A 57,671-nucleotide genomic window follows, 5' to 3' on the forward strand; every position below is an offset into this window, starting at 1 on the left:
AAGATCCGAAGGCATTGAGCAGCTGCTCCCTTGGAATCCTCAGGTCAAAAAAGAATGCTCAACATAATAGTCATTTCGGCGACCGTGAGGTCGCCTTCTCTATTTCCATCATAGATTATCTCATACCTACTTGTTCTAATACATACATCCGATTAAAGAGCGCTTACTTTATATGACCCAGTTTCCTTTTCTGAACAGCGCCACTTCCGTGCCGTCTTTCTTGTAGGCGGTGATGTCAAGCTCCGGTCCACCCACCATGAAGTCCACATGGATCAGACTGAAGTTCGCACCCTTCTTGTCCAGTTCTTCCTGGCTCATGGAGGTGCCGTTCTTGATGGCATATCCATAGGCTCTTCCTAGAGCGAAATGAACAGAGGCATTCTCATCAAAGAGGGTGTTGTTGAAAAGAATCTTGGTGTTGGAGATGGGTGAGTCGTCCTGTACAAGAGCGATTTCGCCCAGTCTTACGGCGCCATCATCATTCTTCATGAGATTATCCAGTGTCTCATATCCTTTTTCCGCATAGAAGTCGATGACCTTGCCATCCTTGAAGGTGAAGCCGAAATCTTCTACGAGATTGCCGTTTACGCTGAGGGGCTTTGTTGCTCTCAGTGTACCGTTGACCTTATAGGCATGGGGCGTTGTGAATACTTCCTCTGTGGGGATATTGGCCATGTAGGCGACGCCTTCATTGCTGTCGTTGGAGCCGCCGATCCAGTTGTGGTCTTCTGCCAGGTATACTTCCAGATCCGTACCAGGTCCTTTCAGAAGAACCTTTTCAAAGTCCGCCTCATTGAGGAAACTTTCGTACTTCTTCAGGTTTGCGTTATGCTCTTCCCAGGACTTCACGGGATCTTCGTGGTCCAGTCTGGTGGCTTTTATGATGTAGTTCCAGAGCTTTTCCACTGCGACTTCATCGGGTTCATCCTTGAAAATGGATTTTGCCCAGCCCACAGATGGAACAGCAACAATGACCCATTTGGTGATGCCTGTCATTCTGTACTTCATAACAGGAGCCACAGCCTGGCTGGCCACTTTCTGGCTGGTTTTGACTCTTTCCGGGTCTGCTTCCTTCAGAAGCTCCGGATTCGGTGAAATCACGAAGCAGTGATGGTAGTTGTCCTCATAGATGTCTCTGGTGTTGGTGACTTTCCACTCTGGATATTCTTCGAATACGAAGTCATTCCCGTATTTGTATCGCATGAGGGTCATCTCGTCATCATTCAGCACCAGTTCTACATGCTTTGCGCCAGCAAGGTAAGCTTCCTTGGCGATGAGTCTGGAGAGTTCCAGTCCATCGGTGGTAGTGGTGATTACTAGGCCTTCTTTTTCCTTCAGATTCACACCGACCTGCACAGCCAGTTTTGCGTATTTTTCCAGATATGGTTTCAAGTCTTTCATTTCTTCCTCCTAATGGTATGTTATCGTTTTATTCCCAATAGATAAATTTTATCACATCGCATCTCAATTGAAAACGAGGGGGTGAAAACTGTCCTAAAAACATGAAACAGGAAAAAGAGTGGTTCTAAATTTGTAAATCTGTAATTGTTTACAGAAGAAATTAACGGATTATTCTATGGTAAATCTGAAAAATGCGTTATGATTATTTCATTAAGGCATAAAACTGGAAATGAACAGGGGGGAAGAAAAATGGAAAGAAAAGAAGCTCTGGCACTACTTACGAAATACAATGAAAGTGAATCACTGCTCAAACACGCTTACTCAGTGGAGGCGGTGATGAGGCATTTTGCGAAAATGAACGAAGAGGATGAGGCCTACTGGGGAAATGTGGGACTTTTGCATGATCTGGATTACGAGAAATATCCCGAGATGCACTGCGTGAAGACCAGAGAGATTCTCGAAGGAGAGCAGGCGGAGGAGCCTTTCATCCGAGCCATTGAAAGTCACGGATATGGCATCTGCACGGAAGTGAAGCCGGAATCCTACATGGAGAAGGTGCTCTATACCATAGATGAACTCACAGGGCTCATCACAGCCACGGTGCTGATGAGACCGGACAAGAACATCCAGAACCTGGAAGTGAAATCCGTTCTGAAGAAGTTCAAGACAGCGAAATTTGCTGCCGGTGTCAACCGTGAAGTGGTCCTTAAGGGTTGCGAGATGATTGATATGGATCTGAGTGATGTGATTCGTCATACCATAGAGGGAATGCAGGCTGTTTCGGATGATCTTGGTTTTTCCGGGCAGTAGTAAGAAAAAGAAAGGCGGGATGGATAAGTGAAAACAGTGATCGTCTATTATTCTCACTCCAACAATACAAGGGCCGCAGCGGAGCTTCTGAGAGAGAAGCTGGATGCGAAGCTGGTGGAACTGAAAGAGGAAAAGAAGGGGAATGCCCTCCAGGCCTTCTTCCGGAAGTCCTCAAAGCTTACAGGAAAACCCTGGGAGGAAATCAGGGACGCGGACCGCGTCTATCTCATGTTTCCCATCTGGGCAGGAAAGTCTGTGCCGGCAATGAACGCCTTCCTCAGGCATCCGCTGACGAAGTTCGACAGGAAGGAAGTGTACATCGTCACCTTCCAGGCGTCGGAAGACCGAAAAAACAGTGTGAAAGTCCATGACTTCACCGGAAATCTTGTTCGGAAAAGTGGAGGCGTCATCAAAGAAACCTATGCCATGCAGGGAGGGAATATGAATGTGTATATCGGGGACGATGCCATCAAGGAGCGAATGGGTAAAGTCCGCTGGGATGAACTATAAGGAACAGAATGAAATGGATGAAGTGCTATAACATAAATGCAGAACCGGAATGAGCGTACCGGTTCTTTTTTTATGCAGATGTAAATATTGAGTGAAAATACATCGTGATTCTTGTAACAATTTGACTCGTCATAAAACCGGTAAGGTGACCATTCCGGGTGTGAATAGTCCTGTGAGGGCGGAAGTGTGTTACAGGATATACCAAAAACATGGTGCTTAAGAGAATACGCCTTCAAGATGTTACCGAATCATTCAAATTGTAGGGTGAAATTCGAATCAATATTATGGAGTATTTTAATAGATTGTCGAATTACGTAAAATATCAGTAAACACTCATATATAACTAGAATAATATATGGAATAAGCATATAATGAAGTCATGTATGAAACATTTATCAATCTTTCTACAATTTGTTTATATTCTGATTATTAGACGTGCAGTATAGCCATGACGGATCGGATAAGGAGGTCATCCTCATGTTGAAAAGATACTATGAATCGGAAAATATCAAAGACTTCAAGGAGCTACTTCAGCGTTCAGAGCAGCTCTATGGACTGAAACATGCCTACAGGGAACTGGATCCTGAAAGAAACATGCACAGCTATACCTTCGTTCAGCTGAGAGAAGATGTGGACGCGCTGGGTACACGGCTTCTGTCCATGGGGCTTGCAGGAAAGCACTTCGCTCTGGTAGGAGACAGCAGCTACAGTTATGTGGTCAGCTATCTGGCAGTGGCCTGCGGAGTAGGGGTCATCGTTCCCCTGGATAAGGAACTGAGCATGGAGGATCTCCATAAGCTCATCTGCAAAAGTGATGCGGAGGTGCTGCTGTATTCCCAGTCCCTGGAAAAAGATGTGATGAAGATGCAAGGAGATTGTCCCGAAGTGAAAACCTTCATCAATATCAGCATGTATGAAGACCCCGAAGGACAGATATCCATTACAGATCTCATCGAAGAGGGCAAGCGGGAAATTAACGCAGGCAATGATGCTTTCAAGAACATAGCGATAGAACGCGAAGCCATGTCCAGCATTCTCTTCACCTCGGGCACCACCGGAGCCAACAAGGGCGTCATGCTGAGTCAGAAGAACATTCTGTCGGTGATCCATTCCGCTTTCTGCATGTTTAAATTAGCCGATGTTTCTTTTTCGGTGCTGCCCATCAATCACACCTACGAGTTCAATCTCCATGTGCTGGGGTCGATCTATGATGGCATCACACTATGCTTCAATGACTCAATCAAGCATGTGAAGGAGAATCTTCTCACCTACAAGCCGGGCATGAGCCTCATGGTGCCCATGATCGTGGAATCTTTATACAAGAACATCTGGAAGGAAGCGGAGAAGAACAATCTGAAGAAGCATCTGCAGTACGGCATCTGGTTCAGCAACCTCATCAGAAAGATCGGTATCGACAAAAGAGATCTTTTCTTTAAACCGGTGCATCAGGGCATGGGCGGCAATCTGAAGATCATCGTCTGCGGAGGCGCACCCCTGAGACCGGATATCGTGAAGGGGTTTGATAACCTGGGTATTTCCGTGTTCAATGGATACGGCATCACGGAATGTGCGCCGCTGATCTCTTCCAACTGCACCCTGAAGAATATACCGGGGTCTGTGGGGTTCGTCATTCCGGACAACAGAGTCCGCATAGCCGATACGGATGCCGACGGCATCGGAGAAATCCAGGTCCAGGGAGACAATGTGATGCTGGGGTACTACAAGGATCCTGTGGCCACCAGAAAAACCTTCACAGAAGATGGATGGTTCAAGACAGGGGACTTAGGTTACATGGACAGGAAAGGAGCCCTCTACATCACGGGTCGGGAGAAGAACCTGATCATTCTTGCCAATGGAAAGAATGTACACCCCGAAGAGCTGGAGGAGTATATTCTGGAGAATCTGGCCTATGTCAAGGAAGTGGTGGTCTTTGCGCCGCTCTCCTCAGATGGTCATGAAGTCATGATCATGGCAGAAGCCTATCTGGATCAGGACTTTCTGGTGGAGCATGGGGTGGAAAACGCCAAGGATATTCTGAAGGATGACATCTCCAAACTGAACAGAAGACTGTCTGGCTACAAGAGAATCAATGATGTCTGTCTTCGTGAAGTGGAATTCGAGAAGACATCCACGAGAAAAATAAAACGATACTGTCTGGAAAAGGAGGCACAAACCTATGCTAAGCATCATCACTAATCTGATCATGGAATATGTGGAAGTGAAAGAAGAGGATCTTACCCCGGATGTGAACCCCGTCAGGGACCTTTGCCTGAACTCCTATGACTTCATCAGCATCATTGGCAGACTGGAATCTGAGCTGGGCATCGAAATTGATGAAAGGGAGATCAGAAATCTGGAGACTTTAGGAGAACTTGATGCCTATGTGAAATCAAAGATGATCCAGTGATCTATTTCTGCTGCTCCAGAGGAAAGGATCTTTTAAGCTACCCGCGTCAGAGTGCAGTGGCGCGCAGGCTCATTGGTTACGGGCTTTTTCATGAATATGGAATCATAGAAGAAAGAATTGTAAAGAGTCCCCTGGGAAAACCGATGCTGAAAGATGCAGAGCAGATCAGGATCAGCATTTCCCACTGCCAAGGAGCGGTGGCAGTGATCCTTGCAGATCACGAAGTAGGCATCGATGTGGAGCGGATCAGGCCCTATGAGAAGGAAGCGGCGAGGAGAATCCTCACGGAGGAAGAGAAGAACGATCTGGAACGGAAAGAGAAGAATCAGGATGTGCATTTCTTCCATTATCTTACCCTGAAGGAAAGCTATGTCAAGGCACTGGGTGCAGGGCTGACTTATCCCATGAAAAGCATCCGTTTTCAGATCGAAGAGGACAACATCCGCTCCAACAAACCCTGGGCGGATTTTCACTCTATTCTATATTGTGAAGGATTTATCATTTCAGTCTGTCATCTTCATGGGCGAGAAGCGCAAAGTGAAGAGATGAAAACCAGAACTTTTATTATACCTTAGGAGGCTTGAGGTTCATGGAAGATACCATCAGATTCGAACAGGTCAAAAAAATCTATAAAATGGGTGAATATGACATTGAAGCACTGGCCGGCATAGATTTCACCATTGAGAAAGGACAGTTTGTCATCATCGCGGGGGCTTCAGGCGCGGGAAAAAGCACCATTCTGAATATTCTAGGCGGCATGGATACCCTGACATCCGGCAAGATTCATGTCTACGGAAAAGAGCTCAGCAGTTTCAGCCAGAAGGAAATGGTTGCCTACAGAAGATATGATGTGGGATTCGTCTTCCAGTTCTACAATCTGGTGCAGAACCTCACAGCCAAGGAAAACATAGAGCTGGCATCCCAGATCGGAAAGGATCCGCTGAGCGTGGATGAGGTGATGGAGGGTGTGGGACTTACGTCAAGAAAGAAGAACTTTCCTTCCCAGCTCTCCGGAGGCGAGCAGCAGAGAGTGGCCATCGCCAGAGCCCTGGCAAAGAATCCGAAGCTTCTTCTCTGTGATGAGCCTACCGGCGCACTGGACTATGAAACCGGGCGATCCATCCTGAAGCTGCTGCAGGAGACCTGCAGAAAGAGAAACATCACCGTCGTGGTCATCACCCATAATCTTGCCCTGATTCCCATGGGCGATAAGGTCATCAAGATCAAAAGCGGTCTGGTGGACAGCATCATCGACAACCAGGAACCTGTGGGCATCGAAAGGATCGAGTGGTAATCATGAAAAAATCACTCTTAAAGGACGCGTTCAGACAGATCGTGAAATATCCGGGCAGGTTCATCTCCATCTTCACCATCGTGGCCATCGGATCTGCTTTCTTCGCGGGAATCAAGACCGCTGCGCCCAATATGAAATACACTGCGGACCAGTACTATGACGCCTACAACATGATGGACATCCGTCTTCTTTCCACCATGGGCTTCGTTGAGGAAGATCTGGAAGCGGTGCGGGAAGTGGACGGAGTGGAAAGCGTCGCCACGTCCTATTTCCAGGATGTGACTTCCGTCGTGGGTTCCGCAGAGCTTGTTTTCAGAATCCATTCCGTGCCAGACGATGCGAAGGACAGAGACTTCATCAACATGCCCAGAATCGTGGAGGGAAGACTGCCGGAAAAGATCGGGGAGTGCATCATCGAGGAAAGCCAGAACATGGACCACGGCATCGAAGTGGGAGACACCATCACTGTCTCCTCCGGAAAAAAGGAGGACCTTTCCGATAAGCTGAGAAGCACGGAGTTCAAGGTGGTAGGAAAAGCGGTGTCACCTTATTACCTGACCTTTGACAAGGATGCCTCCGACATCGGAAGCGGCAAGGTGAATCTCTTCATGATGACCGTGGAAGAGGAGTTTCTCTATCCGGTGTATCTGGAACTTCTGGTCATCGTGGAAGGAGCGAAAGAGCTCAATTCCTATTCTGCAGCCTATGAGAAGAAAGTGGAAGTCATCATGAACAAACTGGAGAATCTGGGCGCAGACCGGGCCATCCTGAGACTGGATGACATCAAGGCCCAGGCCATGAAACAGCTGGAAGAAGGGAAAGAAGAGCTGAAGAAAGAGGAAGAGAATTATAACAGACAGATTGCCGAAGGAGAAGCGGAACTTGCTGCGGCCAGAGACCAGATCGTGGAAGGGGAAGCCACCCTGGAAACGGAAAAGAAGAACTATGAAGTGCGGGTGGCCGATGCGGAGCAGAGAATCAGAGACGGAGAGAGACAGCTTGCCCAGGCCCAGGGGGAATACAATGCAGGGGTCAATGCCTATAACAGCGCTCTGGCGGAATATGGAGACGATCTTAAGCAGCTCGACAGCGCTTCTAATTCGCTGAAAGGCATCCAGTCCGATGCGGCTGCCCAGAGAGAAGCCGTGGCTGGTATGATGGCGAATGCTTCTTCACCGGAAGAGTATCAGTCCCTGTCCCAGCAGCTGGCCTCCCTGGATGAACTCTACAGGACAGCTTCAGAAGGAATCAATACGGTGACGGGACTAAACGATTATGCTCAGGCCCAGATGGCAGGAGCAGAGAATCAGCTATCCAGCGCCAGAGCAAGCCTTGCCGCCGCGGAAGCAGAGCTTCAGGCTGGAAAGAATGAACTGGCAGCGGAAAAGAAAGAAGCAGAAGCGCAGTTTCTGGCAGCGGAAGCAGAGATTGCGGAAGGAAAGACCGCTTATGAAGAAGGAAAAGAGGAGTTCGACAGAAAGAAAGCGGAAGGTGAGCAGGCGCTGCGTGATGCCAGGGAGAAAATCATCCGGGCAGAGAATGAGATCGAGCGACTGTCCAAACCCAGCTGGTATGTGCTGGACCGCATGAAGCTTTACAGCTATGCGGACTATGCGTCCACAGCGGATCGCATGGATGCCATCGCGGGACTGTTCCCGGCGTTCTTCTTCGCCGTGGCGGCTCTGGTGTGCCTCACCACCATGACCAGAATGGTAGATGAGCAGAGAGCCAGTATCGGCATCTACAAAGCCCTGGGATACAGCAACAATGACATCGCCTTCAAGTATGTGAACTATGCGGCTCTGGCCAGCATTTTCGGTGGACTTCTGGGCGCGCTCATCGGCATCCGGATCTTCCCGAAGATCATCTTTGATTCCTGGTCCATGATGTACAATCTGCCGCCCATGCTGGAGACCAGACAGACACTGCTGATCATCCTGACTGTGCTGGCAGGTTTTGCCATCACCACAGCCACGGCTTATTTCGTCACAAGAACCACCCTTATGGAAGTGCCGGCCATGCTCATGAGACCGAAAATCAGCTACTTCGGCAAGCAGATTCTTCTGGAAAGAGCCACCAGGCTCTGGGAACATTTTTCCTTCTCCCAGAAGGTGACCATGAGAAACATCTTCCGCTACAAGAAGCGGTTCATAATGACGGTGACAGGGATTGCTGGTTGCGCGGCACTGCTTGTGGCCGGATTCGGACTCAGCAACTCCATCAGCAAGGTGGTGGTGAAGCAGTATCAGGAAATCTTCACCTATAACCTGAACATGAAGTACATACCAACCAGTAACACCATGGACAGAAGAAACGTCATGGAAATGCTCAGTGAAGAGGAGACCGTGGAATCCTACATCCAGGTGGCCCAGCTGAATGCCACGGTGAAAGGGGAAGAGGACATCGCGGTAACCATGATTTCACCCTTTGACCAGGAGAAATTCAGAGACTTCACAAAGCTTCAGGAAAGAGTATCCGGAGAGGATCTGACTCTTCCTGAGACAGGCATCGTCATCAACGAGAAGCTGGCCAAGGAACTGGACGCTGGCATCGGTGATTCCATTTCTGTGGACAACGGGGACGGCGCCATGAAGAAGCTCCTTATTTCGGGCATCACGGAAAATTATGTCTTCCACTACATCTACATCCATCCGTCCTATTATGAGGAGATCTACAGGCTGAAGCCTGAAAACAATGCGCTCTTCATCAGGCTGAATGAGATGAGTCCGGATGCGGAGAGTGCGCTGGGCAAGAAGCTCATCGATATGGAGCAGGTGGCGTCTGTACTCTATTACAGTGATGCCGCGGAGAAATTCGAGGACTCAGTGGTGAGCCTCAATGCCATCGTCTATGCCATCATCATCTGTGCGGCGCTCCTGGCCTTTGTGGTGCTCTATAACCTGACCAACATCAATCTCAGCGAGAGACTGAGAGAAATCGCCACCATCAAGGTTCTGGGCTTCTATAACCGTGAAGTATCCGCCTATGTATACAGAGAGAATATGATTTTAACCTTCATCGGTGCAGCCATAGGCCTTCTCATCGGCGTCGGACTGCATAGGGCCATCATGCAATCCATCGAGCAGGATGGGGTCATGTTCGGAAACTATATATCAGGAACAAGTTTCCTGTATTCCTTCCTCATCACCGTCGTATTCGGGATTCTCGTGAACATCTTCATGTACAGGAAACTGACCAACATCAAGATGGTGGAATCCCTGAAATCCATAGAGTAACACCGGAAGAAAAGGAGAAAGAAAATGGAAGATCGAACTTATTACCCGTTAACCCCCAGTCAGATGAGTATTTTTCTGTCCAGAAAGTATTCCATGCATAAATCCATCGTGAATATCCCCACCTCTCTGATCATCCGGGAGGAGATGGATATGGACCTTCTGGAAGAGGCTGTAAGAAGAGGCATTGAGAGATGGGACAGCTTCGGCCTAAGAATCCTCAAGGAAAAGCCTCAGCCCAAGCAGTACTTCGGGGAAAGAGCCGCCGAAAGCATAGAGCGGCTGGATTTCACTGGAAAAACACGAGAAGAAATGGAGAGAACCTTTCTGAAGCTGGGTCAGAAGAAACTGGAAATCTACAATGCGCCCATGGCCAGGCTGTATATTGTGAAGACACCGGAAGGATTTGGCGGAATCTTCAGCATCATCAATCATCTGATCATGGACTCCTGGGCCATCAGCATGTTCTACAAGGACTGCATGGAAATCTACTATGCCCTGAAAAATGGTACACCGTTTCCGAAGGATGTGAAACCCTATGAGGAAGTGCTGAAGAAAGAGATTGCATACCGAGAGACGGAGCAGTATCAGAAAGCCCTGGACTACTGGAAGAAGGAGTTCTCGAGAGAAGAGCCCATGTTCACCCACATCAACGGCACCGAGGTGCTGGAGAAGTTCCGGAAGAAGAAGGGAGATGATACCCTGCGCTATGCCAGCACCTTCTATCTGAGGTCCACTTCCGGCCATGAGCTCTACTGGATTTCCAGAGAGGACATCGAAATCATGAATGAATTTCTGAAGGAATACCGATTTCCAAGCCTGCAGGTGCTCTTTCAGATGGGACTGCGCACCTATCTTGCCAAGGTCAACAATCATGAAGAAGATGTCTGCTACTATAACATCGTGGCAAGAAGAGGAACACTGGAAGAGAAGAACACCGGTGGAACCAGAGTGCATTTTGTGCATTTTCGGACCATCATGCCCCCGGAAACCACTTTCCAGGAAGGGTGCAGGATGCTTTATGATAAACAGAATGAGCTCTACCGTCATGCGGATTTCAGTCCCATGGAAATGTTCGACATCGAACATGCTATGTGTCCGCCAAACCCGGGGCATTCCTATCGTTCTGTTTCCCTGACCTATCAGCCTGTGTCCATGAGCGTGGGCGATGGACCTGCCATTGAAACCAGATGGTACAGCAATGGCGCCGTGGCGCAGCCTTTCTATCTCACGGTCATGGACGGGGACGGTACAGGAGGTCTCAAATGCTATTATGAGTACATGTCCAATGTGATCCAGCCGGAAAGAGTCGCCGATGTGCACCGCTACATGACCAAGGTCATGGTGGAAGGAGCGAAAAATCCGGACATCACACTGAAGGAGCTCTACGAACTTTACTAGAAAACATCAGAATAGACAATGAGGGATCTGATTGTTGTCAGGTTCTCCTTTGTCTGATTCCTGTCACATCTCTTTAAAATTGTTATGATTCCGTTAAATTAATCGTTTACAGATGATTTGACCGGTTCTATTTGATATCATAAGAGCATCAAACAACAAGGGGGATGTATAAATGGACGAACGTGTGAAAACCAAAATGTTCTGCTTCCAGTGTGAACAGACGGCCAAAGGTACAGGATGCACCATCCAGGGTGTCTGCGGCAAAACAGCGGAGATCGCGAATATGCAGGATCTTCTGATCTATCAGCTGAAGGGCATCGCAAACTATGCAGTAAGACTGAAGGATCTCGGGCAGACCCTGGAGCCTTCTCTCATAGAATTCATCGAAGACTCGCTTTTCATGACCCTGACCAATGTCAACTTCGATCCGAAGGATCATCTCAGTCAGCTGAGAAAATCCCAGGAGATCAAGGAAGAACTGAAAATCAGATTCAACGGCGAGCTCATGAATCCGGAAGCGACCTATACACTGAGTGATACCTATGAGGAAATCATGGAGGACACCACCAGAGCGAGGATCTTCTTTGATGAGGATCTGGATGAAGACATCAGAAGCGTCAGAGAAGTGATCAAGCTGGGCCTGAAAGGAATTTCGGCCTATGCTCATCAGGCACGTTTTCTGGAATATGAGAATGAAGAGGTCACGGACTTTGTGCTGGAAGCACTGGACAAGCTTACAGACAATGCACTGACCCTGGAGGAGAACATCGCATTGCTTCTGAGGACCGGAGAAGCTTCCTACAAGGTCATGGAAACCCTGGATCGAGCGAACAATGAGACCTATGAAGCGCCGACACCGCATAAGGTCAACGTCAATGTGAAGAAAGGACCGTTCATCGTCATTTCAGGACATGACCTGAGAGATCTGGAAATGCTTCTGCAGCAGACGGAAGGAAAAGGCGTCAATGTCTATACCCATGGTGAAATGATACCTTCCCACGGTTATGGCGGACTGAAGAAGTATCCGCATCTGGTGGGGAACTATGGCGGAGCATGGCAGAATCAGCAGAAAGAATTCTCCAATCTGCCTGGGTGCATACTCATGACCACCAACTGTCTCATGAGACCCATGAAGAGCTATGATGACCGGATCTGGTCCACCAACGTGGTCGGATGGGATGGCATCAGGCATGTACCGAAGAAGGAAGACGGAACCAAGGACTTCAGTGAACTCATCGAGAAGGCACTGGAACTGGGCGGATTCCCCGAAGATGAGCCTGTGAAGGAGATTCTGGTGGGATTCGGTCATAAGACCACGCTGGGCCTGTCCGACAAGATTCTGGACGCCGTGAAGGATGGAAAGATCTCCCACTTCTTTGTCATCGGCGGATGCGATGGAGCAAAACCGGACCGTGACTATTATACAAGATTTGCCCTGGCCACACCGAAGGATTCCATCATCCTGACCCTGGCCTGCGGAAAGTACAGATTCAATAAACTGGATTTCGGCGAAGTGGCCGGATTCCCAAGAGTACTGGATGTGGGTCAGTGCAATGACAGTTACAGTGCCATCCGCATCGCAGCTGGACTTGCGGAAAAACTGGGTGTCACAGTCAATGATCTTCCGCTTTCACTCATCATCACCTGGTATGAGCAGAAGGCCGTAGCGGATCTTCTTGCACTGCTCTTTGTAGGGGTTAAGGGTATCAGGCTTGGACCGACACTGCCTGCCTTCGTGACACCGAATGTGCTGAAGTTCCTTCAGGACAATTACGACCTGAAGCCCATCAAGACACCGGAAGAAGATCTGGCAGAGATTTTCGCATAGAGAAAATGAAAAACTGAACAGCTAAGCATAAACAGCCTCAGGAAGTTCCGCTTCCGGGGCTGTTTCCTTGTCATATTCCGGATACATTTATAATAGAAGGTTCAGATTCATCTTTGAGAATGGATGGTATAATGAAAGTATCACACATCTTCGTAATTCGATTGTGAGAGAAAGGAGTAGCAAATGATTCTTGAAAATATGTACAATCATGGACAAAAGTGATGCAATATACCCATGATTCATAGACTCCCTGAGTTCATGCATGTTTCTGCTATGGCAGTCCAGCTTTGTTGCAATGATGAAAGGAATGATGAAAGGAACGAGCTTTCCACATAGGTTCACTCCATACAATCAGGTTCAGGCTCATCTTGTTTATTCCATCAGATACAATAATATATGTTTCATATTCAATTGCCAGAAAAGAACGTATGTGCTATAATTTTCTTAAAGAAATTCAAGGAAAATAGTGCATAAAGGTGATGATCAGGGTGCTGAAAAGTTACAAGACGGAAATACATCCGACGGAGAAGCAGAAACACAAAATAAACAGAACCATCGGTGTCTGCAGGTTCATCTACAATTTCTACATTGCGGAAAACAAAGAGATCTACAAAGCAGAGAAAAACTTCCTGTCCGGAATGGATTTCTCGAAATGGCTGAACAATGAATTCCTGCCAGACAATCCCGAATACCTGTGGATCAGAGAGGTCAGCAGCAAAGCTGTAAAGCAGAGCATCATGAATGGGGAGAAGGCTTTCAGGAAGTTTTTCAGGAAACAGTCCGGATTTCCGAGATTCAAGAAGAAGAACAGGTCGGATGTCAAGGCATACTTCCCCAGGAACAACTCAAGCGACTGGACCATTGAAAGGCATCGCCTGAAAATACCCACACTGGGATTTGTCAGGCTGAAAGAGAAAGGATACATCCCGATGGATTCCATGGTGAAAAGCGGGACCGTATCCATGAAGGCAGGTAGATATTACGTGTCTGTGCTGATTGAAGCAGAGGAGAAGCCCTATGATATCCCAGAAGGAAATGGCATCGGCATCGATCTGGGCATCAAGGATTTTGCGGTGGTAAGCACCATGGAGAATCCATTCGCAAACATCAACAAGACCAGATCCGTGCGTGAACTGGAAAAAAGGCTGAAACGCGAACAAAGAAGGCTTTCGAGAAAATACGAAAGTCTGAAAGTCAGAAATAAAGAAACGAAAGGAGAAGCTACTAGACAGAATATCCATAAGCAGACCATAAAGGTACAGAAACTTCATCAGAGACTTTCCTGCATAAGGGAAAATCACATCAATCAGGTAATCAGTCAGGTGATCAGGCAAAAACCAAGTTTCATCACCATAGAAGACCTGAACGTGAAAGTGATGATGAAGAACAGGCATTTAGCGAAGGCTGTACAAGGCCAGAACTTCTATTCCTTCAGGCTGAAACTTGCTGACAAGTGCAGGAAGAATGGGATAGAGTTGAGAATTGCTGACAGGTGGTATCCTTCAAGCAAGCTGTGCTCGGAATGTGGTTCCATCAGAAAGGATCTGAAGTTATCTGATAGAACCTACAGATGCGATGCGTGCGGCTTCGTCATAGACAGGGACAGGAACGCCAGCATCAATCTTCTGAATGCCAAAGTCTACACGGTAGCACCGTAACGCTATTGTAGATGTGTACCGATGGCTGGTCGGGAATTTACGACTGTGGACTGTACAAGAACTTGTGAGTAGCAGCTCAGGAAACTGAGGCGAAAGCATACAGGAAGAAGCAGTAAAAGTCTCGATATGGATATTTGTCCATATTTTGAGTAGCAGGATGATAGCATGGAGAACATCCGCGCATTGTTTCCGGAATATGAAGTGGAGCCCATTCTGAAAGGGTGGTCCACAGACAGCAAATATCTTCTGAATCGGGGAGAGGAGAAGTTCACCCTGCGGGTGAGTAAAACGAAGTCCATCCAGAGGCAGAAGGAAGAGTTTCAGACCATCGGTTCCATAAAACCCATGGACCAGCTCATAAGACCTCTTTCCTACGGAAGGCTGGATGAGAAGCATACCTTTATTCTCTACAGCTATGTGGAGGGCGAGGATCTCAAGGAGGTCATCGTCAGTCTGGACCCCGTGCTCCAGTATGACATGGGTATTCAGGCAGGGGTTCTTCTGACAGCGATCCATGAAGTGGAGACAGCGGGTCGGGAAGAGGTCAGGGTCCGATATAACAGAAGAATCACAGATAAGATCAGCGCTTACAGGCAGTGTCCTGTAAAGCACGTAAAGCTGGAAGAGTATATTCCTTACGTGGAAGCAAACAGACCTCTTCTGGAGAAGCGACCCACTGTGCTTCTTCATGGAGACTACCACCTGGGCAATATGATTCTGAAGGAACAGAGCGTCCATATCATTGATTTCAACCGGTATGATTTCGGGGATCCCTATGAGGAGTTTGACCGTATGACCATGAATTCAAGCTTCAGTCCCCAGTTTTCCAAAGGACTTCTCCACGGATACTTCAAAGGCGTTCCCCCTATGAAATTCTGGCGCCTCTTGAAGCTCTACGCATTGACCAATGCACTGGGCTCCATATCCTGGGCCCAGAAGTATTCTCCGGAGAGCATGGACTTCATCCATGAAATGATCGATCAGACACTAGCCGACTACGCCGACAAGTCCTCACCAATCCCCGGATGGTACCGCCAGCTCATTGGCTGGCAGAACTAGTGTGTATTGTGTGACTTGGGAGGAGGAATAACGAATGAAGAAATTATTATTGCTTATCGTAATGATACCACTGGTGCTCATGATGAGCGCCTGTGACGAAGAAGAGCCCCATGATCCGCTGGAGACCTTCTACGGATACATGGATGCATTTGAAGAGATGGATTTTGAAAGGATGTATGCTCTGCTGGACTCAAAAAGCAGAGCAGCCATCACGGAAGAAGAATATATTGCCACCTATAAGAACATCTACGAGTCCATACCCGTCACCGATGCGACAATGTCAAGCAGGATGGAGACCTTCGATATGGAAAGAAAAATCCTGGCGGAAGACTCCACGAGGATCCCCATGGATGTCACCCTGACCCGTGGGGAAGAGGATCTGAAGTACAGCCTGGATGTGTTGGTGGTGAAAGAGACCGATGAAAACGAAAATGACAACTACAGAATCTCTTTCGACAGAAAGCTCATCTATCCCAATTACGGAGCAGGTGATGTCATCGAGACAACGGAAGTGCCACCCCTGAGAGGTGAAATATTCGACCGCAGCGGAAAACCTCTGGCGCAGAACGGGGAAGTGTACTGGGTGGGTATGGTGCCTGGCAGACTTGGTGCACAGAAGGAGGAAGCCATTGAAGCTTTGGTGGAGAGTTTTGGCCTCACAGAGGAATATATCCGAAAGAGACTGGGTCTCAGCTGGGTGAAAGAGGACACCTTCGTGGACATGGTGAAGGTCTCCATGGAGGATAAGTCGGTGGTGGACCAGCTCACCAGCCGATTTGCAGGCATCATCTACCGGGTGATCAAAGACCGTGTCTACCCCTACAAGGATGCCGCCGCCCATCTTACAGGCTATTTAGGCCTTGTGAATGCGGAAGAATATGAAGAGCTTGAACCCTTAGGTTTTCCCATTGATACCAGGGTAGGTCGCTCGGGCCTGGAGCTTCTCTATGAGGAAGAGCTGAGAGGTCAGATGGGTACAGAGGTCAGGCTGCTGGATCGAGATGGAAACGTCAAGGAAGTCCTATCCTTCTTCCAGAACAACAAAGGAAGGGATCTCTATCTTACCATCGACATCGAAAAGCAGATGGCTCTCTTTGATGAGATGAAGACGGAGATGGGCACCGCCAGTGTGGTCAACTACAAGACAGGAGAGGTGGAAGCTCTGGTGAGTGCACCTTCCTATGACCCCAATGCCTTCATCCTCGGCCAGACCCAGGAAGATTACAACCGTCTTCTGAATGACCCGAAGAAACCGCTCCTCAATCGATTCACGAAGCTCTATGTGCCAGGGTCCACCATCAAACCGCTGACAGCAGCCATCGCCATGGAAAACGGAAAGCTTGATATGGAAAAGGAGATCAGCATCAACGGCACAAAGTGGCAGGCCGATGAAAGCTGGGGGAACTACTATGTGACTAGGGTGACAGATCCAGGCATGCCTGTGGACATCGAAAAAGCCTTCATCTACTCCGACAATATCTTCTTTGCACAGATGGCAATGGAGACGGGAGAGGAGATTTTCCTCGAAGGCATGAGAAAATTCGGTGTGGGGGAAGACACCCAGTTAGGTTTCGGGTTTGAAACGTCTCAGATCTCAAATGACGGAGCGCTCAGCTCTGAAGTGCTTCTGGCGGATTCCGGCTACGGTCAGGGTCAGGTCCTGTTTCATGCGCTGACGCTGCCAAAAGCCTATACAGCCATTTCGGATGACGGTGCCATGAAACAGCTGAAGCTCTTCATGGATGAAGCGTTACCGGTTCAGGAAGCGGTCATCGGAGAAGAAGTGGCTGACCAGGTACTGGACTTCATGAAAATGTCCATAGAATCCCCCCAGGGGACCGGCCATGAAGCGTATCTATCAGGAAGATCTCTGGCCGGAAAGACCGGGACATCAGAAATCGGACCAACTGCTGATAAGTCTGAAATCGGATGGTTTTCCGTCATCGATCTGGACGACATGAATCCTTACATCACCACCATGATGATTGAGGATGTGAAAGGAAGAGGCGGAAGCGCAGTAGCTGTGAACAAGGTGAGAGAGTTCATAGAAGACTACGAATAAATGGTAGGAGACGGAAAAGAAATCTCTCTATGACAAAGTGAAAGGATGCAGGAGCCGGTTACATCCGGCTTGCCTGCATCCTTTCCTTTACTATCGAAAATGAGACAGAAGAAAACGTCTCGAAAACTATGTCATAACAGCGCTAGGATGGCATTCTCTTAACCAATTTACAGAATAAAACATAAAGTAATTGATTATTTGAATATCCATCCTAGCTGAGTCTGGTTTGTTGGTGTACTTATGATGGTACACTCCTTTCTTTTTTGGTATAACTTAACTGTTTCTTGTCTAACCACGATACGTTTCAAGTATCAACCTATAGACTCGAGACTCTGCAATTAAGTTACCCAGCGAATCCGTCCAATCGAGTCTTGAAACCATTAAGATAGTGATTCGTATGAACTGTATAAAAATGGAATCGGAACTGTTTTGGAGAATTCTCGAAGCTGCATGTTCTTCATCGATTATCACTTGATTCTCTGATAAAGTGTATACCTCTTCGTATTTATATTGTAGAGAAAATCCGCTGATTTTTCAAGAAATCCGGGACCTGAAAACGGCTCTTTCAGACCATTAAAAAAGGTTACATGATAAAAGATGGAAAATTCTAACTATTACGAGTCCAGGCTCGCTCTTACGGATTTTCGCATGAAAGATTCATCATGTTTCAACAAAGATGGTAGTGCGCATGTAAAGCCGATTCTAATGAGGGGTGTCAGTGCAGGCTTCTCCGAAGACTCCTCAGATAGAGAGAAGTGAACCTGCACATTATGGGGAGAAATATCCTGATCTTCTGTCTGGTGACACAGCTGTTGGATCAGAAAGGAGACCGTTTATTAAACAGAATACTATTTTTAATACTGATTTTACGTATATATTTAGTAATGTTTACAGAGTAAATGTTTACATTACCGGATGGATGGGATATAATAAGGATTAGTTTATAAAAAGAGGTGAGCAAAATGGCCTATGAAGAAATCTTACTAAGGCTCGCCATTGCTGTCTTTACTGGAGGAGCCATCGGCTACGAAAGAGAGTACAAGAACAGACCGGCCGGATTCAGGACACATATCCTTGTCTGTATCGGTGCGGCTGTGATTTCTCTGATCCAGGTGAACATGAATGAGGAAATCATTCGCAGAGTACTGATCAATCCCAATCTGAAAGATATCCTGAGAGCGGACTACGGCAGACTCAGCGCGCAGGTCATCAGCGGAATCGGTTTTCTCGGTGCAGGTACCATCATTCATAACAAAGGATCCATCAAAGGATTGACGACAGCGGCAACACTCTGGCTTGTGGCGACACTGGGTCTTGCCATAGGGTATGGTTATTATGTGATCAGCCTGGCAGCACTGGTCATCTGTGTCATTGTACTAATTTCATTAAAGAGAATCCAGAACAAACTATTCCATGGGGACTCCAATATGAAGATTGATGTGGACTTTGCCAAAAGGTCCAAAGCAGTGGATTACATCAATGAGTATTTTGAAAAGCAGAACATTCATGTGGTGGACATTCATTTCATGACCAATGCCGTAGATGGAGTGAAAAGCTGTATCTATACAATCAATCTGCCAAGATCCCTCAATATTCTCCAGGTCATCAGAGATCTGGCGCATAATGACAATATCCTGGAAATCAGAGAACATGTGGATGAGCAGTAAGAAAATCTAGACGAAGGTCTAGATTTTTTTCTTGCCAATTTCATAGTATGATATTGACTATATTGTGCGACATACAGTATAATGAAACTGGTGATGAATATGGATAAAAAACAGGATCTGATCAACTCCTTTCTGGTGGAGCTGAAGCGCGGAACCATTACACTGGCGGTGCTGAGTCAGCTCAAGAACCCTCAGTACGGATACTCGCTGCTTGAAAAACTGGTAAGCAGGGAGGTGCCCATCGAATCCAATACGCTGTATCCGCTTCTGAGGAGACTGGAGAAACAGGGCATCCTTCTCAGTGAGTGGAGCACCCAGGAAGCGAGACCCCGTAAATACTACAAATTAAGCGCCTTTGGAGAAGACGTCTATGAACTTCTCGTGAAGGAATGGGAAAACTCTGTGGATGTCATGCAGAATATTCTGAGGGAGGATTGAGAAAAATGAATCATATCGACCGGTACATCTATGCTGTTGTGAAGTATCTGCCAGAGAAAGACCGGGCAGAAATTGCAGAAGAACTGAGAGCGAACATTTATGACATGCTTGGTGGAGACCGCAGTGAGGAAAACATCGTCAGGACCCTTGAGGATATGGGCAGTCCTTTCAGGCTGGCGCTTTCCTATATGGGCACAGAACAGTATCTCATCGGTCCTAAGGTCTACCACTTGTATCTGGAAGTGCTTAAGATCGTAGCGCTGGCTGCAGTGATCATAGGGGTGCTTACCTTCACCCTTGAACTCATCACGGAAGTGGGCAGTATACGAACCATCGCAGACGTCGTAGCGCTGATCATAGGAGGATTTGCCACCGTATTCAACGTTCTGGTGGGATTTCTCTTCTGGGTGACAGTGGTATTCGTGATTATTGAAAAAACCGATTCTGCTGATGAGATGATCCATTCCATGGATAAGCCCTTCAGGGTATCCAGTCTTAAGGATGTTCCGAATCTGGAGCGGAAGAAGATCTCCAAGGTGGAAATGGTCGTGTCGCTGATCTTCACCATCGTATTTCTTTATCTTTTCGTATACAGAAATGAACTGATTGCCGTCTATACCCAGAGTGAAACCATCAGGATCTTCAATGCGGACATCATTGCAAGATACAGGTTCCTTCTTCTGTTCTCAGGCGCATTCAGTATTATGGTCTCTATCCTGAAACTGATTTATGGACGATGGAATGAACTTCTCGGGGTGATTTCCTCCGTGGATGCACTGGTGAATCTTGGTGTCACCATCCTTGTTCTCACCAATGAGCGGCTTTTTACTGCTGGATTTCTGGAGTTTATGGAAGGCCTATGGGACAAGATCGGAATCAACCTGGATATGAACATCCAGTGGGCTGTGAGGGGGTTCCTGGCGCTGGTTCTGATTGCCACCTTGGTGGAGATCGGGACTTCTCTCTACTACGGATTTAGAAAGGTGAACACCAAATCGAAATAAAATGAGTATAGGAAGCATGAAAGTCTCTTTCGAGAGGCTTTCTTTCATATATAGGCAATTGTTCAGAGGCCTTTCATGTTTTCTTAATATAATTGGATTAAAATGGAATCACAAAGATTGCGGAGCAATCGGACTGGAGGATGAGAACATGAGGAAGAAAAAGAATAAATATCCTCTCTTGCTGATCCTGCTCCTTTCAGGAGTCCTTCTCACAGGATGCGCAGAAGACCTGGAAGAACAGATGAATGTAGTGGAGGAATCCATCAATAGATTTGAAGAGAAAGCCAATGAGTTCTTCGACAGCCTGGGAGACTCTCTGGATGAGGTCATGGAGAATGTCACGGAGTACATCGAAGATCTTCTGGATCAGCGGCCGGATGATGAACTGCAGGAGGTCGAAGAGTCAGATGAGCAGGACGATACCCAGTCCGAAGGGCTGGCCCATGAGGACCTTGACATCAGCTTCGTCAGCCGAAGCATGGAAGAAGCCTTCTTGGAAATACCGTACCGCTACGACTATGCATTTGATGAGGATTCGGAAAACTATATACTGGAAAGGCTCAACGCCTACAGAGCGGAAAATGATCTTCATCCACTGGAAAGAAGGGAAGATCTGTCCCAGTCCGCCCGATACAAATCTCTGGCCATGCTGCAGTATGATTACTTCAGTCATGACAATCCCAATCTCGGAAACCGCCCCTTTGACTATCTCTTATGGAGAAAACTGGATCTGAAATACAATGGCATCGGAGAAAACCTGGCCTTTGTATCCAATTCCGCTTTTTCAGACAGCATTCATGCGGAAGAACTCTTTACAGGGTGGCAGAATTCAGATGGGCACAACAAGCAGATGCTCAGTCCCGTGCATAAGTACATCGGCGTAGGCGTTGTGCGATCCACGGAATCGGGATCCTACTTTAAAGGATACAAGGTGCTCCTCGGCACCCAGCATTTCGGAAATTAGCAGAAGGAAACAGGAACAGTTATGGAAATATTCATCGTCATCCTCCTCGCGGCAGCGCTGCGCTATTATTTTGACAACTACACCTTCGCCGTCAGAAACATCGAGGTCTCCTCAAAAGATTTACCCAAGGGATTTCACGGCTACAGGATTCTCCATATTTCCGATCTCCATAACAGCAGATACGGAAAAGGAAACAGCAGCCTGGTCAGGGAAGTCCTGAAGCAAGGCCCCGATGTGATTTTCTACACCGGAGATATGATCAGCAGGCAAAGCCTTGCGGAAGGGAACTTCAGAAAGCTCATAGAAGGTCTGGCCCATAAGGCACCATCCTATTATGTGGATGGGAATCATGAAGATGAACTTCAGGGCAGAGACAAGGAAGCGTTCCTTACACTGCTTGCACGCAATGGAATCCGGCACATTGAAAACGAGAAGATGCAGCTGGAGAGAAAAGGGGATCAGATCACCCTCTATGGACTTCGACTTCCCCGAAGATACCTCAGAAACACCTATGATAGAGAGGGGAAGGAAATGCTTCGCAAAGAGTATCTGGACCAATGTCTGGGGTCTTCCGAGAAAGGGTTTTCCATCCTGCTGGTCCACAACCCGCTGTACTTCCCAGTCTATGCAGACTATGGCGCAGATCTCACTTTTTCCGGCCATGTTCATGGAGGCCTTGTGCGACTACCTTTTCTGGGAGGCGTCCTTTCACCAGACCGGACCTTGTTCCCTCGATATACCAGAGGCGTATATGAGAAAGAGAAGAGCAGGATCGTCGTCAGCCCGGGCATTGGAGGAATCCGTCTGAGAGTCTTCAATCAGCCGACCCTCTATGTGGTCACTCTGGTGCGTAAAGACCCTGAAGACGCTGAGCGCCTATAAAACCCGTCCAATTTTAAGAACAGTTGGCATGATGAAGATGTCGACTGTTTTTTCATTCTGAAGAATATCCTGAATGAATGGAATTTCAGCAAAAATTAAGGGGCGTCTTCTATGATGAAGCATGAAATTCATCATGATATCATTTCGCTATCATGATGCTGAACAAAAAGATTTAACAAAGTGTAAACTTGTGCTATAATTATAAAGTTGCTACTAAGAGAATGAAGGATAATTAGATGGAAAACAGATTGAAAATAAATTTAAAAAACAGAAAACTGCTGATTGTCCCAGTAGCTATTGCAGCGGTGATTCTGCTGTATTTTTACCTGGGAAACTTCTTTCAGACAGGTGTGGATTATTATGGATCCTTTCTCAGAGAAGACCGTAAAGCCTCATCAACTCTTTCCTCCGTTTATGTAGGAAAAAGCGGTGCTGGAAAGACGACGCTCAAAGTCACCAGGATGAGCCAGGCGGACAAGTTTGTGGAAGTGAATCTGGACGGAAAAGAAAAAGAATATGTTCTGGAGGCAAGTGATGATGGAGAAGCCATACGGATCTTTGATGCAGAGAACGCACTGATCTACAGCGGGAATCTATCTGTGGAAAGCGGAACCCTGACCAATCAGGAAGGGGAGGCTGTCTCCTATTACACCTACAGGCCACTGGATAACGAGACCTATAATGAAACCAATCCGGATCCCATGCTTCTGGTGCTCATGGCCAATCGATTGAATGAGAGATATCGAGGAAATCTAACCATGCTCCTGTTTGCAGGACTGATTGCACTATCCATGATTACAGACATGATCTTCCCGAATTTTTTCTTCCGACTCAAAAATCTGAAGTACAAGGGGGACATCGAAATTCCAGCCATGTACCGGAAGATGCAGAAGTATTCATGGGTTTTCACCCCTGTTGCGGTGATTATTCTTATGATAATGGCTCTTTAAGACCTCCCTGGAGGTCTTTCTTTTTATACAAGAAAACCCTTGACCTTAACGTTACGTTAAGGTATATGCTTAGGATGGAGGTGAGATGTTGGAGTACACAATCAAAGATGTCAGTCAAATGGCAGGGGTAAGCACCCGAACACTTCGATATTATGACGAGATCGGACTGCTTACACCCTCAAGAGTCAGCTCCAGCGGGTATCGGATCTATGGGAAAGAAGAGATCAACAAGCTGCAGCAGATTCTCTTCTACAGAGAATTCGATCTACCGCTGGAACAGATCACAGCGCTTCTCCATGAACGAGACTACGACCGTGAAAAAACGCTGAATGAGCACAGACAGAAGCTCCTTGCAAAAAGGGATCGGATAGACCAGATGCTGGAAACCATCGAGAAGAGCATTGCAGAGACGAAAGGAATGATGAGAATGAAAGATACGGAAAAATTCAAGGGGCTGAAAGAGAAAAGCCTCAAAGCCAACGAAGAAAAGTACGGCAAGGAACTCAGAGAAAAATACGGTGAAGAAGTTGTTGAAGAATCCAACAGAAAATACAGGGGACAGTCTCAGGAGAACTATGAGAAAGCGGAAAGACTGGCTCAGGAGATTCTGGAGAAGCTCTATGCTGTCATGGAAGAAAAGGACCCAGGCTCCAGGGAAGCGCAGGAAGTGGCGGCGCTTCATAAAGAGTGGATATCCCTCTACTGGTCGACCTATACAAAGGAAGCTCATAGAGGACTGGCACAGATGTATGTGGAGGATGAAAGGTTCAAGGCTTACTATGACAAGGAGAAGGAAGGCGCTTCTGAATTTCTTCGGGACATCATCGACATTTTCACAAAATAGCTCCAGGTTAAAAAAGAATTCATAGAATGTTCCTATGCATTTTATGCTCCTGATGTATACTGTTTCTAACATCAAGTACAACTGCTTCAACGATACGAGGAGGTGAGTGGACACCACAAACGTGTCCCGCATATGAATAAAGAGAAAGATACCATCAGAGTACAGGAGAACGTAGGAGAAAAGGAAGCATTGGGGGAAAAATGGGAAGATCTCAAAAACAGAGACCCCAAAAATACCAGTAAAGAGATCAAGCTTCTCAAGAAGAAGATCCGTTACCTCACGGAAAGAGTGAAGATGTATGAAGACGAGCTTGCTCAGCTGGAAGGAATCTATGATGTGAAGAGAAAGAAGGACTTCAGAGAAGAAGGACTGGATCAGCTGGCGGAACTTCAGAGAACTGTCGGAGATGATCATACAAGAAGAATCTGAAGAAGAAAATAGTAATAAGAGGAATCGGGTCTGCATAGTAAGCTCTGCAGGCCTGATTTGTTTCTAATTGACAATGTTTATCAGTTGTGGCATACTGAAAAATGAATTTTACTGATACACAGGATATGTGAGGAGGCTGTGCCTTTGAAAGTGATATATATAACTCTGGGCTTTATTTTTTTCGGACTGGGCGCCATTGGAGCATTCCTGCCCGTTTTACCAACCACTCCGTTTCTGCTCCTTTCTTCTGCCTGTTTCGCCAGAGGATCTGATCGGTTCAACGACTGGTTCACCTCAACGAAGCTCTACAAGAAGCATCTGGAAACCTATTATGAAAGCAGAGCCATGACGGTGAAGACGAAAGCTTCTCTTCTGACCCTTGCCACATCCATGATGGTCTTATCCTTTCTGGCCATGCCAAACAAGTATGGAAAGATCTTCATGGCAGGCATGATCGTATTTCTCTACTATTATTTCTTCTTTCAGATCAAGACAATTAAAGAGCCTGTTAAAGAGTGAATACTACGGGGACATATCAGTTAAGGTATGTCTCTTTAATTTTGTCTGAAATTATCAGAATTATTGCAGATTATGCATAAAATCACGCCGAAGTTTAGTATAATACTAGTATGATTGTATTTCGTAAAATAGTGGAGGAACTATGAAGAGAGACATTGAAGTAACAAAGGTGAATAATTTTCTGCTGTATCTGCTCATTGGGGTGGTGCCCCTAATCGTCATACCAGTAGACGGAAAACTTGAAACTGCCTGGACCAAACTTCTGTTTATGCTCGGAATTTCCCTGTTTTTTCTGTACCTGTCCATACGAAGACGAGATCAGATCATTTTCATGGAAAATACCCTGGAGAATCGATTTCTGGCAGGTTATTTCATTCTGGTTCTCATTTCCCTGTTCTTCTCCTTGGATCCACTCATATCGTTCTATGGTTCCGGATATCGCCATGACGGTTTTCTTGCGCTCATAGCATACTGTTTTGCCTACCTCATCGCAAGAAATGCGAAGGATGTTGAAAAACACTTTTTCCCGATCATCACCATCACGTCTCTTCTTGTGGCTGTTTATGCCATCCTGCAGTTCTACAAGATGGATCCGGTTCCGATAGAATTATACAAGCTGGAATGGATTGGTGTAGCTTTTGCAACCATGGGAAACCCCAATTTCCTGGGGTCTTATCTCGTGCTGTCCATTCCCATGCCCATCTATCTTTATTTTTACAAAGGAAAGAAGTTAGGCCTTCTGGCATATGCTGTTCTGTTCTTTGCGCTTCTGACCACGCGAACCAGAGGAACCTGGATCGGCGTTTTCATTGCGCTCATTGCATTTCTTGTTCTTCATCATATACGAAGCGGGTTCACGAAGAAGCAGAAAAAGAAAGCGGTAACGGTATTTCTTACAAGCATGGGGATGATCCTGCTTTTCATGATCACCTCTGGAAATGTTTTTTTGACAAGGTTTCTCTCCATTTTCAGTGATTTTTTCAGCATCATCAAAGAGGAAGAGACTGCATATTTGGGAGGCTCTTCTAGAGTGTATATATGGGGTAAAGTCATTGAGCTCATTAAAATGCGTCCGTTTTTCGGATTTGGTCTAGATACCATGTATATTGCCATGGAAATGTATTTCAGAGGACAGATCACATATGATTTTGGCGTATACAGAAATTTTGATAAAGCACACAATGAATACCTGAATATTGCTGTTTCATCTGGACTATTTTCCTTATTTGCCTATCTTGGATTTCTGTTTTTCACTATTAGGAAGGGAATGAGGAAGCTTAAAAATCATGAAGCCTATGTTCCGATTCTAGCAGCCATCATCGGATATCTGACCCAGGCGTTCTTCAATATTCAGGTGGTCATGGTCTACTACATCTTCTTTGTCTATCTTGGCATCGCATCCTCTGAGCAGGCCATCAGGGTGGAGAAAACTGAAGCTACAGCAGCTGAAAATTATATCCAGTAAAGCTTAATAGTCATGACATCAGACACTTTTCGAAGTGTCTTTTTTATTGCTCTAAAATGCGAAATTGCCTGAAAATGAGTGAAACAGACACTTTGAGAAGGTTTTCTCAAATCTTATAATATCTTTAAAATCCGAAAAACAGGATAAGGTTGAAAGAGAGAGTATATAGAAGGAAGTTAGAGCATAGTGAATATAAATGCTGAATATCGAAGATTGAGTCTGTTGCAATCCGGCTGTATAGTTTGAGAGTCAAATATTTTTAGAATCAAATCAAATGGGAGGTTCACTTGTGGCTAGAATCATCGGAACAGGCAGTTATCTGCCGAAACGTATCATGACAAACAAAGAAATGGAAGCATATGTGGATACCACAGATGAGTGGATCGTGACAAGGACTGGAATCAGGCAGAGGCATCTCTCCGATGAGACGGAGAATACCGGTGATCTGGGATATGTGGCTGCAGAGGCTGCCCTTCATAATGCTGGAATCAGTGCAGTAGAAATAGACTACATTCTTGTGGCCACCACAACCCCTCATTCACTGGTGCCCAACACCAGCTGCTACATTCAGGATAAGCTGGGTGCTGTAAATGCGGCCTGTCTCGATCTTAATGCGGCGTGCAGCGGGTTCATTTATGGACTGGAAGTGGCGGATGCCCTGCTGAAGAGCGATCATATTCACCATATTCTAGTCATAGGAAGTGAAGTGCTTTCCAAAATAACGGATTTCACGGACAGAGCCACCTGTGTGCTATTTGGAGATGGAGCGGGTGCCGCAGTTCTTGCAAAAGGTGACGGAATCAGGGGCATCGTATCTGGGGCCGATGGCGCCAAAGGCGCCTGTCTCAACACGAGAGATTTTCCAGTGAATAACATTGTTGCAGAAGGGTCCAAAGAACCACAGCTCATCAGAATGGATGGGAAAGAGGTCTATAAGTTTGCGGTGAACATCCTTCCGGAAGCCCTGAAGGCCGCCGTATCAAGAGGAAACGGAAACCTCGCGCAGCTGGACCATATCGTGCCTCATCAGGCGAACATCCGGATTATTGAAGCGGCTTCCAAAAGACTGGATATCTCCATGGACAAATTCCATGTGAACATCCAGAATACCGGAAACACGTCTTCCGCATCCATCGCCATCGCACTGGATGAACTGAGCCGTTCCGGAAAACTTGTAAATGGCCAGAAACTGGCGCTGGTTGGATTCGGCGGCGGACTCACCTATGGTGCGGTCTATCTTGAATGGAACATGTAAAAAGCCTGATCACAAAGCTATCCTTATTCATCAACATATATTAATAAAATTTTTAGGAGGAATTATCATGATTTTTGAAAAAGTAAAAGCGGTACTAGTAGAGGAACTTACACTGGGCGAAGACGAGATCACCATGGAGTCCAATTTCGAGGAACTGGGCATTGATTCCCTGGACCTGGTGGAACTGGTCATGAAGCTCGAAGAGGAATTTGACATCACCATCGAAGAATCCGAAGAACTGAAAACCATCAAAGATGTGGTCGAATACATCACTAGCGCAAAAGAAGCATAAGAGGTGCATCCATGGAGAACAGAATATGTCAGCTCTTAGGTATAAAATATCCTGTATTTCAGGGTGCCATGGCATGGGTTTCTGACGGGAAACTGGCTGCAGCGGTGTCTGAAGCGGGTGGACTGGGGATCATTGCCGGTGGAAATGCCGAGGGTGAAATCATCAGAAAAGAGATTCAGGAAGCGAAGAAACTGACGGATAATCCCTTCGGGGTCAACATCATGCTTCTGAGTCCGCACAAGGAAGAAGTCATTAAAGTGGTTCTGGAGGAAAAGGTCGCCTGTGTCACCACAGGAGCCGGCAATCCGGGAAAATACATCGAAGCTTTTCATGATGCAGGAATCAAGGTGATACCTGTGGTCCCATCGGTTGCGCTGGCAAAGAAGATGGAAAGACTAGGCGCCGATGCCGTCATCGCTGAAGGGAACGAAGCGGGTGGACATATCGGCAAACTATCCACCATGGTGCTTCTGCCTCAGGTGGCAGACGCCGTCGCCATCCCCGTCATCGGAGCGGGAGGCATTGCAGACCACAGAGGAGTGGATGCGGCCTTCACCTTAGGTGCGGAAGGCGTTCAGCTGGGCACATATTTCATACCGGCAGAAGAATGCAGAGCTCATGAGAACTACAAGAATCTGGTACTGGGGGCATCCGATATTGATGTGACTGTCACAGGTAGATTCACAGGACATCCTGTACAGGTTCTTCGCAACAAGCTCACGAGAAAACTGGATGCCCTTGAAAAAAGCGGCGGAAGCCTGGAGGAATTCGAAGCTTTAGGCAGAGGGTCCCTCTATCAGTCCGTGATTCTGGGAGACCTGGAAAAGGGGTCCTTCATGTCCGGTCAGATCGCAGGTCTTGTTACCAGAAAGGGTACCTGCAGAGAGCTCATCGAAGCACTCCTGACGGACTCCAGATACATAAGCTACAAGTAGAGAAAAATAGCGGCACCCGTATGGTGCCTTACCGGGGGAAAATATGAAAATCAATCTGATGTTTCCAGGACAAGGTGCTCAGTTTACGGGCATGGGACTGGATTTCTACAACGAATACGAACAGTACAGAGCGCTTCTGAACGAAGCTTCTTCTGTCAGCGGACTGAATCTGCTGGAAATCCTTGAGGATGAGGAAAAGCTCAGCGAAACGGAAAATACACAGATCGCCATCTTCACCATGAGCTACGGCATCGCAGGCCTTCTCAGAAAGGAAGGCATCCAGGCGGACCATGCACTGGGGCTCAGCCTGGGTGAATACGGTGCGCTGACCTATGGTGGTGCACTGAGCGTCTCAGACACCACGAAGCTCCTGCGCAGAAGATCGGATCTCATGCAGCTATCTGCAGAAGAGAGGAAGGGGTTTCTGGCAGCGGTTTCCTTCATGGAACTGGCCCAGGTGGAGGAAGCGGTTCATGGAATAAGCGGAGTCAGCATTTCCAACTACAATGCGCCCAAGCAGACTGTGGTAGGCGGTGATATGGAGAAGAAAGCGGAATTTGAAGAAAATATCCGTACATTGGGTGGAAAGAAGATCACCTACCTTCCTGTTTCTGGTGCCTTTCATACGAAGCTGATGGAAAGTGCGGCGACCCGTTTTCGTGACGAACTCAAGGAGTTTGCCATAAATGATCCCGAGATTGCAGTGCTGTCGAACTTCAAAGGAGACTTCTATGAACGTGGAGACGACTACAGAGAAATTCTGGCCAAGCATATCGACCATCCTGTAAGACTCAGTGACTGTCTGGAAAGACTGGGCAGCACGGAAGAGGATGTGCATATTCTGCTGGGACCGGGCAAAGCGCTGCAGTCCATTCTGAAGCAGAACGGAGTGAAGGGCCGGTTCTATGTAGTCAATACAGTAGAAGATTTCAAAAAGACCGTGAGCGAACTGAAGGGAGAGAAATAATGGAAAAGAAAACAGTACTGATCACAGGAAGCTCCAGAGGCATCGGCGCAGGCTGCGCCCTGTATTTTGCGGAAAGGGGATGGAATGTGGTCCTGAACTACAGCAGAAAAGAACCCGTGGAACTCATGGATACACTGAAGGAGAAAGGTGCAACTTTCCTCTGCCTCCAGGGCGACGTATCCGTGCCTGAAGATGCGGAGAGAATGGTGAAGGAAGCGGTGGAAGCCTTCGGCAGCATTGAAGCCCTTGTGAACAATGCGGGCATCACCAAGGACAATCTGATGCTGCGCATGAAAGCGGAGGATTTCAGAAACGTCATCGATGTGAATCTCACCGGATCCTTTCTTATGACTAAGGCTGCCAGCAGTGTGATGATGAAGAAGAGATACGGAAGAATCATCAACATCTCCTCTGTGGTGGGCCTGCGCGGAAATGCCGGACAGGTGAATTATGCCTCGTCCAAGGCGGGCATCATCGGACTTACCAAGTCCGTGGCCAAGGAACTGGCGAAAAGAAACATCACCTGCAATGCCATCGCACCCGGATTCATCGAGACGGAGATGACGGACGTTCTCAGTGACAAGGTCAAAGAGAGCATCCTGGGGGAAATCCCCTCCGGAAAGCTCGGAAAAACGGAAGACATTGCCCAGCTGGCCTATTTTCTGGCCAGTGAAGAAAGCAGCTACATCACAGGTCAGGTCATTGCTGTCGATGGCGGCATGAGCATGTAGGAGGAGAAAATATGAATCGAGTTGTTGTAACAGGTATGGGGATCATTGCCCCCATCGGAAATAATTACGAGGAAGTGAAGGCAGGTCTCCTTGCAGGTAGAAACGGCATCGGGACCATTACGAAATTCGATGCTGCGCCCTTCAAAGCGCACCTGGCTGCCGAAGTGAAGGACATCGATCTTTCCGAGAAGATCGGAAAGAAGGAAGCCAGAAGAATGGACCGTTTCACCCAGCTGGCTGTGGTGGCGGCTGAAGAAGCCGTAAACCATTCAGGTCTTACGGATGTCTACGATCCTTTTGAGGTCAGCGTGCTGATTTCCTCAGGTATCGGCGGACTGGAAACCATGGAATCCAATCTGGAAACCTATATCAGAAAAGGTCCTGGTAGGGTTTCACCTTTCTTCATTCCCATGAATATCGTGAACATGGCGGCAGGAGAGATCTCCATTCGCCATGGCGCCATGGGATCCTCCTTTTCACCTGTCAGCGCCTGCGCTTCAGGTTCCCACTCCATCGGAGAAGGCTTTCGCGCCATCAAGCACGGCTATGCCAAGGCGGCCATTGTGGGAGGAACAGAAGGTTCCATCACACCGATGGCCATTGCGGGATTCTCCAACATGAAGGCGCTGAACGAGACTGAGGATCCGTCAAAAGGATCCATTCCCTTTGATGTGGACCGCAAGGGCTTCGTCATGGGAGAAGGCGCCGGAGTGCTCATTCTGGAAAACCTGGAAGAAGCACTGAAAAGAGGAGCAAAGATCTATGGAGAAGTGGTGGGGTATGGCAGCACATCTGATGCCTACCACATCACAGCACCGCACCCGGAAGCCAAAGGTGCCTATATGGCCATGAAGAAGGCGCTGGAGGAAGCGGGCATCACACCGCAGGAAGTGGACTACATCAATGCCCACGGTACCAGTACGCCCATGAACGACAGGCTGGAATCAGGTGCCATCGTGAATCTCTTCGGGAAAGAAGTGCCTGTATCCTCCACAAAATCCATGACGGGACATCTTCTGGGCGCAGCCGGCGCTGTGGAATCGATCCTGTCACTCATGAGCATGGAAGAGAGCTACATTCCACAGACCATCGGAACCAGAAATCTTGATCCTGACGTGGAAGCGAACATCATCATCGGAGAAGGACTGAAAAAGGAACTGACCTATGTGCTGTCCAACTCCCTGGGATTCGGCGGACACAATGCATCACTGCTCTTTCGAAAATGGGAGGGGAAATAGATGGAATTAAACGACATTCTGCTTCTTCTTGAAAAGTTCGAAGCTTCGGATCTTACAACGCTCCGTGTGAAGCTCAAAGGAGACGAGTTTTCCGCTGGAAGACTCCAACAGGGAGAAGACCTTCAGCCTTCTGTTCAGAATGAGACGAAGGTGAAAAGAAGCTTCGTGCAGGAAAAGGAAGAAAAGAAAAGCGACAAAGCGATAGAAAACAAGCAGGAAGAAGCCGAGGCTTCGGATGACTTGTATCAGAAGATCACGTCACCCATCGTAGGCACCTTCTACAGCAGACCTTCGGAAAACGAGGAGCCCTTTGTGAAGGTGGGACAGAAAGTGAAGAAGGGCGATGTGCTCTGCATTCTGGAAGCCATGAAGATCATGAATGAAATCAAGAGCAGCCACGACGGCACCATCAGAAAGGTGCTCCTTTCCGATGGTGACATGGCGGACTTTGGAAAAGTGCTGTTTCTGCTGGAGGAGGACTAATGGACCATATAGACATCAACGGAATCAAGAAAGTGCTGCCCCACAGACCGCCGTTTCTTCTCATCGACAGAATCATCGAGGTGACGCCGGGGGTGAGCTGCACAGCCATCAAAAATGTGACCTACAATGAGGAATTCTTCAGGGGACATTATCCTGAGTATCCGGTGATGCCGGGGGTTCTCATCGTGGAGGCTCTGGCACAAACAGGCGGATACAGCATCCTGTCCATGGAAGAGAACAAGGACAAGACGCCTTTTTTCGGCGGAATCAACAATGTGAAGTTCAGAAAACAGGTGGTGCCGGGGGATACCCTGAGACTGGAAGTGACCATCGATAAACTCAAAAGCTCCTATGGAAAAGGAAAAGGAAAAGCATACGTAGGGGATGCCCTGGTCTGCGAAGCGGAACTAATATTCATGTTAGGATAGGTGATACCATTGAAAATACTCATAGCCAATAGAGGAGAAATCGCTTTAAGAATTCTTAGAGCGGCTCATGAACTGAATATGGAGACTGTGGCTGTATATTCCATGGCGGACCAGGATGCCCTGCATGTGAAGCTGGCAGACGAAGCCTACTGCATCGGAGAGAACTTCTCCAAGGACAGTTATCTCAATATGGAGAACATCATCAGCGCCGCGGTGCTATCCGAAGCGAATCTCATTCATCCGGGATATGGTTTTCTCTCGGAGAATCCACTGTTTCGAAGGCTCCTAAGAGCCTGCAGCATCGGGTTCATCGGACCCAGCGAAGAGACCATGGAGGCCATGGGGGATAAGGCAAGAGCCAAGGAGCTTGCGAAAAACGCAGGTGTTCCAGTGGTGCCAGGCTCTGATGGAGAAGTGAATTCCTACGAGGAAGCGATTCCTGTGGCAAGAGAAATCGGATATCCGATTCTCGTGAAAGCCTCCTCCGGCGGTGGAGGAAAAGGAATCCGGATCGTGGAAAAGGAAGAGGATCTGAAAGGGGCATTTTCGGGGGCGAAAAATGAAGCCAAGGCGAACTTCGGGGAAGACGGCGTCTATCTGGAAAAGTATCTCCGAAACCCCAGACACATCGAATTTCAGATTCTGAGAGACCAGCATGGGAATACGGTGCATCTGGGCGAAAGAGACTGTTCTCTACAGAGAAGAAAGCAGAAGGTGCTGGAGGAATCTCCATCACCAAGCCTTTCCCAGTCTCTCCGGGAGAAAATGGGCGCCTCCGCGGTGGCGCTGGCTGAAGCGTCAGACTATCTGGGGGCAGGAACCATCGAATTTCTCTTGGATGACCACGGAAACTACTATTTCATGGAAATGAACACGAGAATTCAGGTGGAGCATCCCGTGACGGAAATGGTCACAGGGGTGGATCTCATCAAGGAGCAGATCCGCATCGCCATGGGCGAGAAGCTCTCCTTCGACAAAGAAGACATCCGTTTCCAGGGACATGCCATCGAGTGCAGAATCAATGCGGAGGATCCGCTAAACGGATTTGCGCCTTCTCCTGGAAACATCGACTTTCTCCACTTTCCTTCGGGCAAAGACATCCGGGTGGACAGCGGGTGCTACACCGGTTCAAAGATTCTGCCTTATTATGACGCCATGGTGGCAAAAATCATCGTCCATGGCAGAAACAGGGAAGAGGCGATTTTAAAGATGAGAAGCGCACTGTATGAACTGACCATCCAGGGCATCAAGACCAATCAGCTCTATCAGGAGGAGATCCTCTCCCACGACAGTTTTCTCAGTGGAGCATACCATACACTGACATTGGATCAATTAAGGGGGTAATCTGTTTTGGCCATCTTCAAAAAGAAAAGAAACTATTTCACCCTTGATACCCATTCCGTGGAGAGAAAGGAGAAAACGGAGGTCAAGCCTTCGGTGCCAGAAGGCATGTGGCATAAGTGCAGAGGCTGCGAAAAGATGATTCTGAAGGAAGATCTCATGAAGAATCATCTGGTCTGTCCCCGATGCGGAGCCTATGAAAGAATGAGCGCCTGGGAAAGGATCCGTCTCATCGCAGATGAAGGAAGCTTCCGTGAAATCAACGGAAACATCGTAGGGAGAAATCCGCTGGATTTCCCAGGCTATGAGGCGAAAATCGAAAAGATTCAGGAGAAGACAAAACTCTTTGAGGGCATCGTCACCGGGTACTGCACCATCAGTGGAATCAGGGTGGCCATGGGCGTCATGGAACCTGGCTTCATCATGGGCAGCATGGGTTCGGCAGTGGGCGAGAAAGTGGCCTCTCTGGCAGAATTTGCAGAGTTCTACAATCTTCCGCTTCTGATTTTCTCCGCTTCCGGCGGAGCAAGAATGCAGGAGGGCATTGTATCCCTCATGCAGATGACCAAAGCCTCCTTTGCCATAAGAAAGCACTCGGAAAAAGGCCTTCTTTACATCTCCATTCCCACGGATCCCACCACGGGCGGTGTCACCGCGTCCTTTGCCATGCTGGGCGATATCATCATCGCGGAGCCGAAGACACTCATCGGATTTGCAGGAAGAAGAGTCATTGAAGGGACCATCCGAAAAGAACTTCCGGCGGATTTTCAGAGCGCGGAATTTCTGCTCAGTCATGGATTTCTGGATGCAGTGGTCAGAAGAGAAGACATGAAGGCCTATCTTTCAAAACTGCTGCAGCTGCATGGAGGGAGACGCTTATGAGTGCATGGGATAAGGTTCAAAAAGCAAGAGCCAAAGACAGACCGCTGCCGCTGGATTATGTGAGCAGCATCATGGATGATTTCACGGAGCTTCGAGGCGACCGTCTCTATGGAGACGATCAGGCGGTGGTGGCAGGTCTTGCCTTCTTTAAAGGGCGACCTGTGACGGTGATCTGCATCACCCGGGGAAAAGACATCGAAGAGAATATCATCCGAAACTTCGGCAGTCCCAATCCGGAAGGATACAGAAAAGCCCTGAGGCTCATGAAGGCTTCTGAGAAGTTCTCCCGACCCGTTGTCATGTTCATTGACACCAAAGGCGCCGGATGCGCTGTGGAAGCGGAAGAAAGAGGGCAGGGAGAGGCCATCGCCAGATGCCTGTATGAGAGCGCTTCTCTGAAAGTGCCCATGATTTCCTTCATCACCGGAGAAGGTGGAAGCGGAGGGGCTCTGGCCCTGGCTTCAGGAGATGAAGTCCATATGCTGGAGAATGCCATCTATTCCATCCTTTCACCGGAAGGCTTCTCCTCCATTCTGTACAAGAACCCGGGGAAAGCCAAGGAAGCCAGTGAGATCATGAAGATTACAGCGGAGGATCTCCTTAATCTAGGCATCATTGAAGGCATCATTTCCGAAAAGGAAGACATCAATGAACATATGGAGGAAGTCATGGAGGATGTTTCAGAGACCATTTCAAGGTTTCTGGATCGAGCGGGGAAGGTTTCTTCTGAAGAACTTGTACTGAAAAGATATGAACGATTCCGTTCCTTCGGAAAAGTATACTGGAAACCGGAACTGTGAAAATGAATGATAGGGATACGGCGGAGCAGAAGATGCTTCCTGCCGTGTCTTTTTTTTTTTGTATCTGACGAGAGTGTCCTGAAATATAAAATTTCCAAAAGTACTTGACCTGATGTAGTACATCTGATAAAGTAAAATTACTACATCAGATGGAATAATATAGAAAGGAGGGATCGGTTTGATCAGCTCAGATGTCCTGAGAGGATACAACGACACGATGATTCTTTATCTGCTCCTGGAAGCGCCATCCTACGGGTATGAACTGGCCAGAAAAATCAGAGAGACCAGTGATGGAAAATACATCATGAAGGAAACCACCTTGTACTCGGTGTTTTCAAGATTGGAGAAGAACGGATATGTCACTTCCTTCTATGGAGACGAAACCAGCGGAAAAAGAAGAACCTACTATCGGATTACAGAGGAAGGAAAAGCCTTTTACGAAGAAAAATGCAGAGAATGGGAACTGACCAAAGAAGTCATAGAAAGATTCATTGAAAGGAGAGCAGACAATGGAAACCATTAAAACCTATCTGGAAAACATGTTTCTGAACCTACCGAAAAACAGGGAGGTTCTCCACGCCAAGGAGGAACTTCTCACCATGATGGAAGACAAGTATCAGGAACTCAAAGATCAGGGAAGAACGGAAAATGAAGCGGTGGGGATTGTCATCTCTGAGTTCGGCAATCTCAACGAAGTAGCAGATGCCTTGGGGATCTCCCAGATGATGAAAGAAGAATCAGAGCAGCCTCCAAGAAGGATTCTTTCCGCTGAAGCTGTGAAAGATTTCATGGAGAATCGTGAAAGAGCCTCCTACAAGGTGGCCGTCGGCGTTCTTCTTGCCATCTGGTCGCCGATTCTTCTGATTCTGCTCTCCTCAATGGAAAACACCAGTCTCATGGGAATCAGAAATGGCGGCATCGCCATAGGGCTGGTGGTGCTTTTTGCCATGGTGGCCACAGCTGTAGCGCTCTTTATCATGAGTGGTGTGGACTTCGGGCGTTATGATCTGGACAGGAATGAGCATTTTCTTCTCGATCCGCAGGCAGATGCCTATGTGAGAGCTGAGGATGAGCGCAGTCGCATGGCCATGACCATCAGGATCGCCATCGGGGTGGTGCTCTGCATCATCAGCGTCATTCCGCTGATTATCCTGGGGGTTCTGGAAGTTTCCGATAATCTTCTTGTGATGGCAGTGGGACTCATGATCTTCATGGTAGGTGCTGCGGTGTTTCTGTTCATCACTTCTGTCATGAGACTCTCGAGCACAGACATTCTTCTCAAGAAGGGAGAGTATTCCCTGGAGTCCAGAAGGAAATCCAGGAAAGCGGAGTCCATAGGAAATGTCTACTGGCCGATCATTGTGATCCTCTACCTTTACTGGAGCTTCACATCTGGAAACTGGGGATTCACCTGGATCATCTGGCCCCTGGCCGGTCTTCTCTTTGCCGTCATTGTAGGGGTCGCGGGGGCGTTTGACAGAAAATGAAAGTAGAAGCGGTCCTACCCTGATACGGACTTCACGCAAGAAGCGGTGCAGAATCTAGCAAAGATCCTGCACCGCTTCTTGCTTCCTGTAATCAGGTATTCGTCAGATTATTCTTCCAGCATCTGAAGGACGGTCTTCAGCACGATGTCCGGCAGTCTGTAGAAGGAATAGTCCACTTCGATGCGTTCCGTGAACTGATGGGCATCGAATCCGTAGGGACCGATGTTTGTGACGGGCAGGCTCAGCTCTTTGATGTCCTCCAGCGGAAGAGTATAGGAGATGCCAAAGCCCGGCATGTTCCGTCGAAGATCCGTGACGGACGCCTCATCGGGCAGGGAGAAGTAGCTGAGATCCGAAATATAGGGATAGAATTTCCTGAAACGGATGGGGTTTGGCAGCGTTTCGTCAGAAAGGTCCTTTAGTGTTCTGATGAGCTTTTTCTCCACTTCATTCTTTCCGCTCACCGCCATATGAGGATAGTAGGGTGGGGAGAAGTAGAGGATGATCATGGGATCCTTCTTCCCCCATAGGCCGTGGAGTTTCTTCACCAGATGCAGGGAGACTTCTCTTTCATCGGTGATGCCGTTGTCCATGAGGCCCCTTGCATGCTGATCCAGTACTTCTCGTAAATGGGGCATTTTCGCTGCCACGGCATCATAGACTTCATCATAGGTATAGACTTTGCTCACCCAGGGAAGCTTTTTATGGGGCAGGTCCATCTTCTCTGTAAAGCTCAGATACTGACGGTTCAGCTTCTCGATGACATCCAGAAAGGCGTCGTTTGCCACATGCATCAGTCTATGAAGCACCTCGGAAGGCGTGGAATCGTGGGTGGCGAAGTTGAAATAGACATAGCTGTCCCGATTGGTCTGCACAGAGTATTCGGGTTTTAAATCTCTTAGTCTCAGGGTCACGGGCGGCACAGTGACTTCACCCATGACGTCATCGGAAAGATCCACGTTGAGATTGATCCTTCGGATCAGCTCTGCGGCGATTTCATTGGCATCGAGACCTCCGAAAGGGTCGCCCACATGGGTCTCCTTTCCGACGATGTAGAAGCTTGGCATGAGTTTTCCGATGGTGCCGGCATAGAGGTAGCGGTTGGGGTCCATGAGGGTTCTGGTGGATGTATAATCCGTATCCAGGGCCATCTGGTAATCCAGTCCGTATTGCTTCTTGAGCTTCACAAGCTCCGGAACGCAGGAGAGCATTCCTCTGGAATTGCCTTCTTCATCGGAAACAAATGCCGCCACAAGGCTGCCGGAGAAATTCTCGGGGTCTTTGGCTGCCTCCTCCAGAAGGTGAATCAGGATGGAGACGCCGGATTTCATGTCCAGAACCCCACGGCCGAAGAGATAGTTTCCCGACTCCAGGTCGTCTTTCACACGCTCGGGCAGTTCCAGCTGTCTGAACTGCTCCGTCAGCGCCACAGGATCCGTTGCCAGTTCCTCCAGATCTCCATAGTCTGATGTGCCAACGGTGTCGATATGCCCAATGAGCACAACGCCTTTTGGATTATTGTCTTTTCTTCCTCTCACCATGGCCATGAGGGATTTTCTACCTGTAGGGTCATCCTTGTTCTCCACATAGAAAAGATGATCCGGATTCTCCCTGAAATAGGGCATGGCGCCAAGAATCTCCTGTATTCTTTCACTCACACGATTTTCCTCGATGGTTCCCACGACACTTCGTATGCCCACAAGGTTAAGGGTCAGCTCTCTGATCCGATCTCCGTCCAGTTTCATTTTTATGCACCGCCTAGCTATATTTCATGAGGATTCTTGTGCATCCTCTGATGGTTTCTTCACTTTCTATTTTAGTTCATCTGGCGCCGGTTATCCATACACAAAAGAAAAAGGAAAGCAGGCTAGGCTTTCCTTCTGAAATAATACGGTTATGGGAAAAGGTGAGAAACTCTTTCATACTCCTCTCCAGTTGAAATCTGATTATTGCTTGGTTTTTTCTGATTCTTCAATATGGGAGTTTCCGGAAGAGGTCTTCTTCACTTTCGGTTTTCTTCTTTTGATGATCTTATTTCCAGCATAGGCCAGGATACCGAAGATCGCAAGAAACGGTACCAGATAGATCAGCACGATGAAGAAGCTGATCATGGCTTCCTGGAAGAAATAGACGGAATCACCAAGGGCGTTCTGAATTCTTTCGCTGAAGGAAGCCTGTATGCTTTCTCCCGTGGTGAGTTTCGATACTTCCTGAACATAGGTGGTGACGGTGCTGTAGTTGATCTCTTCATCCAGATACTGAAGCTCTCCCTTGAGCGCCTCGATCTGATAGATGATGTCATTGAGCTTGGATTCGATGGTGATGATGTCTTCGATTCTTTCGGCCTGTTCATAGAGTTCATTGAGTCTCTTTCTCTGGGCTTCCAGTGTTTCCAGTCTTGCCTCGGTATCTCTGTAGTATCTCGTCACATTCTGGACGCTGGAATTTTCCGATACCATATGTGCCATGAGTTTCAGCTCGGTGTTGAAGGCCATGACCTCTTCTTTGGGAATACGCAGCGTATGCACAGCATATTTATAGATTCTGCCTTCCATGGAAGACTGGTTGTAGATCTGGGAACTCTGGATGTACCCGTCATATTTGCTGACCAGCGCTTCAAGATCTGTAATGGTCTCTGAAAACTCCAGGGTTTCAAAATTCATGGAGTAGGTTCCAATGATCTTGTCTCCGATGGAGCCGTCCCGTCCGAATCCCTGATCGTAGTCACCGCCGGACTCTTCATAAGCCGGTTCTGCAGGCGACTCCGCCGGTATGCCAGGGGCATAGCCCATGGAGTCCTCCGTGGCATTCTTCGTGATATTTCCGCCCAGGAGTGTGAAGATGAATACGCCAATGAATGTCAATAGGAGCAAAGACCCGATGCCGATGCCGATTTTCTTTCCTGTTTTCATTGCTGATTTCCCCCTTTATGGATGTGGGTGGGTTTGTGTCTTCTTATCTGCTGTTTCCTAAGTCCATTGTATATGCTTCGTGAAGCAAAGTAATTACAAAATAATGCCAAAATTTCATCAAAGCGGAAATATCTACAAAATATTCCGATAATGTACTAGAATGAAAGGAGAAGAGTCTAAGGAGGAGCATATGGAAGTTATAAAGCCCTTAAGCATAGAAATGGATTACGCCGACACCCTGAATTACGCCATGGTCCTGAACGGAATCCCGTTCCTGCGTAAAATCACGGTGACCAACCAGTCAGAGAGAGACCTGAAACAGCTTGAAATCAGCGTCTCCTTTCAGGAGAACATCGCAAAGCGCTTCAGTAGGACCCTGGATGTTCTGCCTTCTGGTCTGGAGGTGGACCTGGGACAGATTACCGTGGCGCTGAATCCGGAGTATCTGTTCCATCTTACGGAAGCCATGACGGCGCTGATGAAGATCGAAGTCTCTGAAGAAGGAACAGTGCTTATGGAGGAGACCAGGGAGGTCCATGTTCTTTCCTACAACGAATGGCAGGGGATGGATACCATGCCTGAAGTGCTCACGGCATTCGTGACGCCCAATCATCCCGTCATCGACAACATACTGGTGGAAGCCTCCCATATCCTGAAGGAATCGGGAAAAGACCCGTCCTTTGAAGGGTATCAGAAGGGGGACGTGAACCGTGTCCGGGAACAGGTCCATGCCATCTTCATGGCGCTGAAGAATCAGGAGATCACCTACATCGGTCCGCCGGCATCCTTTGTGGCCAGAGGACAGAGAGTGCGGCTTTCCAGTGAAGTGCTGGAGAAGAAGATGGGCACCTGTCTGGACCTTACGCTGCTCTTTGCTTCCTGCCTGGAGGCTGTTTCCATCCATCCGCTCATCATTCTCGTCAAGGGCCATTCCTTCCTTGGATACTGGCAGGAAGAGGAGTTCTTCCAGGATACGGTGGAGTATGATGCCACCTCCCTGACGAAGCGATCTGCGGAAGGCATGTCCATCATCGGCGTCCTGGAAACCACGGACATCCGAAACGGACAGAATCTGTCCTTCACCCAGTCGGAAGAACATGCCCTCCACCATCTGAGAAGAGAAGAGGACTTTCTCCTGTCCATTGATGTGAAAAGAGCAAGAGCCGGAGGGATCAGGCCACTACCCGAGAGGCTTCTGGTGAATGGCCAGTATGTGCAGAGAAAAGAGAAGAGCCTGGAAGAGCGGACAAATGAGCTTCCTGAACTGAAGGAAGTGGTGAAACTGGTGGAGGAAAAGACGGAAAAGGTCCTGGATAGAAAGACACTCTGGGAAAGAAAACTTCTGGATCTCAGTCTTCGAAACAGCCTCCTTAACTATGTGCCGGGCAGAAAAGGCATCGAGCTTCTGGTGAAGAATCTTCATGCTCTGGAAGATATGCTTTATGAGGGCATGGAATTTCAGGTGCTCTCGAAAGTGTCCGATCATGAAAACAGAGAAGGAGAAATCCTGTCTAGAGCCGCGGACTATTTCACCGCCTACGGACCGCTCCTGGAAGGAGAGTTCCAGCAGAGAAAGCTTCGCACGCTGATGGAGGATGAAAACCTGGAGAAGAAGCTCACAAGGATGTACCGGGATGCCAGAACCCATCTGGAGGAATCGGGGGCAAACAGTCTCTTTCTGACCATGGGTGTGCTCAAATGGTATGAAAACAGCAGATCTAGCAAGGAACGCTATGCACCGCTGCTTCTGATTCCTGTGGAGATGAAGAAGAAAGTGGGCAGAAACGCCTACACCGTCTCTGCAAGAGAAGAGGATACGATGGTGAACGTCACACTTCTGGAAAAGCTGAAGCAGGATTTCGATCTGGAGATAACGGGACTTTCTGATCTGCCGCTGGATGAAAAGGGTGTGGATGTGATGAAGGTCCTATGCACGGTCAGAAATGCCGTGCTCGGTCAGAAGAGATGGGATGTGCTGGATGAAGTGCATCTGGGACTCTTTTCCTTCTCCCGATTCATCATGTGGAACGACATCAGAAATCATGGAGAGGACCTGAAGAGAAACAAGGTGATCCATTCGCTCATGGAAGGAAAACTGACCTTTGAGGCGGAAAAGATACGGAGAGATCCGATCATGCTGGATGAAGTGATCTCCCCTTCGGAGATTCTCCTGCCGGTAAGCACCGATGCCAGTCAGCTTCAGGCCGTGAATGCGGCGGTGAAAGGAACATCCTTTGTCCTCCACGGACCTCCGGGCACTGGGAAATCCCAGACCATCACCACCATCATCGCCAATGCGCTCTACCAGGGGAAAAGGGTTCTTTTCGTGGCGGAGAAAATGGCAGCGCTGTCTGTGGTTCAGAGAAGACTGGAGAGCCTTGGGCTTGGGCACTTTTCACTGGAAGTGCATTCCAATAAAAGCAGGAAGACCCATATTCTGAAGAAGCTGGAAGAGACCACAAAGATGGTCTCCAGAGGTGAGGTGGATTTCGAAGAGGAAGCCCTGAAGCTGAAGAAGCTCCGGGGAGAACTCAATGAAGTGGTAGGATCGCTCTATAGATCCTACGGTTTTGACCTGTCCGCCTATGAACTCATGGGGAAACTGGAATATCTGGAATCCGCTCCAGAGATCGAAGGACTGGATATCCGGTATGAAGCACTTACCAGAGACCAGATGGAGGAGCTTTTCCTTCTGGGCAGAGAACTCCGATCCATCGCAGAAACCATAGGAGAATATGCGGATGCACCACTGAAAGGCATCGGCCTCACAGACTACACCTTCGATCTGAAGAGTCAGGTGGAGAAGGAAATCGATCAACTGAAGGAGAAAGCGGAAAAACTGGGCAGTCTCACCGATGCGCTCATGAACGAACTCTCTCTGAAGGATCTGAGCGTGAAGAGCAAGCTGGATGCGCTCCATGGTCTCCTTACGAAACTGGAGGAGACATCGATCTCCAGAGGACACCTCTTCCATGAAGACGGCTATCGGCTGGATCTTCTGGAAAACGCCGCTCTACTGGCAGAAAAGAAGGAACAGCTGGAAGAAAAGCTTCTGACAGAGTATGAGTCCAGTCTCTTTCTTCTGAATGAAAAGGAGCTGAGAGACACTTTCCTCAAGGCGGAGGAGAAGTTCATCCTGCTGAGGGGCATGACCCGGAAGAAGGTCACAAGAGTGCTGTCTGCACAGAGAAGAGGCAAAGAGGTAACCGAAGAAGAGACCCTCCCACTCCTTAACCAGATGGAAGAGAAGAGAAAACTGGAATCGTCCCTTGACGAGATCCTGAGTGGTCTTGGCGTTTCCGACAAGCCGTTCAGCAGTGCGATAGAGGGGAAGACATCGGAGTATCTGAGACGCATCATGGCGGAGCTAGAGACCTTCAGAAGCCTCTTCCGTCAGATTGACCTGAAGGGTGAAGAAAAAGCGCTCATGGTCTTCAAAGAGATTCGTAAAGAAACATCCCAGGCCTTTCTTCAGGCTTATTCAATCTTCGAGAAGGACTACACCACCCTGAAAGAGAAGCTTTCACTGGATGTGGAAACCCTTCCGGGTCTGGAAGGGAACTGGGCCTATCGGTTCTTCGACAGGCTTACGACCTATGGATACAATCTGGAGGCTCTGAGGGAATGGACAACCTATAACAGACTCATCGAGAAGGCGAAGAAAAAAGAGCTGATGCCGATGATTCGTGCTTATGAAGATGGAACCCTATCCGGAAAGGATGCGGAAGAAGCCCTGAAGAAAAGTCTCTATAAGGGGGCCTTCCTCTATATTCTGTCGAAGGAGCCTCTTCTTCAGACGGTGACGGGCAGACAGTACATGGAAAAAATCGCCTACTTCAGGGAAGTCACGGAAAAATACGAGGATCTGGCCAAGAGAGAAATCCAGCATGTGCTGGCCTCCAGAGTGCCCAATATGATGAAGGAAGCCAATGGTTCCTCGGAAGTGGGGATCCTGCAGAGAGCCATACGAAGTGGTGGTCGCGGCATGACCCTGAGAAGTCTCTTTGACAGACTGCCGAACCTTCTACCGCGAATCACGCCCTGCATGCTCATGAGTCCTCTATCTGTGGCCCAGTATCTGGGTACATCCAGGGAATACTTTGATCTGGTCATCTTCGACGAAGCTTCTCAGATGCCTACGGCGGAATCCGTGGGTGCCATGGCCAGAGGAAAGGAAGTGGTCATTGTTGGTGATCCCAAGCAGCTGCCGCCTACCACATTCTTCAGTACGTCCAGCGGCAAAGTGGAAGAGGAAGATGGCGTCATGGAGGATCTGGATAACATTCTGGAGGATGCGCTGGCCTTATCCATGCCGGAAACCTCACTGCTCTGGCACTACAGAAGTCGACATGAAAGCCTCATCGCCTACAGCAACAGGACCTACTATGACAATGACCTCTACACCTATCCCTCACCGGGAGAACTGAAATCAAAGGTCAGCTATCAGTATGTGGAAGCCACCTATGGCAGAGGCGGCACCAGAGCCAACCGAAAGGAAGCGGAAGCGGTGGTTGCTGAAATCATGATGCGCCTGCAGGATGAGAAAAGAAGAGACGATTCCATAGGGGTTGTCACCTTCAGCATGGCGCAGAAAGACATGATTGAAGATACACTCTCTGAAGCGCTGAAGAACTACCCTGCAATCGAAGAAAGAATCCTTGCCATGGACGAGCCTGTTTTCGTGAAGAATCTGGAGAATGTCCAGGGAGATGAGCGGGATGTGATTCTGTTCAGCATCGGGTATGGACCGGACGAGGAAGGAAAGATCACGCTGAATTTCGGACCCCTCAACAGAGAAAACGGATGGAAGAGGCTGAATGTGGCCATCACAAGATCCAAAAAGGAGATGAAGATCTTCACCAGCATCCGTCCAGAAATGATGGACACGTCCAGAACCTCTTCCCAGGGCATACATGACCTGAAAGGATTTCTGGACTATGCGCGAAGAGGCAGCCAGCCGGTGGACCTTAAAGAGGTGAAGTCTCGGGTGCAGAAGGACACCCTTGCCGATGCCATCCGAAAAGAGCTCTTAGCTAAGGGCCTTCAGGTGGACATCCGCGTCGGCGCTTCCCGATACAAGGTGGATCTGGCCGTGGTGAACGAAGAGCAGCCGGAGGAATATCTTCTGGGCATACTCTGCCAGGGCGAATCCTACAGAAATGCCAAGAGCGCGCGCGATCGTGACATTCTGCAGGAAATGGTTCTGGAAGGACTTGGATGGAATCTTCTGAAAGTCTATCCCATGGACTGGATGGAGAACAGTCAGCGGGAAGTGGAGAGGATTCTGGAGAAAGTCAGAGAGATCCGCAGCGGCACCATGAAAACGGAAGAGGGGGCGAAGAGCCAGGGCCTTGGCATCGGGAATCTCATTTCACAGGAGGAGAAGCCGGAAGAATCCCGTGAGGAAGAGGGCCTTTCAAGAGCCTACGTGGAAGCGATGTTTGATCACAGACCCATGAGCGCAGAAGAATTCAGAATGCCCAAGAACACCAGAGATATCAAGGATACGCTGATGAAGATCATTCATGTGGAAGCGCCCATCAGTCTGAATCTGCTCTACAGACAGACACTGAAAGCCTTTGGCGTACGGTACACACAGAAAAGCGTAGACACCATCGACACCATTCTATCGGGTCTCGGATATGAGATCGTGGAAAGAGAGGGACAGTATTTCATCTATGGAGAGGATCAGGAACCTGGTGTCAGCTTCTTCCGGTATGCCACTAGGGAAATGAAAAGAGAGGCGGAGGATCTTCCTCCGGAAGAAATTCAGCTGGCCATAGAGGATGTGGTGACGAAGCAGGTTTCCATTCCGGAGGAGAGTCTGGTCACTGAAGTGCTGAAGCTCTTCGGTTATGCCCGAGGAAACGAGAAGCTGGAGGAGAAGGTGCGAAAGATCCTTCATAAGACAGCGGAAGAGTCCATGATGAAAGAGGAAAACGGAAACTTCACAGCCAGAATCTGAAAAGGAAAGAAGGAAGCGCAGTCTGATCTGATCAGCTGCGCTTCCTTCTTTATACCGTCTGTTACAGTGCCGGATTCTCCTTGAGGACAAAAATCCGGTCTTTCTCTCGGGATCCGGACTTCAGTATGTTCGCGTTCTCGGCGTAGTAGGCGTCCAGGGCATCAAGGATCTCCTCCGTGATCACTTCTCCGGGCAGAAGAAGGGGGATGCCTGGCGGGTAAGGCACGACTTTTTCTGCGCAGATTCTCCCGGAAGCCTCCTTGAGAAGCACTTCTTCCATGGATAGATGGAGCACTTCGTTTTCCGAGAATCTTCGAATCGGCACCTGCATTCTCATGGAGTGATGTGATGGATGTTCTTCCATTGCTTCAGACCATCTTTTTTCGTTCTTCCGTGAAATGGCCTTGAGCGCATGAGCGATCCGTGCCAGATCCTCCTTCTTGTCGAAAGGCGTCAGGATGAAAATGAGATTCTTTCCTTCGGTCATTTCACACTGGATCTGATGCTCTTCCCGAAGGATCCGATCCATCTCAGCACCAGGAAATGGCGCATTGATGACCAGTCTGGTTTCATCGAAGAGAGGCACCTCTTTCTTGCCGAGAATCCGGATGCCGGGAATCTTCATAAGATTGCTTTTCAGAGCGGTGATTTCTTTAAGCAGCGACTGGTATGAAGCGTCTCCCTTTTCCTCCATGTAGTATCTTGCCATCTCCATGGAAGCAAGAAGCGGATAGGAGGGACTGCTGCTCTGGAAAACACGATGATAGTGGCGAATCCGATACCGTTCCTCCTCCGTGAGCTTTTCTGACAGGTTCAGCACCGAGCCCTGGGTGAGACTGGGCAGGGTCTTATGGAAGCTGACGCTGGAGGCGTGAGCCCCTGACTTCAGAGAAGAATCCGGAAGCAGGGGAGAAAAAGGAAAATGCGCCCCATGGGCTTCATCCACCAGGAGATACAGGCCATGTCTGTCGCAGTACTCCGACAGCGGGGCAATGTCCGTGACCATCCCGTGATAGGTGGGGGAAGTCAGGATCACCGCCTGAGCCTTCGGATTGGCTTGATGAACACGCATCAGCTCATTAAGGGTGATGAAGGACGGCAGATTGAACTCTTCCACCATTTCAGGAAGGAGGTAAGCAGGTTTCAGATCAAGGAGAGAGATGGCATGGTAGATGCTCTGGTGGCAGTTCCGCTGAACAAGAACAGTCTCTTCTCTTTTCAGGAGTCCGAAGATCATAGCGTAATTGGAAGCCGTGCTTCCGTTGACGCAGTAGAGGCTTTCCTTTGAACCCATGGTCCGGGTGAGAAGCGCCTGGGACCTGGCGATGATTTCTTCGGGGTAGTGGAGATTGTCTGTGCCTTCCACTTCCGTCACATCAAAACTGTAGAGATTCTCTTTCAGGATGGAAAGCTCCTCGATGGTCTCTTCATTCCGATGACCAGGCATATGAAACCTGGCGTTCTTCTCCTTGGCATAATCCAGGAGACCCTGGATCAGAGGAAGCCTGTCGTAGCGGATCATAGAAACAGCACCTCTTCACGGGTTTCTGCTGCATCTTCTTCCGGTCCATCGATCATTCTTTTCGCTTCAATCATGATGGCGCATTCCAGACGCTTTCTCTGCATTTCACAGCCGATCTTGTAGGGCTTGTGGATGTCTCCATTGAAACTGATGGCGTTGGCGTGACAGCCTCCGGAACAGTAGAACTTGGAGAAGCAGGTTCTGCAGTCCTCTTTGGTATAGACATGGGCGTTTTTGAAGTACGTCTGCATTTCCTCTGGCAGGTGGACTTCCTCTTCCATGATGTTGCCCATCTTATAGGTTTCATTGCCTACGAACTGATGACAGGGATAGATGTCTCCCTCAGGGGTGATGGAGAGGTACTCGGTGCCTGCTCCGCATCCTGTTATGCGCTTGATCACGCAGGGGCCCTGTGTGAGATCCACGATGAAATGGAAGAAGCTGAAGGGGTCTCCTTTGACCTTCATATCCGCATACTCCAGAGCGAGCTTCTCGTATTCCGCTAGAATCTCCGGCAGGTCCTCTTCTCTGATGGCGTAGGGATTCTCATCGGCTGAAACCACAGGCTCCATGGACGTATGCACAAATCCCAGTTCCTTGAAGTGCTTCACGTCTTCGGAGAAATCCAGACTGTTTCTGGTGAAGGTTCCTCTGATGTAGTAGGTCTTGTTTCCTCTTTTCTCCACCAGCTTTTTGAACTTGGGTACGATGAGGTCATAACTTCCTGTATCCACCATGGTCAGTCTCATGTCGTCATTGATTTTCTTTCTTCCATCTAGAGAAAGAACAGCATTGTGCATATGCTCATTGATGAAATCGATCTTCTTGTCATCCAGCAGCACACCGTTGGTGGTGATGGTGAATCTGAAGTTTTTGTTTCGTTCCTGTCCCAGTCTGTTTCCGTAATGGACCAGTTCTTTCACCACATCGAAGTTCATGAGAGGTTCTCCGCCGAAGAAGTCTACTTCGAGATTTCTTCTGTTTCCTGAATGTTCCACGAGAAATTCCAGCGCTCTTTTTCCGACGGAAAGAGGCATCAGGCATTTTGCACCGCCGAAATCTCCCTGCTGGGCAAAGCAGTATCTGCACTTCAGATTACAGTCGTGGGCGATATTCAGGCACAAGGCTTTGATCACCGGTTTTCTGTTTCTGAAGGCTGCCAGTTCAGGGTAGGTGTCTTCCGTATAGAGCAGGCCTTCCTTTTCCAGCTCCTCTACTTCCTTTAGGGATGCGCTGATTTCTTGCGGTTCATAACCGTCCATTCGTGCATGAAGCGCTCTTTCATCCATCTGGCCGTTTCTATAGGCTTCGTAATGATCCAGAAGATCATAGGTGACATCGTCCACCACGTGGACGGATCCTCCATTGACATCCATGACGATATTGAGTCCGTTCATCCTGTATTTATGTATCATATTGTTTTTCCTCCTGAGTGATAAATGAAATAAGAAAAAGAAAAGGGAATGATGTTCGCATCACGCCCTTCACTTCACGTTATCTATCTGTCTGCATTCTCACATTCCTGATTTGCTACAGTACAGGAAGTTTTGCAGGCGGACTGGCAGGATGTCTGGCATTCTCCGCAGCCTCCCTTGATAACGCTTTTCTTTAGAGTGCTTTTTGTCAGTGTCTTGATGTGTTTTTTCATAGTGAAAACCTCCTCTAAATAGTGCGTAAATATTATATCACATAGAACGGATTTTGTATTTAAATTAACGCGAGGAAACTTCATTAGAGAAAATTTTAAAGTGAATGCGACCTTAGGAGATGTACAGTGCATGTACTCTGAAAATAATGAAGGGACTGATGAATTTCTCCACAAATGTTCCGAAGCTGCATTGAAATCATTATCATTTTAAAGGATAATGATAATGAAAACAAAACCGGGATCTTCAGTGGATCCTATGACAAAAGGAGTAGACTTCGATGGAGAAAAGAGTACTATGCTTTGGAGATTCCAACACGTGGGGATTCAACGCCAAGAACGAACAGAGATTTTCAAAGGAAATCCGATGGACCAGAAAACTACAGAAACATCTGGGTGAGGAGTATGAAATCATAGAGGAAGGCCTGAGTGGCAGGTGTGCTGTCTGCGAGGATCAGCTGAGGGAGGGACTGAAAGGGCTGGATTACATCTATCCCTGCATCATGACCCATAAGCCGCTGGATCTTGTGATCATCAAGCTTGGAACCAACGATTCCAAAGAGCGCTACAGTATGACGCCACATAATATTGCCATGGGTATCATCAGAGTGGCAAATAAGGTTCTGCACAACGGAGTGGGCAGTGACGACAGTGATCCGGAGATTCTCATCGTTGCACCAGCGCCCATCGGGAAAGACTATATGCATGTGGATGCCTATTTATCTATGGGACGCGAAGCGGACAGAAAATCGAGAGACATGGTGCCCTATCTGGAAGAGATGGCTAGAGAGAACGGTTTTCATTTTCTAAATGCAGGTCTGCATCTGAAGATGGGCGAGACGGACCATATGCATCTGGATGAAGAAGGTCATGAGAAGATGGCTGAGATCTTAAATCAGAAGATCAGAGAAATCTTCAATGACAAGGAGACGAGGTGATTCTTTGGCAGATACAGTACAATCCATAGACAGAGCCATGCAGCTTCTGGACGTGCTGTCCCAGCATGTGGAGGGGGTAGGACTTCTGGAACTTGGTGAACGGGTGCATCTTTCAAAGAGCACCGTTCACCGGCTATTAAGCACACTCATTTCGAACGGTTATGTGAAGCAGCATGAAGGGACGGGCAGATACCATCTCACCATGAAGATGTTCATTCTGGGGTCCAGGCCCATTGAGAAACTCGATGTACTGAAAGTGGCGAGACCATATCTGGAAAAACTGAGAGACCTCTCAGGGGAAGTGATTCATCTCGTCATCATGGATGGATCTGAAATTCTCTATGTGGATAAGGTGGAGTCTGAAAATACCGTGAGAATGTACTCGAACATCGGAAAGAGAGGAACGCTCTATTCCACTTCGGTAGGGAAGGCCATGCTGGCGGATCTTGAGGATGAAGAAATCAGAAGATTATGGAACCAGATTGAAATTATTGAAAAGACGGATTATACCATCACGGATTTTCCATCCTTCATGGAGGAGATCCGGGATATCCGGGAAAAAGGCTATGCCATGGATCGCCAGGAGAACGAGCTGGGGGTGAAATGCATGGGCACATCGGTGCTGGATTACAGCAGCAGACCCGTTGCGGCGTTCAGTATTTCAGGACCTGTGCAGAGGATGACCGATGAAAAGGTGGAGGAACTGGCCAGGCATATTCTCGATGCCAAGAAGGCCATCTCTCAGGAACTGGGTTATTTTTCCAAATAAGGTAAATTTCTTCATAAACCGATTGCAAATGGAGAGGGTTATGGAGTAAAATAAACCTGTAGCAAAATTATGGAACCGTGTTCCACATTATGGAACTTTAATATGAAGGAGGCAAACTATGATCCCTAAAATTGAAACACTGACCAGAATCATGGAAGCAGGAATTGTTGCCGTTGTAAGAGCAGACAGCGAAGAGCAGGCGGAGAAGATCAGCAAGGCCTGTATAGAAGGCGGCGTACCAGCCATTGAGGTGACATTCACCGTACCAGGAGCCCAGAATGTGATCACATCCCTGAAGAATAAGTTCAAGAAAGAGGAACTCATCATCGGGGCAGGAACCGTTCTGGATTCGGAAACTGCAAGAATCGCGATTCTGGCCGGTGCAGAGTACATCGTGAGCCCAGGATTTGATCTGGAGACTGCAAAGCTGTGCAACAGATATCAGATTCCCTACATGGCAGGATGCATGACACTGACAGAGATCATTACTGCCATGGAAGCAGGGGTCGATGTGATCAAGGTGTTCCCTGGAAGTGCCTTCGGACCAGATTTCATCAAGGCCATCAAAGGGCCACTTCCACAGACCGTGCTGATGCCTACAGGAGGAGTCAGTCTGGATAATGTAGGAAAATGGATCAAGAACGGATGCGTTGCGGTCGGTGTCGGTGGAGACCTGACAGGCCCAGCCAAGACCGGTGATTATGATAAAATCACGGAAATCGCAAAAGAATTTGTCGAGAAGATCAGAGAAGCAAGAAAGTAAAGGAGTCGATGAAGAAGATGAAAAGAGTAGTAACATTAGGAGAGATCATGCTGAGACTCTCCACACCTGGATTCGAGAGATTTGTTCAGGCGGACAGTTTTGATGTCTGTTATGGCGGAGGAGAAGCCAACTGCTGCGTTTCCCTATCCAATTATGGCCTGGAGACCAGATTCGTCACAAAGGTGCCAAAGAATGATATCGGACAGAGCGCAGTGAACTCCCTGAGAAGATATGGCGTGGATACAAATTTCATCGCGCGCGGTGGAGACAGGCTCGGCATCTACTTCCTGGAGACAGGAGCATCCCAGAGAGCATCCACTGTCATCTATGATAGAGCTCATGCAGCCATTGCGGAAGCGAAGGTGGATGAATTCAACTGGGATGAGATCTTTGATGGGGTGGACTGGTTCCACTTCACAGGCATCACACCCGCATTAAGCGATGATGCGGCTGAGCTTACACTGGCAGCGCTGAAGGCTGCCAAGGCCAAGAACATCACGGTTTCAGTGGATCTCAACTACAGAAAGAAACTATGGAGTGAGGCAAAGGCCAAGGAAGTCATGACCGGACTCATGGACTATGTGGACGTATGCATCGGAAATGAAGAAGATGCGGAAAAGGTATTCGGCATCAAGGCAGCCGATACAGATATCAGCAAGGGAGAAATCAGTCATGGAGCCTACGAGGAAGTGGCCCGTCAGATCATCGAGAAGTTCGGCGTGAAGCTTGTGGCATCCACGCTAAGAGAAAGCTACTCCGCATCGGATAACGGCTGGTCCGCCATCCTGTTTGATGGAGAAAAATCCTATCTCTCCAAGAAGTATGAGCTGAGAATCGTGGACCGTGTGGGTGGAGGAGATTCCTTCGCATCCGGCCTCATCTATGGTCTGGTCACGGAAATGCCATATCAGGATGCACTGGAATTCGCAGTAGCAGCATCTGCACTGAAACATACCATTCCTGGAGACACCAACCATGTATCAAAGGATGAAGTGCTTGCTCTGGCAGGTGGAGACGGATCCGGAAGAGTACAGAGGTAATTCATGGAAGTAGTAACTTTTGGCGAAACCATGGTGCTGTTCAATCCCGAAACTCAAGGCCCCCTGCGTTACGTAGGCACATTCACGAAATCCATCGGTGGCGCGGAGTCCAATGTGGCCATTGCCCTGGCAAGGCTGGGACATAAGGCAGGCTGGTTTTCAAAGCTTGGAGAAGATGAGTTCGGCAGGTACATCAAATCCACCGTCATGGGGGAAGAAGTGGATGTGTCCAGAGTGAAGAAGGATCCCGACAGAACCACGGGCATTCTTTTCAAGGAAAGATTCTCCACAGTGAACCCCAATGTCTATTATTACCGGAAGGGGTCAGCGGCAAGTCATCTGTCCATTGAAGACCTGGATATGGACTACATCTGCAGCGCGAAGATTCTTCATGTGACAGGGATTTCCCTGGCGCTTTCGCAAGAGGTCAGAGAAGCGGTGTTCCATGCAGTGAAGGAAGCCAGAAAGTGTGGTGTCACCATCTCCTTTGATCCGAACATCAGACTGAAGCTCTGGTCAAAGGAAGAAGCAAGAAAATACATCCTGGAAATGGCGGCGCTGTCAGACATCATTTTCCCTGGAAAAGACGAAGCGGAGCTTCTTCTTGGGACAGAGGAACCGAAGGAAGTATGCGACCGATTCCTCAAAATGGGCGTGAAGATTGTAGCCCTCAAGCTTGGAAAAAGCGGATGCTATGTGAAAAGCAAGGACGAAGAGGAATTCGTTCAGGGCTACACAGTTGACCAGCCCGTGGACACGGTAGGAGCTGGTGACGGCTATGCTGCAGGATTCCTCTCAGGATATCTGGAAGATCTTTCGCTGGTAGACTGTGCGAAACGTGCGAATGCCGTGGGCGCCATGGCGACACTGGTGAAAGGAGACATGGAAGGATTCCCCTACAAAGATCAGGTGGAGATTTTCATGGGACTACGAGATAACATCGACAGATAAACCCGAGTCTGTCTTTGTATATATTTGTTCAATTTACCCGATTGACGAAAAAGCTCTGCCGTATGGAATGTACGGTCAGAGCTTTTTTTTCGTTGGTTATCAGATGAATCTGAATTATAATGTTATCAGGAGGTGGCTGATTATGGCCTATACACTGGTCAGTAACTACAAGGAAGATCCGGTGCTGAGAAAATCTTTTGCAGCATTGGCCAAAGAGACATTCGGGATTGATTTTGAAAAGTGGCATGCAGCAGGAGGATGGAACAAGAACTACATTCCTTACAGCTTCTGTTCTGAAGATCGGATCATCGCCAATGTATCGGTAAGCACCATGAAGGTTCTGGTGGAAAGTGAGATGCATAAGGCCGTGCAGATCGGAACGGTCATGACGGAACCTTCCCATAGAGGAAAAGGTCTTGCGGGAACCCTTCTCAGGCATGTTCTGGAGGAGCATGAGGATTCATGTGATTTCTTCTTTCTGGCAGCGGATGAAAAGGCGGTTCCCCTTTATGCCCGGTGTGGCTTTCACCCGGTGAAGAGCTTTCGCTTCATTGTCGATCCGTCATTGTACAGGAAGAGCGGTCCATCTCCTGTGCAGGTCAGGATGACGATGGATGAACTTATGAAGCACAAAAGGGAGTCTCTACCGCTGCAGGCGAAGGTGGCAGCCCTCGGGGAGGAGCATATTCTGGCCTTCTACTATGTTCATGGATTTGATGAATGTATCCATCGACTTTCAGATGATCTTCTTGTTCTCATGGAAATGGAAGAAAATGACCTTCATCTCTATGATGTGTTTTCCAGAAAGGCTTATCGTCTCGAGGAAATTCTGGAAAGAATCATACCGAAGCATGCTGAAAGGGTCATCTGTCATTTTGCGCCGCAAGGGAAACTGAAAGGCCTCAGCCTGGAGGAGGATTCTGATGCGGGATGGATGATCAGAAGTTCTGCGAGCCTGTCGCTCCCGGATGCTTTCACGTTCCCGGATATCTCCAAAGCATAGCGAGAAAAAGAACCTTAGCAAAATGCTGAGGTTCTTTTCTCTGAAACCATGGATGATCATAGACTGATCCAGTAGCGGTCAATGACCGTTCCGTTTGATTCATATGCGTTTTCGAGCTTTCCGCCGATTTTACGGATGGTCTTCTGGGCTGCCTTGTTGTCTCTTGTGATGGTTACCAGGGCTCTTGTGATTCCGCTCGTCCGAAGCCGGTTCAGTGCGAGCTTGACCATGATGAAGGCGTATCCTTTTTGACGTTCTTCGGGTCGGATGCCGAAGCTCATATGTCCGCCAAGCTTCAAAAGATCATCCGTCATGGCATATCGGAGATTGATGGCACCGATGATGTATCCGTTGTCCTCCACAAGAAACAGCGTTTCAGCACGAACCATGCCTTCCGGGTGACTGTTTTCCCGCGATAGCGCCAGCTGCGCCTCTTTCCACTGCGAAAAGGAGTGTGTGCCCATATCGCAGGACGAGGGCGAAATCCGTTGGTTTTCACTACGCCAGGACTCACTATATTCTTTAAACCGATTTTCATCTATGGATTGGATTTCTACTAGTTTTATGACTTTTCACCTGACTTTCCTAACTGATGAAACTATTATATCAAAGAAAATGGACTGGAGATGTTCCTGGTGTCAGGTGTATACATTTACATGGTAAAATATTTGTGAATTCGAATGGGAATATTTGGTATAATAGAGATGTTTGAAAACACAGAAGCGACCTGAATAAAGTAATCGCACTGGACAAGGTCTGTTCTGGCAGAGGGGAAATGAAAAGTATGAAAAAGATTATCATGACAGGTGGAGGTACTGCAGGGCACGTGAATCCGAACCTTGCGCTTGTACCGAAGCTTAGGCAGCTGAGCTATGAAATTAAATATATCGGATCGAAAAACGGCATTGAGAAAGAAATCATCGGAAAAACAAAGATTCCCTATTTCGGTATCTCTTCCGGGAAACTCAGAAGGTATTTCGACCTGAAGAACTTCACCGACCCTTTTAAGGTTGGAGCGGGCTTTTTCCAGTCCCTTCATATACTGAGAAAAGAGAAACCGGACATCGTCTTCTCCAAAGGCGGATTTGTCAGCGTGCCTGTGGTGGCAGCAGCGAGCTTCCTTAGAATTCCGGTACTTGCTCATGAGTCCGATCTGACCCCGGGGCTTGCCAATAAGCTGGCTTCCCGGTTTGTAGACAGGCTTCTTGTGACGTTTCCGGATACGGTATCAAAGATCGGAGAAAAAGCGATTCTTGTGGGCAGTCCCATCAGAGAAGACCTTTATAAAGGGGATGGTGAACGCGCCAGGGAAGCTGCGGGTTTTACGGAGAACAAACCGGTGCTTCTGGTCATGGGCGGCAGCATCGGTTCTGTGAAGATCAATACGACTCTCAGAAAAATTCTGCCGGAGCTTCTTCCTATCTTCAATATCATCCACCTCTGCGGCAAGAACAATCTGGATGAGAGCCTGAAGGAGACCCTCGGCTATAAGCAGTATGAATATGTGGTGGAAGAGATGAAGGACATTCTTCAGGCAGCGGATCTTATTGTATCAAGAGCGGGATCCAATTCCATCTTCGAATTTCTTGCTCTGCGCAAGCCGAACCTTCTGATTCCGCTATCAAAAGGGGCCAGCAGAGGAGATCAGATCGAGAATGCGCAGAGTTTCTATAAGAGCGGATATTCCATGGTTCTTGTGGAAGAGGAACTGACGGATGTATCGCTCAGAATGAGCATCCTGAAGCTGTACGAAGATCGAGAAAAATTTATCAGTCACATGGAAGAGTCGCAGCTCAGTGGTGCAACGGATAAGATCCTGGAGCTTATCGAGAAGTATTCTAAATAGCACAAAACAAAAATTAGTACAGATTGAACAGTGAAAAAGCATGGAAATCCATGTTTTTTCTTATTATGAAGATTATTCATGATGAAACTGTACTAGCTTAAAAACAGATAACCTTATCGGAAACCGTTAATAAACTGAATGTTAACAAAAATATCTGACAATTATTGATATAATGAGAGTAACAACAGATAAGGAGGACCATGTATGCGTATAGAATTTTCAGGTGGCGCAGGAACTGTGACAGGATCCAGTCATTTACTGAGAGTAAGGGACAAAAGAGTGCTTCTGGATTGCGGCTTGTACCAGGGCAGGGATGAAAAAGACAAAGGGAACGATGTCTTCGCCTATATCCCGTCCACCATCGACTATCTCATCCTTTCGCATGCTCACATCGACCACAGTGGGCGTATTCCTCTGCTTTACAAAAGAGGATTCAGAGGGAAGGTCATTGCCACACCACCGGCAGCTGCGCTTTGCAGAATTCTTCTGATGGATTCCGCCTACATCCACGAACAGGATGCGGAATGGGAAAACAAAAAAAGGCAGAGAAAGGGACTGGGCCCCATCGAACCGCTTTATACCGCTAAAGACGCGGAAGGGGCATTGACGCTTCTGGAAGAAGTGGACTTCAACCATCCAGTTGAACTTTTCGA

The 57,671-nt window shown here is 48.1% G+C and carries 51 protein-coding genes (1 of these 51 running past the window's edge); 44 read left to right on the top strand and 7 right to left on the bottom strand.

Annotated features, from left to right (window positions below; all coding sequences use genetic code 11):
- Positions 1–168: 168 nt before the first annotated feature.
- Entirely contained in the window at positions 169–1,401 is a 1,233-nt protein-coding gene (locus J3A84_RS11515; RefSeq protein ID WP_207600184.1) for an aminopeptidase, read from the bottom strand.
- 249 nt (positions 1,402–1,650) lie between these two features.
- On the opposite strand from J3A84_RS11515, the gene J3A84_RS11520 reads away from it, so the two are divergent.
- The 35 genes from J3A84_RS11520 to J3A84_RS11690 all read left to right on the top strand — a co-directional run bounded on the left by J3A84_RS11520 (position 1,651) and on the right by J3A84_RS11690 (position 37,664).
- Positions 1,651–2,211 (top strand): hydrolase, encoded by a 561-nt coding sequence (locus J3A84_RS11520; RefSeq protein ID WP_242694187.1) that lies wholly within the window; start codon positions 1,651–1,653, stop codon positions 2,209–2,211.
- Positions 2,212–2,238: 27 nt separating this feature from the next.
- A complete protein-coding gene (locus tag J3A84_RS11525; protein WP_207600186.1) occupies positions 2,239–2,721 on the top strand; it encodes a flavodoxin family protein in 483 nt (160 codons plus the stop codon).
- 477 nt (positions 2,722–3,198) lie between these two features.
- On the top strand, positions 3,199–4,917 hold the full coding sequence (locus tag J3A84_RS11530) for an AMP-binding protein (protein WP_207600187.1): 1,719 nt from the start codon (positions 3,199–3,201) through the stop codon (positions 4,915–4,917).
- Positions 4,898–5,128: an acyl carrier protein gene (locus tag J3A84_RS11535; RefSeq protein ID WP_207600188.1), complete on the top strand. Its 231-nt coding sequence runs from the start codon at positions 4,898–4,900 to the stop codon at positions 5,126–5,128. Before J3A84_RS11530 ends, J3A84_RS11535 begins: the two co-directional genes overlap by 20 nt.
- Complete coding sequence (locus J3A84_RS11540; RefSeq protein ID WP_207600189.1) at positions 5,125–5,703, top strand: 4'-phosphopantetheinyl transferase superfamily protein; 579 nt, start codon at positions 5,125–5,127, stop codon at positions 5,701–5,703. Before J3A84_RS11535 ends, J3A84_RS11540 begins: the two co-directional genes overlap by 4 nt.
- Before the next feature lie 14 nt (positions 5,704–5,717).
- On the top strand, positions 5,718–6,422 hold the full coding sequence (locus tag J3A84_RS11545) for an ABC transporter ATP-binding protein (RefSeq protein ID WP_207600190.1): 705 nt from the start codon (positions 5,718–5,720) through the stop codon (positions 6,420–6,422).
- Positions 6,423–6,424: 2 nt separating this feature from the next.
- On the top strand, positions 6,425–9,658 hold the full coding sequence (locus J3A84_RS11550; protein WP_207600191.1) for an ABC transporter permease: 3,234 nt from the start codon (positions 6,425–6,427) through the stop codon (positions 9,656–9,658).
- Between the two features lie 24 nt (positions 9,659–9,682).
- A complete protein-coding gene (locus J3A84_RS11555) occupies positions 9,683–11,056 on the top strand; it encodes a condensation domain-containing protein (protein ID WP_207600192.1) in 1,374 nt (457 codons plus the stop codon).
- A 172-nt stretch (positions 11,057–11,228) separates the two neighbouring features.
- Positions 11,229–12,884 carry a hydroxylamine reductase gene (gene hcp, locus J3A84_RS11560; protein ID WP_242694188.1) on the top strand — a complete coding sequence of 552 codons (1,656 nt, stop codon included), beginning with the start codon at positions 11,229–11,231 and terminating at the stop codon, positions 12,882–12,884.
- Between the two features lie 488 nt (positions 12,885–13,372).
- Positions 13,373–14,542: an RNA-guided endonuclease InsQ/TnpB family protein gene (locus J3A84_RS11565; protein ID WP_207600193.1), complete on the top strand. Its 1,170-nt coding sequence runs from the start codon at positions 13,373–13,375 to the stop codon at positions 14,540–14,542.
- A 165-nt stretch (positions 14,543–14,707) separates the two neighbouring features.
- Positions 14,708–15,601 (top strand): phosphotransferase family protein, encoded by an 894-nt coding sequence (locus tag J3A84_RS11570; RefSeq protein ID WP_207600194.1) that lies wholly within the window; start codon positions 14,708–14,710, stop codon positions 15,599–15,601.
- A gap of 34 nt (positions 15,602–15,635) precedes the next feature.
- Entirely contained in the window at positions 15,636–17,663 is a 2,028-nt protein-coding gene (locus J3A84_RS11575; protein ID WP_207600195.1) for a penicillin-binding transpeptidase domain-containing protein, read from the top strand.
- Positions 17,664–18,625: 962 nt separating this feature from the next.
- The gene (locus tag J3A84_RS11580; RefSeq protein ID WP_207600196.1) at positions 18,626–19,330 is read left to right on the top strand and encodes an MgtC/SapB family protein; all 705 of its coding nucleotides are present in this window, start codon (positions 18,626–18,628) and stop codon (positions 19,328–19,330) included.
- 99 nt (positions 19,331–19,429) lie between these two features.
- A complete protein-coding gene (locus J3A84_RS11585) occupies positions 19,430–19,768 on the top strand; it encodes a PadR family transcriptional regulator (RefSeq protein ID WP_207600197.1) in 339 nt (112 codons plus the stop codon).
- 5 nt (positions 19,769–19,773) lie between these two features.
- The gene (locus tag J3A84_RS11590) at positions 19,774–20,772 is read left to right on the top strand and encodes a DUF1700 domain-containing protein (protein ID WP_207600198.1); all 999 of its coding nucleotides are present in this window, start codon (positions 19,774–19,776) and stop codon (positions 20,770–20,772) included.
- A 148-nt stretch (positions 20,773–20,920) separates the two neighbouring features.
- On the top strand, positions 20,921–21,736 hold the full coding sequence (locus tag J3A84_RS11595; protein WP_207600199.1) for a CAP domain-containing protein: 816 nt from the start codon (positions 20,921–20,923) through the stop codon (positions 21,734–21,736).
- 21 nt (positions 21,737–21,757) lie between these two features.
- A complete protein-coding gene (locus J3A84_RS11600) occupies positions 21,758–22,618 on the top strand; it encodes a metallophosphoesterase (RefSeq protein ID WP_207600200.1) in 861 nt (286 codons plus the stop codon).
- Positions 22,619–22,866: 248 nt separating this feature from the next.
- The gene (locus J3A84_RS11605; protein ID WP_207600201.1) at positions 22,867–23,568 is read left to right on the top strand and encodes a hypothetical protein; all 702 of its coding nucleotides are present in this window, start codon (positions 22,867–22,869) and stop codon (positions 23,566–23,568) included.
- An 88-nt stretch (positions 23,569–23,656) separates the two neighbouring features.
- Positions 23,657–24,412 (top strand): MerR family transcriptional regulator, encoded by a 756-nt coding sequence (locus tag J3A84_RS11610; protein WP_207600202.1) that lies wholly within the window; start codon positions 23,657–23,659, stop codon positions 24,410–24,412.
- Between the two features lie 132 nt (positions 24,413–24,544).
- Positions 24,545–24,841, top strand: a complete 297-nt coding sequence (locus J3A84_RS11615) for a hypothetical protein (RefSeq protein ID WP_207600203.1) — start codon at positions 24,545–24,547, stop codon at positions 24,839–24,841.
- A 144-nt stretch (positions 24,842–24,985) separates the two neighbouring features.
- Positions 24,986–25,360 carry a YbaN family protein gene (locus J3A84_RS11620; RefSeq protein WP_242694189.1) on the top strand — a complete coding sequence of 125 codons (375 nt, stop codon included), beginning with the start codon at positions 24,986–24,988 and terminating at the stop codon, positions 25,358–25,360.
- Between the two features lie 142 nt (positions 25,361–25,502).
- A complete protein-coding gene (locus J3A84_RS11625; protein ID WP_207600205.1) occupies positions 25,503–26,825 on the top strand; it encodes an O-antigen ligase family protein in 1,323 nt (440 codons plus the stop codon).
- Positions 26,826–27,114: 289 nt separating this feature from the next.
- Positions 27,115–28,080, top strand: coding sequence for a beta-ketoacyl-ACP synthase III (locus J3A84_RS11630; protein ID WP_342590965.1), 966 nt, complete (start codon positions 27,115–27,117; stop codon positions 28,078–28,080).
- A gap of 67 nt (positions 28,081–28,147) precedes the next feature.
- Positions 28,148–28,372, top strand: coding sequence for an acyl carrier protein (acpP, locus tag J3A84_RS11635; RefSeq protein ID WP_207600207.1), 225 nt, complete (start codon positions 28,148–28,150; stop codon positions 28,370–28,372).
- An 11-nt stretch (positions 28,373–28,383) separates the two neighbouring features.
- Complete coding sequence (gene fabK / locus J3A84_RS11640) at positions 28,384–29,307, top strand: enoyl-[acyl-carrier-protein] reductase FabK (protein WP_207600208.1); 924 nt, start codon at positions 28,384–28,386, stop codon at positions 29,305–29,307.
- 43 nt (positions 29,308–29,350) lie between these two features.
- The gene (locus J3A84_RS11645; protein WP_207600209.1) at positions 29,351–30,274 is read left to right on the top strand and encodes an ACP S-malonyltransferase; all 924 of its coding nucleotides are present in this window, start codon (positions 29,351–29,353) and stop codon (positions 30,272–30,274) included.
- A complete protein-coding gene (gene fabG / locus J3A84_RS11650) occupies positions 30,271–31,005 on the top strand; it encodes a 3-oxoacyl-[acyl-carrier-protein] reductase (RefSeq protein ID WP_342590967.1) in 735 nt (244 codons plus the stop codon). The genes J3A84_RS11645 and fabG overlap by 4 nt, the downstream gene beginning before the upstream one ends.
- An 11-nt stretch (positions 31,006–31,016) precedes the next feature.
- Positions 31,017–32,243: a beta-ketoacyl-ACP synthase II gene (fabF, locus tag J3A84_RS11655; protein ID WP_207600211.1), complete on the top strand. Its 1,227-nt coding sequence runs from the start codon at positions 31,017–31,019 to the stop codon at positions 32,241–32,243.
- Complete coding sequence (accB, locus tag J3A84_RS11660; RefSeq protein ID WP_207600212.1) at positions 32,244–32,726, top strand: acetyl-CoA carboxylase biotin carboxyl carrier protein; 483 nt, start codon at positions 32,244–32,246, stop codon at positions 32,724–32,726. It begins immediately after the preceding gene.
- On the top strand, positions 32,726–33,154 hold the full coding sequence (gene fabZ / locus J3A84_RS11665) for a 3-hydroxyacyl-ACP dehydratase FabZ (protein ID WP_207600213.1): 429 nt from the start codon (positions 32,726–32,728) through the stop codon (positions 33,152–33,154). Before accB ends, fabZ begins: the two co-directional genes overlap by 1 nt.
- A 9-nt stretch (positions 33,155–33,163) precedes the next feature.
- Positions 33,164–34,498, top strand: a complete 1,335-nt coding sequence (accC, locus tag J3A84_RS11670; RefSeq protein ID WP_242694191.1) for an acetyl-CoA carboxylase biotin carboxylase subunit — start codon at positions 33,164–33,166, stop codon at positions 34,496–34,498.
- A 6-nt stretch (positions 34,499–34,504) separates the two neighbouring features.
- On the top strand, positions 34,505–35,377 hold the full coding sequence (gene accD, locus J3A84_RS11675) for an acetyl-CoA carboxylase, carboxyltransferase subunit beta (RefSeq protein ID WP_207600214.1): 873 nt from the start codon (positions 34,505–34,507) through the stop codon (positions 35,375–35,377).
- Entirely contained in the window at positions 35,374–36,177 is an 804-nt protein-coding gene (gene accA, locus J3A84_RS11680) for an acetyl-CoA carboxylase carboxyl transferase subunit alpha (protein ID WP_207600215.1), read from the top strand. The genes accD and accA overlap by 4 nt, the downstream gene beginning before the upstream one ends.
- 178 nt (positions 36,178–36,355) lie before the next feature.
- Complete coding sequence (locus tag J3A84_RS11685) at positions 36,356–36,700, top strand: PadR family transcriptional regulator (protein WP_207600216.1); 345 nt, start codon at positions 36,356–36,358, stop codon at positions 36,698–36,700.
- Positions 36,687–37,664 carry a permease prefix domain 1-containing protein gene (locus tag J3A84_RS11690; protein WP_207600217.1) on the top strand — a complete coding sequence of 326 codons (978 nt, stop codon included), beginning with the start codon at positions 36,687–36,689 and terminating at the stop codon, positions 37,662–37,664. Before J3A84_RS11685 ends, J3A84_RS11690 begins: the two co-directional genes overlap by 14 nt.
- A 107-nt stretch (positions 37,665–37,771) precedes the next feature.
- On the opposite strand, the gene J3A84_RS11695 is transcribed toward J3A84_RS11690, so the two are convergent.
- A complete protein-coding gene (locus J3A84_RS11695) occupies positions 37,772–39,409 on the bottom strand; it encodes a M20/M25/M40 family metallo-hydrolase (RefSeq protein WP_207600218.1) in 1,638 nt (545 codons plus the stop codon).
- Positions 39,410–39,610: 201 nt separating this feature from the next.
- Complete coding sequence (locus tag J3A84_RS11700; protein WP_207600219.1) at positions 39,611–40,576, bottom strand: DUF4349 domain-containing protein; 966 nt, start codon at positions 40,574–40,576, stop codon at positions 39,611–39,613.
- A 190-nt stretch (positions 40,577–40,766) separates the two neighbouring features.
- On the opposite strand from J3A84_RS11700, the gene J3A84_RS11705 reads away from it, so the two are divergent.
- The gene (locus J3A84_RS11705; protein WP_207600220.1) at positions 40,767–46,541 is read left to right on the top strand and encodes a DUF4011 domain-containing protein; all 5,775 of its coding nucleotides are present in this window, start codon (positions 40,767–40,769) and stop codon (positions 46,539–46,541) included.
- A 61-nt stretch (positions 46,542–46,602) separates the two neighbouring features.
- On the opposite strand, the gene J3A84_RS11710 is transcribed toward J3A84_RS11705, so the two are convergent.
- From J3A84_RS11710 to scfA, 3 genes are all read right to left on the bottom strand, one after another.
- Positions 46,603–48,063 carry an aminotransferase class I/II-fold pyridoxal phosphate-dependent enzyme gene (locus tag J3A84_RS11710; RefSeq protein WP_207600221.1) on the bottom strand — a complete coding sequence of 487 codons (1,461 nt, stop codon included), beginning with the start codon at positions 48,061–48,063 and terminating at the stop codon, positions 46,603–46,605.
- Positions 48,060–49,478: a thioether cross-link-forming SCIFF peptide maturase gene (gene scfB / locus J3A84_RS11715; RefSeq protein WP_207600222.1), complete on the bottom strand. Its 1,419-nt coding sequence runs from the start codon at positions 49,476–49,478 to the stop codon at positions 48,060–48,062. Before scfB ends, J3A84_RS11710 begins: the two co-directional genes overlap by 4 nt.
- A gap of 83 nt (positions 49,479–49,561) precedes the next feature.
- On the bottom strand, positions 49,562–49,711 hold the full coding sequence (gene scfA / locus J3A84_RS11720) for a six-cysteine ranthipeptide SCIFF (RefSeq protein WP_207600223.1): 150 nt from the start codon (positions 49,709–49,711) through the stop codon (positions 49,562–49,564).
- Between the two features lie 278 nt (positions 49,712–49,989).
- On the opposite strand from scfA, the gene J3A84_RS11725 reads away from it, so the two are divergent.
- The 6 genes from J3A84_RS11725 (at position 49,990) to J3A84_RS11750 (ending at position 55,172) form a co-directional block, all read left to right on the top strand.
- Positions 49,990–50,646, top strand: coding sequence for a GDSL-type esterase/lipase family protein (locus tag J3A84_RS11725; RefSeq protein ID WP_207600224.1), 657 nt, complete (start codon positions 49,990–49,992; stop codon positions 50,644–50,646).
- Positions 50,647–50,650: 4 nt separating this feature from the next.
- The gene (locus tag J3A84_RS11730) at positions 50,651–51,415 is read left to right on the top strand and encodes an IclR family transcriptional regulator (RefSeq protein WP_207600225.1); all 765 of its coding nucleotides are present in this window, start codon (positions 50,651–50,653) and stop codon (positions 51,413–51,415) included.
- Positions 51,416–51,533: 118 nt separating this feature from the next.
- Positions 51,534–52,178, top strand: coding sequence for a bifunctional 4-hydroxy-2-oxoglutarate aldolase/2-dehydro-3-deoxy-phosphogluconate aldolase (locus J3A84_RS11735; RefSeq protein WP_207600226.1), 645 nt, complete (start codon positions 51,534–51,536; stop codon positions 52,176–52,178).
- A gap of 17 nt (positions 52,179–52,195) precedes the next feature.
- Complete coding sequence (locus J3A84_RS11740) at positions 52,196–53,218, top strand: sugar kinase (RefSeq protein WP_207600227.1); 1,023 nt, start codon at positions 52,196–52,198, stop codon at positions 53,216–53,218.
- A 3-nt stretch (positions 53,219–53,221) separates the two neighbouring features.
- On the top strand, positions 53,222–54,169 hold the full coding sequence (locus J3A84_RS11745) for a sugar kinase (protein ID WP_207600228.1): 948 nt from the start codon (positions 53,222–53,224) through the stop codon (positions 54,167–54,169).
- 142 nt (positions 54,170–54,311) lie between these two features.
- Complete coding sequence (locus J3A84_RS11750) at positions 54,312–55,172, top strand: GNAT family N-acetyltransferase (protein WP_207600229.1); 861 nt, start codon at positions 54,312–54,314, stop codon at positions 55,170–55,172.
- A 56-nt stretch (positions 55,173–55,228) separates the two neighbouring features.
- Here J3A84_RS11750 and J3A84_RS11755 read toward each other — a convergent pair whose 3' ends face one another.
- Positions 55,229–55,561: a GNAT family N-acetyltransferase gene (locus J3A84_RS11755; RefSeq protein ID WP_242694192.1), complete on the bottom strand. Its 333-nt coding sequence runs from the start codon at positions 55,559–55,561 to the stop codon at positions 55,229–55,231.
- 386 nt (positions 55,562–55,947) lie between these two features.
- On the opposite strand from J3A84_RS11755, the gene J3A84_RS11760 reads away from it, so the two are divergent.
- Positions 55,948–57,018: an undecaprenyldiphospho-muramoylpentapeptide beta-N-acetylglucosaminyltransferase gene (locus tag J3A84_RS11760; protein WP_342590966.1), complete on the top strand. Its 1,071-nt coding sequence runs from the start codon at positions 55,948–55,950 to the stop codon at positions 57,016–57,018.
- Between the two features lie 204 nt (positions 57,019–57,222).
- Positions 57,223–57,671 carry the 5' end (the start) of an MBL fold metallo-hydrolase RNA specificity domain-containing protein gene (locus J3A84_RS11765; protein ID WP_207600232.1) on the top strand. 1,123 nt of this gene lie beyond the right edge of the window, so only the first 449 of its 1,572 coding nucleotides appear in the window; its start codon is at positions 57,223–57,225; the stop codon falls past the right edge of the window.

This window comes from Proteiniclasticum aestuarii (assembly GCF_017368455.1).
Taxonomy (GTDB): domain Bacteria; phylum Bacillota; class Clostridia; order Clostridiales; family Clostridiaceae; genus Proteiniclasticum; species Proteiniclasticum aestuarii.

Coding starts and splice junctions, on each gene's coding strand:
- J3A84_RS11575 (WP_207600195.1), top strand. CDS start 15,636: ATGAAGAAATTATTATTGCTTATCGTAATGATACCACTGGTGCTCATG.
- J3A84_RS11595 (WP_207600199.1), top strand. CDS start 20,921: ATGAGGAAGAAAAAGAATAAATATCCTCTCTTGCTGATCCTGCTCCTT.
- J3A84_RS11750 (WP_207600229.1), top strand. CDS start 54,312: ATGGCCTATACACTGGTCAGTAACTACAAGGAAGATCCGGTGCTGAGA.
- J3A84_RS11530 (WP_207600187.1), top strand. CDS start 3,199: ATGTTGAAAAGATACTATGAATCGGAAAATATCAAAGACTTCAAGGAG.
- fabF (WP_207600211.1), top strand. CDS start 31,017: ATGAATCGAGTTGTTGTAACAGGTATGGGGATCATTGCCCCCATCGGA.
- J3A84_RS11645 (WP_207600209.1), top strand. CDS start 29,351: ATGAAAATCAATCTGATGTTTCCAGGACAAGGTGCTCAGTTTACGGGC.
- J3A84_RS11585 (WP_207600197.1), top strand. CDS start 19,430: ATGGATAAAAAACAGGATCTGATCAACTCCTTTCTGGTGGAGCTGAAG.
- fabK (WP_207600208.1), top strand. CDS start 28,384: ATGGAGAACAGAATATGTCAGCTCTTAGGTATAAAATATCCTGTATTT.
- J3A84_RS11735 (WP_207600226.1), top strand. CDS start 51,534: ATGATCCCTAAAATTGAAACACTGACCAGAATCATGGAAGCAGGAATT.
- scfB (WP_207600222.1), bottom strand. CDS start 49,478: ATGATACATAAATACAGGATGAACGGACTCAATATCGTCATGGATGTC.
- J3A84_RS11515 (WP_207600184.1), bottom strand. CDS start 1,401: ATGAAAGACTTGAAACCATATCTGGAAAAATACGCAAAACTGGCTGTG.
- J3A84_RS11535 (WP_207600188.1), top strand. CDS start 4,898: ATGCTAAGCATCATCACTAATCTGATCATGGAATATGTGGAAGTGAAA.
- J3A84_RS11625 (WP_207600205.1), top strand. CDS start 25,503: ATGAAGAGAGACATTGAAGTAACAAAGGTGAATAATTTTCTGCTGTAT.
- J3A84_RS11725 (WP_207600224.1), top strand. CDS start 49,990: ATGGAGAAAAGAGTACTATGCTTTGGAGATTCCAACACGTGGGGATTC.
- J3A84_RS11760 (WP_342590966.1), top strand. CDS start 55,948: ATGAAAAGTATGAAAAAGATTATCATGACAGGTGGAGGTACTGCAGGG.
- J3A84_RS11550 (WP_207600191.1), top strand. CDS start 6,425: ATGAAAAAATCACTCTTAAAGGACGCGTTCAGACAGATCGTGAAATAT.
- J3A84_RS11690 (WP_207600217.1), top strand. CDS start 36,687: ATGGAAACCATTAAAACCTATCTGGAAAACATGTTTCTGAACCTACCG.
- J3A84_RS11545 (WP_207600190.1), top strand. CDS start 5,718: ATGGAAGATACCATCAGATTCGAACAGGTCAAAAAAATCTATAAAATG.
- J3A84_RS11590 (WP_207600198.1), top strand. CDS start 19,774: ATGAATCATATCGACCGGTACATCTATGCTGTTGTGAAGTATCTGCCA.
- fabZ (WP_207600213.1), top strand. CDS start 32,726: ATGGACCATATAGACATCAACGGAATCAAGAAAGTGCTGCCCCACAGA.
- J3A84_RS11520 (WP_242694187.1), top strand. CDS start 1,651: ATGGAAAGAAAAGAAGCTCTGGCACTACTTACGAAATACAATGAAAGT.
- J3A84_RS11600 (WP_207600200.1), top strand. CDS start 21,758: ATGGAAATATTCATCGTCATCCTCCTCGCGGCAGCGCTGCGCTATTAT.
- hcp (WP_242694188.1), top strand. CDS start 11,229: ATGGACGAACGTGTGAAAACCAAAATGTTCTGCTTCCAGTGTGAACAG.
- J3A84_RS11755 (WP_242694192.1), bottom strand. CDS start 55,561: ATGGTTCGTGCTGAAACGCTGTTTCTTGTGGAGGACAACGGATACATC.
- J3A84_RS11695 (WP_207600218.1), bottom strand. CDS start 39,409: ATGAAACTGGACGGAGATCGGATCAGAGAGCTGACCCTTAACCTTGTG.
- J3A84_RS11555 (WP_207600192.1), top strand. CDS start 9,683: ATGGAAGATCGAACTTATTACCCGTTAACCCCCAGTCAGATGAGTATT.
- J3A84_RS11580 (WP_207600196.1), top strand. CDS start 18,626: ATGGCCTATGAAGAAATCTTACTAAGGCTCGCCATTGCTGTCTTTACT.
- J3A84_RS11710 (WP_207600221.1), bottom strand. CDS start 48,063: ATGATCCGCTACGACAGGCTTCCTCTGATCCAGGGTCTCCTGGATTAT.
- J3A84_RS11615 (WP_207600203.1), top strand. CDS start 24,545: ATGAATAAAGAGAAAGATACCATCAGAGTACAGGAGAACGTAGGAGAA.
- J3A84_RS11700 (WP_207600219.1), bottom strand. CDS start 40,576: ATGAAAACAGGAAAGAAAATCGGCATCGGCATCGGGTCTTTGCTCCTA.
- accA (WP_207600215.1), top strand. CDS start 35,374: ATGAGTGCATGGGATAAGGTTCAAAAAGCAAGAGCCAAAGACAGACCG.
- J3A84_RS11570 (WP_207600194.1), top strand. CDS start 14,708: ATGGAGAACATCCGCGCATTGTTTCCGGAATATGAAGTGGAGCCCATT.
- scfA (WP_207600223.1), bottom strand. CDS start 49,711: ATGAAAAAACACATCAAGACACTGACAAAAAGCACTCTAAAGAAAAGC.
- J3A84_RS11705 (WP_207600220.1), top strand. CDS start 40,767: ATGGAAGTTATAAAGCCCTTAAGCATAGAAATGGATTACGCCGACACC.
- J3A84_RS11745 (WP_207600228.1), top strand. CDS start 53,222: ATGGAAGTAGTAACTTTTGGCGAAACCATGGTGCTGTTCAATCCCGAA.
- J3A84_RS11740 (WP_207600227.1), top strand. CDS start 52,196: ATGAAAAGAGTAGTAACATTAGGAGAGATCATGCTGAGACTCTCCACA.
- accB (WP_207600212.1), top strand. CDS start 32,244: ATGGAATTAAACGACATTCTGCTTCTTCTTGAAAAGTTCGAAGCTTCG.
- acpP (WP_207600207.1), top strand. CDS start 28,148: ATGATTTTTGAAAAAGTAAAAGCGGTACTAGTAGAGGAACTTACACTG.